The 57671-nt window shown below is 55.0% G+C and carries 49 protein-coding genes, 4 tRNA genes and 1 pseudogene (2 of these 54 cut by a window edge); 40 read left to right on the top strand and 14 right to left on the bottom strand.

All coding sequences use genetic code 11. The features are described from left to right. Window positions 1-1513 carry the 3' portion of an AsmA family protein gene (locus CRO19_RS08045; protein WP_097095369.1) on the top strand. It extends 548 nt beyond the left edge of the window, so 1513 of the gene's 2061 nt are visible here — the last part of the coding sequence; the start codon falls outside the window, past its left edge; the stop codon is at window positions 1511-1513. Here CRO19_RS08045 and ppiC read toward each other — a convergent pair whose 3' ends face one another. Then, window positions 1514-1795: a peptidylprolyl isomerase PpiC gene (ppiC, locus tag CRO19_RS08040; RefSeq protein WP_097095368.1), complete on the bottom strand. Its 282-nt coding sequence runs from the start codon at window positions 1793-1795 to the stop codon at window positions 1514-1516. Between the two features lie 72 nt (window positions 1796-1867). Between ppiC and rep the strand changes: the two genes are divergently transcribed. Next, window positions 1868-3889 (top strand): DNA helicase Rep, encoded by a 2022-nt coding sequence (rep, locus tag CRO19_RS08035; RefSeq protein ID WP_097095367.1) that lies wholly within the window; start codon window positions 1868-1870, stop codon window positions 3887-3889. Window positions 3890-3954: 65 nt separating this feature from the next. Here rep and gppA read toward each other — a convergent pair whose 3' ends face one another. Next, window positions 3955-5439, bottom strand: a complete 1485-nt coding sequence (gppA, locus tag CRO19_RS08030; protein WP_097095366.1) for a guanosine-5'-triphosphate,3'-diphosphate diphosphatase — start codon at window positions 5437-5439, stop codon at window positions 3955-3957. Window positions 5440-5446: 7 nt separating this feature from the next. Further along, on the bottom strand, window positions 5447-6742 hold the full coding sequence (rhlB, locus tag CRO19_RS08025) for an ATP-dependent RNA helicase RhlB (protein ID WP_097095365.1): 1296 nt from the start codon (window positions 6740-6742) through the stop codon (window positions 5447-5449). Between the two features lie 117 nt (window positions 6743-6859). Here rhlB and trxA point away from each other — a divergent pair, with 117 nt between their 5' ends. The 18 genes from trxA (at window position 6860) to CRO19_RS07935 (ending at window position 22458) form a co-directional block, all read left to right on the top strand. After that, window positions 6860-7192: a thioredoxin TrxA gene (gene trxA, locus CRO19_RS08020; RefSeq protein ID WP_008105741.1), complete on the top strand. Its 333-nt coding sequence runs from the start codon at window positions 6860-6862 to the stop codon at window positions 7190-7192. Between the two features lie 345 nt (window positions 7193-7537). Further along, window positions 7538-8797 carry a transcription termination factor Rho gene (gene rho / locus CRO19_RS08015; protein WP_008105744.1) on the top strand — a complete coding sequence of 420 codons (1260 nt, stop codon included), beginning with the start codon at window positions 7538-7540 and terminating at the stop codon, window positions 8795-8797. Between the two features lie 278 nt (window positions 8798-9075). Beyond that, entirely contained in the window at window positions 9076-10152 is a 1077-nt protein-coding gene (gene wecA / locus CRO19_RS08010) for a UDP-N-acetylglucosamine--undecaprenyl-phosphate N-acetylglucosaminephosphotransferase (protein ID WP_097095364.1), read from the top strand. A gap of 35 nt (window positions 10153-10187) precedes the next feature. Then, window positions 10188-11237 (top strand): ECA polysaccharide chain length modulation protein, encoded by a 1050-nt coding sequence (wzzE, locus tag CRO19_RS08005; protein ID WP_097095363.1) that lies wholly within the window; start codon window positions 10188-10190, stop codon window positions 11235-11237. Window positions 11238-11247: 10 nt separating this feature from the next. Beyond that, window positions 11248-12372, top strand: a complete 1125-nt coding sequence (wecB, locus tag CRO19_RS08000) for a non-hydrolyzing UDP-N-acetylglucosamine 2-epimerase (protein ID WP_097095362.1) — start codon at window positions 11248-11250, stop codon at window positions 12370-12372. A 2-nt stretch (window positions 12373-12374) separates the two neighbouring features. Then, the gene (gene wecC / locus CRO19_RS07995) at window positions 12375-13634 is read left to right on the top strand and encodes a UDP-N-acetyl-D-mannosamine dehydrogenase (protein WP_097095361.1); all 1260 of its coding nucleotides are present in this window, start codon (window positions 12375-12377) and stop codon (window positions 13632-13634) included. Next, window positions 13631-14707, top strand: coding sequence for a dTDP-glucose 4,6-dehydratase (gene rffG, locus CRO19_RS07990; protein WP_097095360.1), 1077 nt, complete (start codon window positions 13631-13633; stop codon window positions 14705-14707). Before wecC ends, rffG begins: the two co-directional genes overlap by 4 nt. 23 nt (window positions 14708-14730) lie before the next feature. After that, window positions 14731-15612: a glucose-1-phosphate thymidylyltransferase RfbA gene (rfbA, locus tag CRO19_RS07985; RefSeq protein WP_097095359.1), complete on the top strand. Its 882-nt coding sequence runs from the start codon at window positions 14731-14733 to the stop codon at window positions 15610-15612. Continuing rightward, complete coding sequence (gene rffC / locus CRO19_RS07980) at window positions 15590-16288, top strand: dTDP-4-amino-4,6-dideoxy-D-galactose acyltransferase (RefSeq protein WP_097095358.1); 699 nt, start codon at window positions 15590-15592, stop codon at window positions 16286-16288. The genes rfbA and rffC overlap by 23 nt, the downstream gene beginning before the upstream one ends. After that, on the top strand, window positions 16285-17415 hold the full coding sequence (rffA, locus tag CRO19_RS07975; protein WP_097095357.1) for a dTDP-4-amino-4,6-dideoxygalactose transaminase: 1131 nt from the start codon (window positions 16285-16287) through the stop codon (window positions 17413-17415). Before rffC ends, rffA begins: the two co-directional genes overlap by 4 nt. After that, on the top strand, window positions 17415-18668 hold the full coding sequence (wzxE, locus tag CRO19_RS07970; protein WP_097095356.1) for a lipid III flippase WzxE: 1254 nt from the start codon (window positions 17415-17417) through the stop codon (window positions 18666-18668). Before rffA ends, wzxE begins: the two co-directional genes overlap by 1 nt. Continuing rightward, window positions 18665-19735, top strand: a complete 1071-nt coding sequence (gene wecF / locus CRO19_RS07965; RefSeq protein ID WP_097095355.1) for a TDP-N-acetylfucosamine:lipid II N-acetylfucosaminyltransferase — start codon at window positions 18665-18667, stop codon at window positions 19733-19735. The genes wzxE and wecF overlap by 4 nt, the downstream gene beginning before the upstream one ends. Further along, window positions 19732-21075: an ECA oligosaccharide polymerase gene (gene wzyE, locus CRO19_RS07960; RefSeq protein WP_097095354.1), complete on the top strand. Its 1344-nt coding sequence runs from the start codon at window positions 19732-19734 to the stop codon at window positions 21073-21075. Before wecF ends, wzyE begins: the two co-directional genes overlap by 4 nt. Before the next feature lie 29 nt (window positions 21076-21104). Beyond that, window positions 21105-21839 carry a lipopolysaccharide N-acetylmannosaminouronosyltransferase gene (gene wecG, locus CRO19_RS07955; RefSeq protein WP_097095353.1) on the top strand — a complete coding sequence of 245 codons (735 nt, stop codon included), beginning with the start codon at window positions 21105-21107 and terminating at the stop codon, window positions 21837-21839. A gap of 159 nt (window positions 21840-21998) precedes the next feature. Further along, a tRNA-Arg gene (locus CRO19_RS07950) sits at window positions 21999-22075 on the top strand. Window positions 22076-22166: 91 nt separating this feature from the next. After that, a tRNA-His gene (locus tag CRO19_RS07945) sits at window positions 22167-22242 on the top strand. A 16-nt stretch (window positions 22243-22258) separates the two neighbouring features. Continuing rightward, window positions 22259-22345 (top strand) — tRNA-Leu (locus tag CRO19_RS07940). Window positions 22346-22381: 36 nt separating this feature from the next. Beyond that, window positions 22382-22458: transfer RNA gene (locus CRO19_RS07935), tRNA-Pro, on the top strand. A gap of 586 nt (window positions 22459-23044) precedes the next feature. Here the strand turns inward: CRO19_RS07935 and hemY are convergent. From hemY to hemC, 4 genes are read right to left on the bottom strand one after another with little or no spacing between them, the layout of a single operon-like run. After that, window positions 23045-24241, bottom strand: coding sequence for a protoheme IX biogenesis protein HemY (gene hemY / locus CRO19_RS07930; protein ID WP_097095352.1), 1197 nt, complete (start codon window positions 24239-24241; stop codon window positions 23045-23047). 2 nt (window positions 24242-24243) lie between these two features. Further along, the gene (gene hemX / locus CRO19_RS07925; protein ID WP_097095351.1) at window positions 24244-25374 is read right to left on the bottom strand and encodes a uroporphyrinogen-III C-methyltransferase; all 1131 of its coding nucleotides are present in this window, start codon (window positions 25372-25374) and stop codon (window positions 24244-24246) included. 23 nt (window positions 25375-25397) lie between these two features. Beyond that, a complete protein-coding gene (gene hemD / locus CRO19_RS07920; protein ID WP_097095350.1) occupies window positions 25398-26138 on the bottom strand; it encodes a uroporphyrinogen-III synthase in 741 nt (246 codons plus the stop codon). Next, window positions 26135-27076 (bottom strand): hydroxymethylbilane synthase, encoded by a 942-nt coding sequence (hemC, locus tag CRO19_RS07915; protein WP_097097611.1) that lies wholly within the window; start codon window positions 27074-27076, stop codon window positions 26135-26137. The genes hemD and hemC overlap by 4 nt, the downstream gene beginning before the upstream one ends. Window positions 27077-27392: 316 nt before the next feature. Between hemC and CRO19_RS07910 the strand changes: the two genes are divergently transcribed. The 9 genes and pseudogenes from CRO19_RS07910 to CRO19_RS07870 form a co-directional block, all read left to right on the top strand. Beyond that, window positions 27393-29954 (top strand): class I adenylate cyclase, encoded by a 2562-nt coding sequence (locus CRO19_RS07910; RefSeq protein WP_097095349.1) that lies wholly within the window; start codon window positions 27393-27395, stop codon window positions 29952-29954. A gap of 134 nt (window positions 29955-30088) precedes the next feature. After that, window positions 30089-30292 carry an LPS translocon maturation chaperone LptM gene (gene lptM, locus CRO19_RS07905; protein ID WP_097095348.1) on the top strand — a complete coding sequence of 68 codons (204 nt, stop codon included), beginning with the start codon at window positions 30089-30091 and terminating at the stop codon, window positions 30290-30292. Window positions 30293-30321: 29 nt separating this feature from the next. After that, window positions 30322-31146, top strand: a complete 825-nt coding sequence (gene dapF / locus CRO19_RS07900; protein WP_097097610.1) for a diaminopimelate epimerase — start codon at window positions 30322-30324, stop codon at window positions 31144-31146. Further along, the gene (locus CRO19_RS07895) at window positions 31143-31847 is read left to right on the top strand and encodes a DUF484 domain-containing protein (RefSeq protein ID WP_097095347.1); all 705 of its coding nucleotides are present in this window, start codon (window positions 31143-31145) and stop codon (window positions 31845-31847) included. The genes dapF and CRO19_RS07895 overlap by 4 nt, the downstream gene beginning before the upstream one ends. Continuing rightward, window positions 31844-32752 (top strand): tyrosine recombinase XerC, encoded by a 909-nt coding sequence (gene xerC, locus CRO19_RS07890; RefSeq protein ID WP_097095346.1) that lies wholly within the window; start codon window positions 31844-31846, stop codon window positions 32750-32752. Before CRO19_RS07895 ends, xerC begins: the two co-directional genes overlap by 4 nt. Continuing rightward, window positions 32752-33468, top strand: coding sequence for a 5-amino-6-(5-phospho-D-ribitylamino)uracil phosphatase YigB (gene yigB, locus CRO19_RS07885; RefSeq protein ID WP_097095345.1), 717 nt, complete (start codon window positions 32752-32754; stop codon window positions 33466-33468). Before xerC ends, yigB begins: the two co-directional genes overlap by 1 nt. A gap of 102 nt (window positions 33469-33570) precedes the next feature. Next, the gene (gene uvrD / locus CRO19_RS07880; protein WP_097095344.1) at window positions 33571-35733 is read left to right on the top strand and encodes a DNA helicase II; all 2163 of its coding nucleotides are present in this window, start codon (window positions 33571-33573) and stop codon (window positions 35731-35733) included. 311 nt (window positions 35734-36044) lie between these two features. Continuing rightward, window positions 36045-36998, top strand: a complete 954-nt coding sequence (corA, locus tag CRO19_RS07875; protein WP_097095343.1) for a magnesium/cobalt transporter CorA — start codon at window positions 36045-36047, stop codon at window positions 36996-36998. A 177-nt stretch (window positions 36999-37175) separates the two neighbouring features. Continuing rightward, window positions 37176-38222, top strand: a pseudogene (locus CRO19_RS07870) (AbrB family transcriptional regulator); the annotation flags it as partial. Here CRO19_RS07870 and rarD read toward each other — a convergent pair. Both rarD and CRO19_RS07860 read right to left on the bottom strand, forming a co-directional pair. After that, a complete protein-coding gene (gene rarD, locus CRO19_RS07865; RefSeq protein WP_097097609.1) occupies window positions 38204-39112 on the bottom strand; it encodes an EamA family transporter RarD in 909 nt (302 codons plus the stop codon). The pseudogene CRO19_RS07870 and the gene rarD sit on opposite strands and share 19 nt — an antisense overlap. Window positions 39113-39134: 22 nt before the next feature. Then, complete coding sequence (locus CRO19_RS07860) at window positions 39135-39605, bottom strand: thioesterase family protein (protein ID WP_097095342.1); 471 nt, start codon at window positions 39603-39605, stop codon at window positions 39135-39137. Between the two features lie 165 nt (window positions 39606-39770). Between CRO19_RS07860 and pldA the strand changes: the two genes are divergently transcribed. The 3 genes from pldA to rhtC are packed head-to-tail and all read left to right on the top strand — an operon-like array spanning window position 39771 to window position 43134. Continuing rightward, complete coding sequence (gene pldA, locus CRO19_RS07855) at window positions 39771-40649, top strand: phospholipase A (protein WP_097095341.1); 879 nt, start codon at window positions 39771-39773, stop codon at window positions 40647-40649. Window positions 40650-40671: 22 nt separating this feature from the next. Continuing rightward, window positions 40672-42498: an ATP-dependent DNA helicase RecQ gene (recQ, locus tag CRO19_RS07850; RefSeq protein WP_097095340.1), complete on the top strand. Its 1827-nt coding sequence runs from the start codon at window positions 40672-40674 to the stop codon at window positions 42496-42498. A gap of 12 nt (window positions 42499-42510) precedes the next feature. Next, a complete protein-coding gene (gene rhtC, locus CRO19_RS07845; protein WP_097095339.1) occupies window positions 42511-43134 on the top strand; it encodes a threonine export protein RhtC in 624 nt (207 codons plus the stop codon). Window positions 43135-43218: 84 nt separating this feature from the next. Here rhtC and rhtB read toward each other — a convergent pair whose 3' ends face one another. Beyond that, complete coding sequence (rhtB, locus tag CRO19_RS07840) at window positions 43219-43842, bottom strand: homoserine/homoserine lactone efflux protein (protein WP_097095338.1); 624 nt, start codon at window positions 43840-43842, stop codon at window positions 43219-43221. Between the two features lie 105 nt (window positions 43843-43947). Between rhtB and pldB the strand changes: the two genes are divergently transcribed. Next, on the top strand, window positions 43948-44940 hold the full coding sequence (pldB, locus tag CRO19_RS07835; RefSeq protein WP_097095337.1) for a lysophospholipase L2: 993 nt from the start codon (window positions 43948-43950) through the stop codon (window positions 44938-44940). 37 nt (window positions 44941-44977) lie between these two features. After that, window positions 44978-45778 (top strand): sugar/pyridoxal phosphate phosphatase YigL, encoded by an 801-nt coding sequence (yigL, locus tag CRO19_RS07830; RefSeq protein ID WP_097095336.1) that lies wholly within the window; start codon window positions 44978-44980, stop codon window positions 45776-45778. Window positions 45779-45811: 33 nt separating this feature from the next. Here yigL and glpT read toward each other — a convergent pair whose 3' ends face one another. After that, window positions 45812-47152 (bottom strand): glycerol-3-phosphate transporter, encoded by a 1341-nt coding sequence (gene glpT, locus CRO19_RS07825; RefSeq protein ID WP_097095335.1) that lies wholly within the window; start codon window positions 47150-47152, stop codon window positions 45812-45814. 339 nt (window positions 47153-47491) lie between these two features. Here glpT and CRO19_RS07820 point away from each other — a divergent pair, with 339 nt between their 5' ends. After that, window positions 47492-48361, top strand: coding sequence for a carboxylate/amino acid/amine transporter (locus CRO19_RS07820; protein WP_097095334.1), 870 nt, complete (start codon window positions 47492-47494; stop codon window positions 48359-48361). A gap of 50 nt (window positions 48362-48411) precedes the next feature. Here CRO19_RS07820 and CRO19_RS07815 read toward each other — a convergent pair whose 3' ends face one another. Continuing rightward, a complete protein-coding gene (locus CRO19_RS07815; protein WP_097095333.1) occupies window positions 48412-48891 on the bottom strand; it encodes a YehS family protein in 480 nt (159 codons plus the stop codon). Window positions 48892-48984: 93 nt separating this feature from the next. Next, on the bottom strand, window positions 48985-49917 hold the full coding sequence (gene metR / locus CRO19_RS07810; RefSeq protein WP_097095332.1) for an HTH-type transcriptional regulator MetR: 933 nt from the start codon (window positions 49915-49917) through the stop codon (window positions 48985-48987). 213 nt (window positions 49918-50130) lie between these two features. Between metR and metE the strand changes: the two genes are divergently transcribed. Further along, a complete protein-coding gene (gene metE / locus CRO19_RS07805; protein ID WP_097095331.1) occupies window positions 50131-52401 on the top strand; it encodes a 5-methyltetrahydropteroyltriglutamate--homocysteine S-methyltransferase in 2271 nt (756 codons plus the stop codon). A 55-nt stretch (window positions 52402-52456) separates the two neighbouring features. On the opposite strand, the gene CRO19_RS07800 is transcribed toward metE, so the two are convergent. Then, window positions 52457-53293: a dienelactone hydrolase family protein gene (locus CRO19_RS07800; protein WP_097095330.1), complete on the bottom strand. Its 837-nt coding sequence runs from the start codon at window positions 53291-53293 to the stop codon at window positions 52457-52459. Window positions 53294-53596: 303 nt separating this feature from the next. Between CRO19_RS07800 and udp the strand changes: the two genes are divergently transcribed. The 4 genes from udp to ubiE form a co-directional block, all read left to right on the top strand. After that, on the top strand, window positions 53597-54358 hold the full coding sequence (gene udp, locus CRO19_RS07795) for a uridine phosphorylase (protein ID WP_097095329.1): 762 nt from the start codon (window positions 53597-53599) through the stop codon (window positions 54356-54358). A gap of 99 nt (window positions 54359-54457) precedes the next feature. Beyond that, window positions 54458-55729 carry a tetratricopeptide repeat protein gene (locus CRO19_RS07790; RefSeq protein WP_097095328.1) on the top strand — a complete coding sequence of 424 codons (1272 nt, stop codon included), beginning with the start codon at window positions 54458-54460 and terminating at the stop codon, window positions 55727-55729. A gap of 68 nt (window positions 55730-55797) precedes the next feature. Next, window positions 55798-57309: a DNA recombination protein RmuC gene (gene rmuC / locus CRO19_RS07785; protein ID WP_097095327.1), complete on the top strand. Its 1512-nt coding sequence runs from the start codon at window positions 55798-55800 to the stop codon at window positions 57307-57309. 75 nt (window positions 57310-57384) lie between these two features. Further along, window positions 57385-57671, top strand: the start of a protein-coding gene (gene ubiE / locus CRO19_RS07780) for a bifunctional demethylmenaquinone methyltransferase/2-methoxy-6-polyprenyl-1,4-benzoquinol methylase UbiE (RefSeq protein WP_008105805.1). It continues 472 nt past the right edge of the window; 287 of the gene's 759 nt are visible here — the first part of the coding sequence; it begins with the start codon at window positions 57385-57387; the stop codon falls past the right edge of the window.

Here is a 57671-nt window from a genome sequence, read left to right as displayed (position 1 = left end):
TGTTACGGTGACGATCAATCCGCTGGGGAAACCGGTCCCCTACGCGCAGGTTGCGGGCGGTAACGACCAGCAAAAAGGGGCGGGTGATTTTGTCTTCGGCTGGAAGGCGAGCGGCACCTACAACAACCAAAAACTGGATGGCGACGGTAAAATTGGCGGCATGTTATCGCTGCGCAGCAAAACCACGCCGTTCCCGCTGCAGGTGGATGTCCGCAACGGCAGCACGCGGGTGCGCCTTGATGGCACCTTGCAGGATCCGCTCAATCTCGGCGGGCTGGATGTGCGCCTGCGCTTCTCCGGCGACACGCTGGCGAATCTGTATGGCCTCACGGGCGTGCTGTTGCCGGATACGCCGCCGTATGAAACCGATGGTCATTTGATTGCGCGCTTCAACGAGGATAAAGGGCCGCTGTTCCGCTATGAGAAGTTCAATGGTCATATTGGTGACAGTGATATTCACGGCTCGCTCATTTATCGTCAGGGCAAACCGCGTCCAACGCTTACCGGTGAACTCACCTCGAACCAGCTGCGCATGGCCGATTTGGGGCCATTGATTGGCGTCGATTCGGGTAAAGGCAGCGACAAAACGCAGCAGGCGAAGGCGCAGCGCGGAGAGGCCTCGACGCAGCCCGCCGATCGCGTATTGCCGCATGATAAGTTCGATACCAAAAGCTGGGACGTGATGGACGCTGACGTGAAGTTCAGTGGTAAACGCATTGAACACAGCAGCAAGCTGCCACTCAGCGATCTTTATACTCATGTGCAGCTGAAGAACGGCGATCTGCTGCTCGATCCGCTGCGCTTCGGTATGGCGGGCGGCAGTATCAACTCCACCATTCATCTGGAAGGCGATCGCAGCCCAATGCGCGGACGCGCCGATCTGCATGCGCGCAAGCTGCGCCTGCGTCAGCTGTTCCCGAATGTCACTGCTATGCAAAACAGTTTGGGCCAACTTAACGGTGACGCGACCCTGAGCGGTACCGGTAATTCGGTGGCCGATTTGTTGGGCACCAGCGATGGTGAACTAAAGCTGCTGATGAATGATGGTCTGATTAGCCGAAGCCTAATGGAGATTGCTGGGCTGAACGTCGGTAACTATGTGGTGGGTAAACTGTTCGGTGATGATGAGGTGAAAATCAACTGTGCGGCTACCGATCTGAATATTCGTCAGGGCCTGGCGACGCCGAAGCTATTCTTGCTGGATACCGAGAATGCGGTCATCAACGTCACCGGCAACGTCAACTTCGCTAACGAACGCATGGATTTGTCGATCAATCCGGAGAGTAAAGGGATTCGCATCATCACGCTGCGTTCACCGCTCTATGTGCGCGGTACCTTTAAAAATCCGGATGCCGGTGTGAAAGCCGGGCCGCTCATCGCTCGCGGTGCTGCAGCGGTCGCTCTTGGTGCGGTGGTTGCGCCAGCCGCAGCGCTTTTGGCGCTGGTTTCACCCAGCGATAATGAAGAGAACCAGTGTAGCAACGTGCTACAGCAGATGAAGAATCAGAAGTAATCAGTTACGCCACAGTACTTTGATGATGTGGTAACCAAAGGCGGTTTTCACCGGTCCGTAGGGCTGCAACAGCGGACAGGAGAAGACCGCCTTATCAAAGGCCGGTACCATCTGCCCTTTACGAAACTCACCCAAATCGCCGCCGTTACGACCTGATGGACAGGTAGAGTGCTTTTTAGCCAGCTGCTGGAAGTTTGCGCCTTTTTCAAGCTGCGCCAGCAGAGATGTAGCCTGCGCTTCCTCTTTCACGAGGATATGTAAAGCCGCCGCGGTTTTCGCCATGATGTCATCCTAATGTGTATAATCCGGCCATTATACCCTCCTTTCTTTTGATCCAACTGAGCGAATTCCGTTATGCGTTTAAATCCCGGCCAACAACGAGCTGTCGAATTTGTCACCGGTCCTTGCCTGGTGCTGGCCGGTGCGGGCTCAGGTAAAACGCGCGTTATTACCAATAAAATTGCTCATCTGATCCGCGAATGCGGCTATCAGGCGCGCCATATTGCCGCGGTGACCTTTACCAATAAAGCCTCACGCGAGATGAAAGAGCGTGTGGCGCAAACGCTGGGGCGCAAAGAGGCGCGCGGCCTGATGATTTCAACCTTCCACACGCTGGGGCTTGAGATCATCAAGCGTGAATACAAAGCGCTGGGGATGAAAGCGAGCTTTTTGCTGTTCGACGATCAGGATCAGCTGGCGCTGTTGAAAGACCTGACCAAACAGTGGCTGGAAGAAGATAAAACGCTGTTACAGCAGCTGATTTCCACTATTTCCAACTGGAAGAACGATCTGGTTGATCCGCAGGGCGCAGCGGGTTTGGCCAAATCGCAGCGCGACCAGATTTTCGCCCACTGTTATCAGCTGTATGACCAACATCTGAAATCCTGCAACGTGCTGGATTTCGACGATTTAATTGCGCTGCCAACGCTGCTGTTGCAGCGCAATCAGGAAGTGCGTGAACGCTGGCAGCAGCGCATTCGCTATCTGCTGGTGGATGAATATCAGGACACCAACACCAGCCAATACGAGCTGGTGAAGCTGCTGGTGGGCGCACGAGCGCGCTTTACCGTGGTGGGCGATGACGATCAGTCAATTTACTCATGGCGCGGTGCGCGGCCGCAAAACCTGGTGCTGCTGCAACAGGATTTCCCGGCGCTGGAAGTGGTGAAGCTAGAGCAAAATTACCGCTCAACGCAGCGCATCCTGAAATCCGCCAACATCCTTATCGCTAACAATCCGCACGTGTTTGAGAAGCGCCTGTTCTCCGAATTGGGGCAGGGCAGCGAGCTGAAGGTGCTGAGCGCCAATAACGAAGACCACGAAGCGGAACGCGTGGCGGGCGAACTGATCGCGCATCACTTTATCAATAAAACCGCTTACAAGGATTACGCCATTCTCTACCGCGGCAACCATCAGTCGCGCGTGTTTGAAAAGCAGCTGATGCAGAACCGTATTCCCTATCGCATCTCTGGCGGCACGTCGTTCTTCTCGCGTCCAGAAATCAAAGATTTACTGGCTTACCTGCGCGTGCTGACCAATCAGGAAGATGACAGCGCGTTTCTGCGCATTGTGAATACGCCGCGCCGGGAGATTGGCCCGGCAACGCTGCAGAAGCTGGGCGAATGGGCCAACCTGCGCAATAAGAGCCTGTATCACGCCAGCTTCGATATGGGGCTGGAGCAAACTTTGAGCGGACGTGGGCTGGAGCATTTGCAGCGCTTCACACACTGGCTGAACGACATCATTCAACTGACCGAACGTGAACCGGTCAACGCAGTGCGTGACCTGATACGCGGCATTGATTACGAAAGCTGGCTGTTTGAGACCTCGCCCAGCCCGAAAGCGGCCGAGATGCGCATGAAAAACGTCAATCTGCTGTTCCAGTGGATGACCGAAATGCTGGAAGGCGATGAGCTGAACGAGCCGATGACGCTGGCGCAGGTGGTTACGCGCTTTACGCTGCGCGACATGATGGAGCGCGGTGAGAGCGACGAGGAGCTCGATCAGGTACAGCTGATGACGCTGCACGCGTCGAAAGGGCTGGAGTTCCCTTATGTCTATCTGGTTGGCATGGAAGAGGGTTTATTACCGCACCAGAGCAGCATTGATGAGAACAATATCGAAGAAGAGCGGCGTCTGGCCTATGTGGGCATTACGCGCGCGCAGAAAGAGCTGACCTTTACGCTATGTCGCGAGCGCCGGCAGTATGGCGAGCTGATGCGCCCGGAACCCAGCCGTTTCCTGCTGGAGCTGCCGCAGGATGATGTGGTATGGGAGCGCGAGAAAAAAGTGGTGAGCGCAGAAGAGCGGGCGAAAACCGGACAGACGCGCGTTGCTGGGTTAAGAGCGATGCTGGAGAACGCGAAGAAGGGTTGAAGAAGGGGCGCCATGAATGGCGACCCTACGTCGATTGTAGGGGCGGCATTGATGCCGCCTGACCATCAGGAAATCGTCAGCAGCCAGTGCACGTAAGATTGATAGTGGCTTTCCTGCTCCAGCAGCTCAGAACGCAGCGGGTGCGCTTCACGCCAACCGGCTGGCAGCGTCAGATGCAACGCATCATCATCCGCCTGCAAACGCACGGCGGGCAGGGTGTCATCGCGTCGACGGCTCGAGAAGATTATCGCTAAACGCAGCAAACGGCTTAAACGCTCCGCCATGCGCGGCGGGACGGCGTTCTGCTGCGTCAGCAAGGCCAAATCAATGCTGCCGCTTTGATTCTGTAGCAGACAGGCCAGCATTTTTTTCTGTGCGGGAGTGAAGCCGGGAAGATCAAGATGACGAATCAGGTAAGCGGCGTGCTGCGGTGCCTGACGGAAATCGACGCTCAGGCCAATTTCGTGAATCGAACAGGCGCTGAGAAGCAGATCGCGACATCGGTTATCCAGCTTCCAGCTGCTGCTCACCTGACGAAAGAAACTCTCTGCTAGCTGACGCACCCGACCAGCCTGCTCAATATCAATGGCAAAACGGCGCTGCACATTTTGCAGCGTGCGGCTGCGGATATCGCGATCCACTGGCAGATGCAGCATGCCGTACACCAAACCTTCCCGCAGTGCGCCGCCAGCCAACGTCATGCCTTCAATACCCAGCTCCTGGAAGATAGCGATGAGGATCGATAGGCCGCTGGGGAACACCAGCGCGCGTTCCAGCGTTAATCCTTCAATTTCCAGCTCTTCCAGCTTGCCGCATTGAATGGCGCGTTGCTTCAGCTGTTGCAGCTTGCTCAGGGTGATGCGTTCATCCATGCCCTGTGCCACCATGATTTCCTGCAACGCCTGCACGGTGCCGGATGCACCCACGCAGATTTGCCAGCCTTTCTCACGCAGCGCCGCTGCCACTGGACGAATCATCTCGCGTGCAGCCAGTTCGGCCTGCTCGAAATTCTCTTTCGCCAGATGACGATCGCTGAAGTAGCGTTCAAGCCAGGTGACGCAGCCCATCGACAAGCTAAATAGCGTGGTGGCATGCGAGCCTTCGCCGGTCACCAGTTCGGTGCTGCCGCCGCCGATATCCACCACTAAACGCTGATCGGAACCGCCGGTGGTGTGCGCCACGCCTTGATAGATCAGGCGCGCTTCTTCTTCGCCGCTGATGACATTCACCGGACAGCCAAGAATTTGTTCGGCGGTAATGAGGAAATCCTGCGCATTTTCTGCAATGCGCAGCGTGGCGGTTGCTACCACGCGGATTTGCTCTGGGGGAATATCCTGAAGCTGTTCAGAGAACAACTTCAGACACTGCCAGCCACGTTGCATCGCCTCTGCAGAGAGATGATTGGCTTTGTCGAGGCCCGCGGCCAGACGCACTTTGCGTTTTATCCGCGCGACGGTCTGAATACTGCCAGACACTTCGCGCACCACCAACATATGAAAGCTGTTAGAACCTAAATCAATCGCTGCATAGAGTGACGATGCGCTTAGCATGGTGTGCTTAACCCGAACGTTTACGGTTGCTATTGCGCGGTGCGCCACTACGACGGTTGCTGTTGTTCCCGCCACGGCGTGGACCGTTTCCTGAGCGACTGCGCTGCAGGCGCTTCGGCGGTGGTAGCTCGTTCAGCAACGCGTCGCTGTTGTACTTGCTCACCGGAATACCGTGACCAATGTACTCTTCAATCGCTGGCAGGTTCAGCGCGTACTCTTCACACGCGAGGCTAATGGAATGACCGCTGGCACCGGCGCGGCCCGTACGGCCAATGCGGTGTACGTAGTCTTCGCGATCGTCAGGCAGATCGTAGTTGAACACATGCGTGACCGCAGGAATATGCAAACCACGTGCGGCCACATCGGTGGCAACCAGGATATCCACATCACCTTTGGTGAAATCGTCGAGGATACGCAGACGTTTTTTCTGTGCCACGTCGCCAGTCAGCAGACCAACGCGGTGACCGTCGGCAGCCAGATGGCCCCAAATGTCTTCACAACGATGCTTGGTGTTAGCGAAAATAATCGCGCGATCGGGCCACTCTTCCTCAACCAGCGTCTGCAGCAAGCGCATTTTCTCTTCATTAGAAGGATAGAAAAGCTCTTCTTTGATGCGATGGCCGGTTTTCTGCTCCGGTTCCACTTCCACGTATTCGGCGTTGTTCATGTGCTCAAACGCCAGTTCACGTACGCGGTAAGATAAGGTGGCAGAGAACAACATACTCAGGCGTTGGGTGGCCGGCGGCATGCGGCGGAACAGCCAACGGATATCTTTAATAAAGCCGAGATCGAACATGCGATCGGCTTCATCCAGCACAACAACCTGAATGGCGCCCAGGTTGACATGGTTCTGCTTGGCATAGTCGATCAAACGTCCGGTGGTGCCCACCAGAATGTCGACGCCATCTGCCAATACTTTCAACTGTTTATCGTAGCCGTCGCCACCATAAGCCAGGCCCAGCTTTAAGCCAGTGACCTTCGCTAACGGCTCTGCATCAGCATGAATTTGTACGGCGAGCTCACGCGTTGGGGCCATGATCAGCGCACGTGGCTGATTAATCTGGCGACCTTCTGCGGCAGGATGAGAAAGAAGATAATGAAACGTTGACGTCAGGAACGCCATCGTTTTGCCGGTACCGGTTTGCGCCTGACCCGCAACATCACGCCCTGTAAGCGTAAGAGGCAACGCGAGCGCCTGTATAGGCGTGCAGTGGCTAAAGCCTTTAGTATCAAGGGCTTCTATCACCTGAGGGTGCAGGGCGAAGTCGGAAAACTTCTGTTCAGTTAAGTGTGTTTTGCTCATAGTGTGGTAGAATATCAGCTTACTAGCGCTTTACGAAAGCGTATCCGATGAAATAAAGTCAACCTACGTTGGTATAATTTCCGCCGATTCGCCAGGCACAATCTTTTGGAGTTAAACATGAGCAGCGATAAGATCGTTCACTTGACCGATGACAGTTTCGACACAGACGTACTGAAAGCAGACGGTGTCACTCTGGTAGATTTCTGGGCTGAATGGTGTGGTCCTTGCAAAATGATCGCCCCAATCCTCGACGAAGTCGCCGAAGAGTACGAAGGTAAGCTTACCATCGCGAAATTGAACATTGATGACAACCCGGGTACAGCGCCTAAATATGGCATCCGCGGTATTCCAACTCTGCTGCTGTTCAAGAACGGCGAAGTGGCGGCAACCAAGGTTGGTGCACTGTCTAAAGGGCAGTTGAAAGAGTTTCTGAACGCTAACCTGGCCTAAGCCCGGCGCGGTGTTTGTTCCGCAGTGGTGAATTTTTTCGCCACTGCTGGACGTCTCACTTTAAGCGTGTTAAGTTGAGTTCACTGCATTACGCTCTTACCTTGTAGTTTGCATCTAAGTTTTCCCTTGTCAGACCCTACTCGCAATGAACGTTATCGTGGTTTGGCAATCTGATGACTAGCACATTCGGCATCATCTTTCGACCGTCTCCTCGTTTCCTATCGCCACATCTGACGATAATCGTCGAGCTGAGTTGAAAAAGAGCCATTAACAGGCATGGAATTTTTGCCATACCACTCACGACAATCATTTCGAGAATTACCCCGAGTTTAAGAACCCATCACTATGAATCTTACCGAATTAAAGAATACGCCGGTTTCTGAGCTGATTACCCTCGGCGAAAATATGGGGCTGGAAAACCAGGCGCGTATGCGCAAGCAGGATATTATTTTCTCTATCCTGAAACAGCACGCAAAAAGCGGCGAAGACATCTTTGGTGATGGTGTGCTGGAGATACTGCAGGACGGATTTGGTTTCCTCCGTTCTGGAGACAGCTCCTACCTCGCCGGTCCCGATGATATCTACGTTTCTCCCAGCCAAATCCGCCGCTTCAACCTCCGCACTGGTGACACCATTTCTGGCAAGATTCGCCCGCCAAAAGAAGGTGAACGCTATTTTGCGCTGTTGAAAGTTAACGAAGTTAACTACGACAAGCCGGAAAACGCGCGCAACAAGATTCTGTTCGAAAACCTCACGCCATTGCATGCCAGCAAGCGTATGCGTATGGAGCGCGGTAACGGCTCGACTGAAGACCTGACAGCACGCGTGCTGGACCTGGCTTCCCCAATTGGTCGTGGCCAGCGTGGTCTGATCGTGGCACCGCCGAAAGCCGGTAAAACCATGCTGCTGCAGAACATCGCGCAGAGCATTGCCTACAACTATCCAGATTGCCTGTTGATGGTGCTGCTGATTGACGAACGTCCGGAAGAAGTGACCGAGATGCAGCGTCTGGTTAAAGGTGAAGTCATCGCTTCTACCTTTGATGAGCCAGCTTCACGCCACGTACAGGTTGCTGAGATGGTGATCGAGAAGGCTAAGCGCCTGGTTGAGCACAAAAAAGATGTGATCATCCTGCTCGATTCCATCACCCGTCTGGCGCGTGCCTACAACACCGTGGTTCCCGCATCAGGTAAAGTCCTGACCGGTGGTGTGGATGCGAACGCCCTGCATCGTCCGAAGCGTTTCTTCGGTGCGGCACGTAACGTGGAAGAGGGCGGCAGCCTGACCATCATCGCTACCGCGCTGGTTGATACCGGTTCGAAGATGGACGAAGTGATTTACGAAGAGTTTAAAGGTACAGGTAACATGGAACTGCACCTCTCGCGTAAAATCGCCGAGAAACGCGTATTCCCAGCGATCGATTACAATCGTTCTGGTACGCGTAAAGAAGAGCTGCTCACCACGCAGGAAGAGCTGCAGAAGATGTGGATCCTGCGCAAAATCATCCATCCAATGGGTGAAATCGATGCGATGGAATTCCTCATCAATAAACTGGCAATGACCAAAACCAACGACGAATTCTTCGATATGATGAAGCGTTCCTAAGTCGCAGGTGGCGACCCGCTAAGCCAAGCGGTGATTCGCACAATTTGCCAGGAATTATTGCTAACGCCACGTCTTAACGTGGCGTTTTTTATTTATGGGCATTAGGATGAGCCCAGTCAGGAAGCATTTATTTTGACTGTGGCAGATATTTGCTTGTTTTTTCAGCAATCAGACTTTTCTGCAGCAGAATTCGGAATAGGGATATACGGCAATAGCGGGTGTTTTGCCTATTGTTGACCACGATTTTAGCTGAGAGCATGAACGTGAATTTACTCACTATGAGTACTGAGCTTGGTTTAGTTTTTCTTTTTACTTTAGTGTTCCTGTTTTTTGCTCGCAAAGCAGCTAAAAAAATTGGGCTAGTGGACACTCCAAACTCCAGAAAAAGACACCATGGTGCCATTCCGTTAGTGGGTGGTATTTCTGTGTACGCGGGTATCTGCTTCGCTTTTGCCATCTCAAATTATTATTTACCGCACGCGATGCTCTATCTGAGCTGTGCGGGCGTGTTGGTATTGGTGGGAGCTCTTGACGATCGTTTTGATATCAGCGTCAAAATTCGTGCGCTGGTGCAGGCGGTGGTCGCCATTGTGATGATGGTGGGTGCCAAACTCTATTTGCTCAGCCTCGGATTTATTATCGGCCCGGTAGAGTTAATCGTTGGCCCCTTTGGCTATGTATTAACGCTGTTCGCCGTGTGGGCCGCGATCAATGCGTTTAATATGGTGGATGGAATTGATGGCCTGCTCGGCGGCCTCTCCAGCGTTACCTTCGCCGCGATAGGTATTATTCTCTACTTCGATGGCCAAACCAGCCTCGCCATGTGGTGTTTTGCGATGATCGCCGCCACCATTCCTTATATTCTGCTCAATCTCGGTTTGATTGGCCGCCGCTATAAAGTGTTTATGGGCGATGCCGGTAGCACCATGATCGGTTTCACTATCATCTGGATCTTGCTGGAAACCACCCAGGGTTTAAGCCATCCGATCACGCCGGTTACTGCGCTGTGGCTGATTGCCATTCCGCTGATGGATATGGTGGCGATTATGTATCGGCGTTTGCGGAAAGGCATGAGCCCGTTTTCTGCCGATCGCCAACACATTCATCATTTGATCATGCGCGCCGGCTTCACTTCACGTCAGGCATTTTTGCTGATTACCGTGGCCGCAGCGATCCTGGCCGGTATTGGCGTGCTCGGTGAATATCTGGCCTTTATCCCGGAATGGGTGATGCTGGTGCTGTTCCTGATGGCGTTTCTCCTTTACGGCTATTGCCTGAAGCACGCATGGCGTGTAGCGCGCAAAATCCGTCGCATAAAACGTCGCTGGCAAAGCAGCAGCGAAGATAAAAAATAAATTACCCAGAAAGTACCCTGATAAGGATTTTTGTTATGACCTCTGTGGTTGTAGAAAACGAACTGGATGTGCGAGGCCTCGGCTGTACGCTGTGGCGTGGCAAGCGCTGGATTGTTGGCCTGGCGCTGCTGTTTGCGCTGTTTGCGTGGCTGGCCTCGATGTTGATGAAGCAGGCGTGGAGCACCACGGCAGTCACCGATCGTCCTACGGTGAATATGTTGGGTGATTTCTTTGTGCAGCAGCAATTTCTCAATAATCTGGATGTCCGCACCAATACGCTCAATCTCAGTTCGCCAGCCCCAACCGTTATGGATGAGGTTTATCAAGAGTTCACAATGCAGCTGGCATCATGGGATACGCGTCGTGATTTCTGGCAGCAGACCGATTACTACAAAAGTCGTAAAAGCGGCAACGCGCACAATGATGCGGCGCTGCTCGATGACTTAATCACCAACATCCAGTTCACGGCGGCCGATCCGGCGCGCAATGTGTTAGATAACATCAAGCTGGTCGCCGAAACTGCCGGTGATGCCAATAATTTGCTACGCCAATATATTGCCTATGCCAGCGAACGTGCGGCACGCCATTTGAATGCGGAGCTAAAAGGCGCCTGGCAGGCGCGCAACATACAGTTGCAGGCGCAGGTCACGCGTCAGGAAGAAGTGGCGCAGGCGGTGTTTGAACGTCAACGTCAGCGTATTGTGCAGGCGCTGAAGGTGGCCGATGAACAGGGCATTAAAGAGAATCGGGCGCCGGCTACGGGTGAGGCGCTGCCAGACAGCGATCGCTTCTTGCTTGGCCAGCAAATGTTGCAGGCGCAGCTCGACACGTTACAGGCCAGCGGACCTGCTTATGATTTAAGCTATGATCAAAACAAGGCGATGCTGAGTACGCTGCAGGCGGGGCCGCGTCTGGACAAACAGTTCCAGACCTATCGTTATTTGCGCACGCCGGAAGAGCCGGTTTCGCGTGATAGTCCGCGTCGTCTGTTTATGATGATCATGTGGGGCGCCATTGGCGCGCTGGTCGGTGCGGGAGTGGCGCTGGTGCGACGTCCGCGTTCAACGTTACCATCGAGCCATTAAGAGAAGCCACGTGAAAGTTCTGACCGTATTTGGCACGCGTCCTGAAGCGATCAAAATGGCTCCGCTGGTGCAGGCGCTGGCGCAGGATGCTGTGTTCGAGTCACGCTTATGCGTTACTGCACAGCATCGAGAAATGCTCGATCAGGTACTGCGTCTGTTTCAGCTGCAACCTGATTATGACCTGAACATCATGCGTCCGGAGCAAGGGCTGACGGAGATTACCAGCCGCATTTTGCAGGGCATGAAAACCGTGCTGGCCGACTTTCAGCCGGATGTGGTGTTGGTGCATGGCGATACCACCACCACTTTTGCCGCCAGCCTGGCGGCGTTTTACCACCAGATTCCCGTGGGTCACGTGGAAGCCGGGCTGCGTACCGGCAACCTGATGTCGCCGTGGCCAGAAGAGGCCAACCGCACATTGACTGGCCACCTGGCGAGCTACCACTTCACCCCGACGGAAAACTCGCGGCAAAATCTGCTGCGTGAGAACCTGCCGGATGCGCGCATTTTCGTTACTGGCAATACGGTGATTGATGCGCTGCTGTGGGTACGCGATCGCGTATTGGATGATGCGGATCTCAATGCCCGCCTGGCCGCGCGCTATCCGTTCCTCGACGCCGATAAAAAGCTGATTCTGGTTACGGGCCATCGTCGCGAAAGTTTTGGCGACGGCTTCGAACGCATCTGCAGCGCGCTAGCGCAAATTGCACGCCAGCATCCGCAGGTGCAAATCGTCTATCCGGTGCACCTCAATCCCAATGTCAGCGAGCCGGTAAACCGCATTCTCAGCGGTATCGAAAATATCATTCTGATTGAGCCGCAGGAGTATTTGCCGTTTGTCTGGCTGATGAACCGTTCATGGCTGATTCTGACCGATTCCGGCGGCATTCAGGAAGAAGCGCCGTCGCTCGGCAAGCCGGTGCTGGTGATGCGCGATACCACCGAGCGGCCGGAAGCCGTGGACGCAGGCACGGTGAAACTGGTGGGCACCGATATCAGTAAGATTGTCGCGGAAGTCAGCCTGCTGTTGCAGGACGATGAAGCCTGGCAGGCAATGAGCCGTGCGCACAACCCTTATGGCGATGGCCATGCCTGCGCGCGCATCTTGCAGGCCCTAAAACAACACAGAGTATAACCATGCGTTTTGAAACCATTTCCGTTATCGGACTGGGCTATATTGGGCTGCCAACGGCGGCCGTTTTTGCCTCACGGGGAAAAAAAGTCGTTGGCGTGGATATTAATAGCCGCGCTGTCGAAACCATTAATCGCGGCGATATCCACATCGTTGAACCCGAACTGGGTGAGGTGGTGCGCGACGCGGTGCGAGACGGATACCTGCGCGCCACCACGCAGGCCGAAGCCGCCGATGCTTTTCTGATTGCCGTACCCACGCCGTTTATCGGCGATCATCAGCCCGATCTCAGCTACGTGCAGGCCGCCGCGTTGTCCATTGCGCCCGTATTAAAGGCGGGCGATCTGGTGATTCTCGAATCGACGTCGCCAGTCGGCGCAACCGAGCAGATGGCGCAATGGCTCGCGGATGCGCGTCCCGATCTGCGTTTCCCGCAGCACGGCGATGCGTGCGATGTGTTTATCGCGTACTGCCCGGAACGGGTATTGCCCGGCAAAGTGATGGTCGAACTGCTGGAAAACGATCGCGTGATTGGCGGCATGACGCCAGCCTGTTCTGCGCGCGCCAGCGAGCTGTATCGCATTTTCCTGCGTGGTGCATGCGTGGAAACCCATGCGCGTACCGCCGAGATGTGCAAACTGACGGAAAATAGCTTCCGCGATGTGAATATCGCTTTTGCTAATGAGCTGTCGCTGATCTGTGCAGAGCAAGGCATCAACGTGTGGGAACTGATTGCGCTGGCGAATCGCCATCCGCGCGTCAATATTCTGCAGCCTGGGCCGGGCGTTGGCGGGCACTGCATTGCCGTCGATCCCTGGTTTATCGTGGCGCAAAATCCAGAACAGGCGCGGCTGATTCGTACCGCGCGTGAAGTGAATGATGCGAAACCGGGCTGGGTGCTGGACCAGGTAAAACAGGCTTTGGCCGAATGCCTCACCGCCAGCGGTAAACGTGCCAGCGATATCACCATTGCCTGCTTTGGTCTGGCCTTCAAACCGAATATTGATGATTTACGCGAAAGCCCGGCGATGAGCGTTGCCCATCTGATTGCCGAATGGCACAGCGGACAAACCTGGGTGGTTGAGCCGCACGTAACGGCCATTCCGCAGCGTCTGGCGCACGAAGCCACGCTGGTCACCACCGAAGATGCGCTGCAACAGGCGGATATTCTGGTGATGCTGGTTGACCATGCGCAGTTCCGCGCGGTTGAGGCTGCACAGATTACCCAGCCGTGGATTGTTGATACCAAAGGCGTCTGGCGATGAAACAGTTTTTGGTGACCGGCGGCGCAGGATTTATCGGCTCGGCGTTGGTGCGTTTTCTGCTTGAAAACACTGAGCATCGCGTGGTGGTGGTCGATAAGCTGAGTTACGCTGGCAATCTGGCCTCGCTGGCGCCGGTGCAGCAGAACACGCGTTTCGCCTTCGAGCAGGTGGATATTTGCGATCGCGCCGAGCTGGATCGCGTGATGACGCAGTACCAGCCAGATTGCATCATGCATCTGGCGGCGGAAAGTCACGTCGATCGTTCGATTGATGGTCCGATTGCCTTCATCGAAACCAATATCGTCGGCACCTATCAACTGCTGGAAGCGGCGCGGCATTACTGGAATAACATGGTGGATGAGCGCAAAAAGGGCTTCATTCTCCATCACATCTCTACCGATGAAGTGTTTGGCGACCTGCACGGCAGCGACGATTTCTTTACCGAAACCACGCCGTATGCGCCCAGCAGCCCGTATTCGGCGACCAAGGCCAGCAGCGATCATCTGGTGCGCGCCTGGCTGCGTACCTATGGTTTGCCGGTGATCGTTACCAACTGTTCCAACAATTACGGCCCATATCATTTTCCTGAGAAGCTGATCCCGCTCACCATCATTAATGCGCTGGCAGGTAAACCACTGCCGGTATACGGCAACGGCAGCCAGATTCGTGACTGGCTCTATGTGGAAGACCACGCGCGGGCGCTTTATTGCGTAGTCAGCAGCGGCAAAGTGGGTGAAACCTATAATATCGGCGGTCATAACGAGCGACGGAATCTTGAGGTGGTGGAAACCCTGTGTGATTTGCTGGATGAACTGGCCCCACAGCAGCGTGCACCACAGCTGTCGTGCTATCGGGACTTGATTACCTTTGTGAGCGATCGTCCCGGCCACGACCAGCGTTACGCCATTGACGCCAGCAAAATTGCGCGCGAGCTGGGCTGGACGCCGCAGGAAACCTTTGAGAGCGGTATCCGCAAAACCGTGCAGTGGTACCTGGCGAACCCACAATGGTGGCAGGCGATTCTTAATGGCAGCTATCGCGGCGAGCGTCTGGGCCTGGCCACGCCGCGCTAAAACCCAATTCAGAAGGAGCAGCGATGAAAGGCATCATTTTAGCCGGAGGTTCGGGCACGCGTTTGCATCCGATTACCCGTGCCATCTCAAAGCAGCTGTTGCCGGTGTATGACAAGCCGATGATTTACTATCCACTTTCGGTGCTGATGTTGGCCGGGATCCGTGAAATCCTGATCATTACCACGCCGGAAGATCGCGCCCACTTTGAACGATTGCTGGGCGATGGCAGTGAGTTTGGCATACAGCTAGCCTATGCCGAACAACCTACCCCCGATGGCCTGGCGCAGGCGTTTATCATTGGTGAATCCTTTATCGGTGATGATCACTGTTGTCTGGTGCTGGGCGACAATCTTTATTTCGGTCAGGGCTTCAGTCCAAAACTGAAGAAAGTGGCGGCGCGCAGCAGCGGCGCCACCGTTTTCGCCTATCAGGTAATGGATCCCGAGCGTTTTGGCGTGGTGGAGTTTGATGACGACTTCAACGCGCTTTCAATTGAGGAAAAACCGCAGCAGCCGAAATCGCGCTGGGCGGTAACCGGCCTCTATTTTTACGACAATCGCGTGGTGGAGTTTGCTAAACAGGTTAAGCCTTCCGCCCGGGGTGAGTTAGAAATTACCGCGATTAACCAAATGTATCTCGATCAGGGCGAACTCTCCGTAGAGCTGCTGGGTCGTGGTTTTGCCTGGCTGGATACCGGCACGCACGATAGCCTGATTGAGGCGAGTATGTTTGTGCAGACGGTGGAAAAGCGTCAGGGTTTTAAAATCGCCTGCCTGGAAGAGATCGCATGGCGCAATGGCTGGCTAAGCGATGCCCAGTTGCTGGCTGCAGCCCAGGCGCTGACTAAAACCGGCTACGGCCAGTATTTGCTGGATGTTCACCATGCCCGTCCGCGTCAATATTAATCCCCTTCACTGGGAAAACGATTTCTTCGGCCAGAACAGCGCCCGCCTGGAGCTGGAGGGCGATCTGCCGCTGTCTGAAGCGTTAACCCAGCCCTATACGCTTTGGCAAGTTAAAGTGCCCGCAGATCGTGTTGAGGCGATCGATGCCTTGAGCGAGCAGGGCTTTCAGCTGGTTGAAGGCGAAGCCGATCTGACGATTGCTCTCAAAAATACTGAGCGGCAACCCGGCGTGCGGATCGCGCGTGAAGCACAAATCCCGGCACTGCGTGATGCGGCTGCGCAGGCATTTAGCCAGAGTCGCTTCCGTGCGCCGTGGTTTGAGCCTGCAGACAGCGGGCGTTTCTATGCGCAGTGGATTGAAAATGCCGTGCGCGGTACCTTCGACCATCAATGCCTGGTCGCTTGCGATGAACAGGGCGCATTGCAAGGTTTCGTCTCCATGCGGGAAGTGGACGGTGATATGCGTATCGGTCTGCTGGCGGTACTGCCTGGTGCGCAAGGATGTGGCGTGGGCCAGCGTTTACTGCTCGCTGCCGCTGACTGGGGCCGCGTGCGCCAGCTGGCGCATTTGCGTGTTGCTACCCAACTCAGCAATCTTACGGCGATGCGCCTTTATTTACGCAGCGGTGCGCGGCTGGAAAGCACCGCTTACTGGTTCTACAGGAAGGTCCCATGATCCCCTTTAATGCGCCGCCGATTGTCGGCAGTGAAGTTGAATATATGCAGTCGGCAATGGCCAGCGGCAAACTGTGCGGCGACGGCGGTTTTACCCGACGCTGTCAGCAGTGGATGGAGCAGCATTTTGGCAGCAAAAAAGTGCTGCTGACGCCATCCTGCACCGCGTCGCTGGAGATGGCGGCGCTGCTGATTGATATCCAGCCCGGCGACGAAGTGATCATGCCGAGCTACACCTTTGTCTCCACCGCTAACGCTTTTGTGCTGCGCGGCGCGGTCATTGTGTTTGTTGATGTACGTCCCGATACGCTCAATATCGATGAAACGTTAATTGAAGCAGCGATCACGCCGAAAACCCGCGCTATCGTGCCGGTGCATTACGCCGGTGTCGCCTGCGAGATGGATACCATCATGGCGCTGGCGGCGAAGCATAAACTGTACGTAATTGAAGATGCCGCGCAGGGCGTGATGTCGCAATACAAAGGGCGCGCGCTCGGCACTATTGGTCATATTGGTTGCTTCAGCTTCCACGAAACCAAAAATTACACCGCAGGCGGCGAAGGCGGCGCAACGCTGATCAATGAGGCGAGGCTGGTAGAGCGTGCCGAGATCATTCGTGAAAAAGGCACTAACCGCAGCCAGTTTTTCCGCGGGCAGGTGGATAAGTATACCTGGCGCGATATTGGCTCCAGCTATCTGATGGCAGATCTGCAAGCCGCTTATCTGTGGGCGCAGCTGGAAGCGGCGGAGCAGATCAATCAGCAGCGTCTGCACCTGTGGCAGTGCTACTACGATGCGTTGCAACCGCTGGCAGCAGCGGGCCGCATCGAACTACCGGTGGTGCCAAAAGATTGCCGCCACAACGCGCACATGTTCTATATCAAGCTGCGCGACAGCGACGATCGTCAGGCGCTAATCAACTGGATGAAAGAGGCGGAAATCCTCACGGTATTCCATTACATCCCGCTGCATTCAGCACCGGCGGGCGAGCGCTTTGGCCGTTTCCACGGTGCGGATGTGTTTACCACGCGTGAAAGTGAGCGCCTGTTGCGCCTGCCGCTGTTCTACAACCTGTCGGATAACAACCAGCGCACGGTGATCAGTTCGCTGCTGAGTTTCTTTGCCTGATGTCGTTAGCCAAAGCCTCAGTCTGGACCGCTTCATCCACGCTGGTAAAAATCGTGGCTGGCTTGCTGGTGGTGAAATTGCTGGCGGTGAGCTTTGGGCCGGAAGGTATTGGGCAGGCCGGTAACTTCCGCCAGCTCATTACCGTACTTGGCGTGCTGGCAGGTGCAGGTATCTTCAACGGCATTACCACGCTGGTGGCGCAGCATCAGCAACAGCCGCAGATGTTGCGTGCCGTAACGGGTACGGCATCTTCGATTGTACTCGGCTTTTCAACACTGCTGGCACTGGTGTTTTTACTGGCGGCGCAGCCGATCAGCACAGCACTGTTTGGCCATGCTGAATACGAGAACGTGGTGCGGATTGTCGCTTTTCTGCAGCTGGGTATTGCCTGGGCTAATTTGACGTTAGCGCTGTTGAAAGGTTTTCGTGATGCACGCGGTAATGCGCTGGCGCTGATCGCGGGAAGCCTGATAGGCGTGATCGGCTATGTCATGTGCTGGTGGCTGGGCGGTTATGCCGGTGCGCTGGTGGGGTTGGCGCTGGTGCCGGCGCTGGTTGTGTTTCCTGCCCTGATCATGCTGCGTCGCCATCGCGACGTATTGCCGTTGAGCTGGCTTAAGCCAACGTGGCAGCCGGATTTGGCACGCAATCTGGCAAAGTTTACGCTAATGGCGTTGATGACCTCGCTCACCTTGCCGGTGGCGTGGGTGATGATGCGAAATCTATTGGCAGAACAGCAAGGTTGGGCGCAGGTCGGTTTATGGCAGGGTGTCACCAGCATTTCCGATGCTTATCTGCAATTTATCACTGCCACCTTTAGCGTTTGGCTGCTGCCGACGCTGGCGCGGCTGGAGCACAAACCGCAAATCGCCCGGGAAATTGGCCGCGCGCTGCGCTTTGTCATGCCTGCCGTGGCCGTAGCAAGCTTCTGCGTATGGCTGCTGCGCGATGTCGCTATCTGGCTACTGTTCTCAGCGCAGTTCACCGCCATGCGTGACCTTTTTGTCTGGCAGTTGTGCGGTGACGTCTTTAAAGTGGGCGCCTATGTTTTCGGATACCTGGTGATCGCCAAAGCGTCGCTGCGCTTTTATATTCTGACCGAACTGAGTCAGTTCGCGCTGTTAACCGGTTTCTCCCGCTGGCTAATTCCACTGCACGGTAGTGCCGGAGCCGCACAGGCCTATATGGCCACCTACATACTCTATTTCGCCCTTTGCTGTGGTGCCTTCATAATTTATTGCCGGAAAAAATGACGCTATTTCACGTATTGGGATCGGATATCCCGCACCACAATCACACGGTGCTGCGCTTCTTTAATGATGTGATAAGCACGGAGATGCCTGCAGATGCGCCGCGTCAATTTATGGTGGTAACCCGCGCGCCAGAAACGCTGCAAGCCTATTCAGCACTGCACATCGAAACTTTTGCCAACAAGCGTGCGCTGGCGCAGGCCGTTATCGCGCGCGCCGCTAATCGCGCGCAGCGCTTCTTCTTCCACGGCCAGTTCAATCCCAGCATTTGGCTAGCATTACTGAGCGGCAGGCTACGTCGCCGGCAGGCATTCTGGCACGTATGGGGCGCAGATCTTTACGAAGAGGGGCGAGGCCTTAAGTATCAGCTTTTTTATCTGCTACGCCGATGGGCGCAGAGCCGCGTGTCGCAGGTATTTGCCACGCGCGGTGATTTACACCATTTCCAGCAGCGCCATCCGCGCGTACCGACCTCACTGCTCTATTTTCCAACGCGCATGCCGGACGCTGCGGTACCCGCAGCGATGGAATCCGCTGCGTTCACCATTCTGCTCGGTAATTCAGGCGATCGCAGCAATCGTCATATCGCAGGCTTAGAGGCGATTCGCGCGCAGTTTGGTGAGCAGGTCAAGGTGGTGGTACCGCTCGGTTATCCCGAGAACAATCACCGTTATATTGATGAGATTGCTGCCGCCGCACAGCGCCTGTTCCCTGCGGGGCAGGTCACCTTGCTGCGTGACAACATCGACTTTGACGTCTATCTGGGATTGCTTAGCCGCTGTCAGCTCGGCTATTTTATGTTCGAACGTCAGCAGGGGATCGGCACGCTTTGCCTGCTGATTAAGGCCAATATTCCCTTCGTGCTGAACCGTAAAAATCCGTTCTGGCGCGATTTGAGTGAGCAAGGTTTGCCGGTGCTGTTTAGCGAAGATGCGCTGGATGCTGCCAGCGTAGCCGAAGCGCAACGACAACTGGCGCAATGTGATAAATCATCGATTGCCTTTTTTGCTCCGGGCTATCTGGCAGGCTGGCGCCATGCGCTGAGCTTGAGTGAAGGGGAGAGTACATGAGCCTGATGCAGTTTTGCGGTCTGCTGGTGGTTTATCTGTTTTCGCTGGGGTTCATCCTCACCCTGACCTGGCGAGAGTTTAAACGGGTGCGTTTCAACTTCCACCTGTTCTTCACCATTCTGTTTTTGCTGACATTTTATTTTGGTTTCCCGCTAACCAGCGTGCTGGTGTTCCGCTTTAACGTCGCGGTGGTGCCGCCAGAATATCTGTTGCAGGCGCTGCTGGCTGCGACCAGTTTTTATGCCATCTATTACGTCAGCTATAAAGTGCGGCTGCGGCCAGCCAATGCACCGGTGCGGAAACCCTGGCTACAGATGAATCGGGTTGAAACCAATCTGACGTGTCTGCTGCTGGCGCTGGTAGCGATAGGTACCGTGACGGTTTTCTTTTTGCACAACGGTCTGCTGCTGTTCCGGCTCTCCGCGTACAACCAGATTTTCTCCAGTGAAGTCTCTGGCGTGGCGCTCAAACGCTTCTTCTACTTCTTCATTCCGGCGATGTTGATTCGCTACTTCCTAAAACCTACCCAGCGCCAGTGGCTGTGGTTTTTGCTGGTGTCGGTGGCATTTGGTCTGCTGACTTACGCGCTGGTGGGTGGCACGCGCGCCAATATCATTATCGCCTTCGCGTTATTCCTGTTCATCGGCATTACGCGTGGCTGGATCACCTTGTGGATGCTGGTGGGTGCGGGCGTGATGGCGATTGGCGGCATGTTCTGGCTGGCATTGCGTCGCTACAACCTTGACGTGGTCGGCGATGAGGCGTTTTACACCTTCCTCTATCTGACGCGCGATACTTTCTCTCCGTGGGAAAACCTGGCGCTATTACTGCAAAACTACGACAAAATCGATTTTCAGGGATTGGCACCCATTTGGCGTGATTTCTATGTGTTCATCCCAAGCTGGATGTGGCCTGGACGCCCGTCAATGATTCTGAACAGCGCCAACTACTTTACCTGGGAAGTGCTGAATAACCATTCAGGTTTAGCGATTTCACCCACGCTGCTTGGATCGCTGCTGGTGATGGGTGGCGTGTGGTTTATCCCGTTTGGCGCCGTTGCGGTTGGTTTGCTAATGAAAGGGTTTGATAACCTGTATCGCTATGGGCGCGATGCCAGCAACCGTTACAGTGGCGCGATTTTGCAGAGTTTTTGCTTTGGCGCGGTATTTAATATGATCGTGTTGGCGCGCGAAGGGCTGGATGCCTTCGGCTCACGCGTGGTGTTCTTTTGTCTGATTTTTGCTGCCTGTATGTGGGTGGCTAAATTGCTTTACTGGCTGTTGGCGCGCGCGGGGCTGATTCGTCCGCGCAGCGAGCCGGTTTTACACAGTCCCTCTTAACGTCTGGGCACAACGGGAAAATTCATACCATGGAAACCGATAAACCGCGCTATCGCTTGCGCGGCGTCGATCTTCACGCCTTCAATGATATGGCGAGCTTTCTGCAATTTTTGCTGCCAGATGGCAAACCGCGCAGCGGCACGCTGATTGCGATGAATGCCGAAAAGATGCTCACTCTGGAAGAGGATGCGCAATTGCGCACGCTGATTGCGGAGGCTGAATTCAAATATCCTGATGGCATCAGCGTTGTCCGCTCGCTGCGTAAGAAATATCCTCAACTACAGGTCAATCGCATCGCAGGTGCGGATCTCTGGGAAGCATTGATGGAGCAAGCGGGCCGCAACGACATTCCGGTGTTTCTGATTGGTGGCCGTCAGACGGTGCTAGAGGAAACCTGCGAGAAGCTGCGTCGGCAGTGGAATGTGAACATCGTCGGCAGCCAGAATGGTTATTTTGCGCCAGAAGATCGTGAGTCGCTGTTTGCGCGTATTGCCGCTAGCGGCGCGCAGATTGTCACGGTGGCGCAGGGTTCGCCGCGTCAGGAGCTGCTCATGCGCGATTGCCGTGCACATTGGCCACACGCGCTCTATATGGGCGTGGGCGGCACGTATGATGTGTTCACCGGGCACGTCAAACGCGCTCCCGTTTGGTGGCAAAAATCAGGCCTGGAATGGCTTTATCGTTTAATCCGTCAGCCTTCACGTTTGCGCCGCCAGTTAAAGTTGCTGAAATATCTACGCTACCATTGGCGTGGCGATCTCTGATATTGCTGGTTTTTCCAGCAAAAAGGAGAGGGTAAGCAACTAAAAGTGCAGTAATTATCGATGGAATGCACAAAGCGTAATCAAACGCGTTTTTTTTATAAAAAAGGGCTGGACAGTGTGAGGTCAAGCCCGTAGTATGCCCATCCGCAACGGCGCTACGCGCCCGTAGCTCAGCTGGATAGAGCGCTGCCCTCCGGAGGCAGAGGTCTCAGGTTCGAATCCTGTCGGGCGCGCCATTTAATTTGTGCGCAAGAGCTTCGGTGGTTGGTTAACCGCGTTATGCAGTGAATTTACGTAAGCGTAACACGCTTACGCACCAGAATTATGGTGGCTATAGCTCAGTTGGTAGAGCCCTGGATTGTGATTCCAGTTGTCGTGGGTTCGAGTCCCATTAGCCACCCCAGATTTTGCTCGGACACGCGATGGTGGCGGAATTGGTAGACGCGCTAGCTTCAGGTGTTAGTGTTCTTACGGACGTGAGGGTTCAAGTCCCTCCCTTCGCACCAGGCAAAATTACGCAGTAGCGTTAAGAAGTAAAAAATCGGCGAGTAGCGCAGCTTGGTAGCGCAACTGGTTTGGGACCAGTGGGTCGGAGGTTCGAATCCTCTCTCGCCGACCATATTCGAAAAGCCTGCTTGAAAAAGCAGGCTTTTTTCGTTTTACACATTTGCCCTTTCACTCTTCTTCCTCAACCTTGTCCGTGCGCCTATTTCTGCACATTGTCGCTATTAGGCTACATTTAACCCTCTGTTTTTATTGGATATGACATTTGCTTGCATAGCTTGTCGCTTTGCAGAGACATCTTTCGGGTTGGATGCAGTAAATTCCCGACAGTGATATCAGACAGCGTCAAACCCTTATTTTTATCTTATTGAAATAAAATAACTTATTCTGGTACCTGCAACTTTGGCACGCCATGTGCAATAATATTGCTGTAGATGCTCATTCCACCTCTTATGTTTGCTAATGCTACATAAACCTGGGAATGATGCAGAGCCCCTTACGGCATCCGTTGTCCAGCCTGGCAGTCATTGCGCACGCTTTACTGCAGTAAGAAGGACATTACGTTGAGTCGGATGCCATCAGTTGTCTGAACGACCTGATCTTACACCTGCTTATGGCAGGTGTTTTTTTATCTACAATTTGCAGCAGGCAAAAAAAAGCCGGGACAAGCCCGGCGTGCACAAAAGTAACAAACGTAAAAATCAGGCGCTGGGATTAGTCTTCAGCGTAAGTAACAGACCTTCGCGGCGCATTTTTGCCGCGTCTTCCGGGCGGTGCAGACGATCGTAAACATCGGCCAGCCAGGCATAATCAAAGGCATCTGGACGCTGTGCCAGCGCCTGCTGGAAGGCTTCTGCCGCCTGCTGCCATTCACCATGACGCATCAGCATCTGGCCAAGCGTGCTGTGCAGCAGCGGTGTAGCGCCGTGCTGTTTAATCTGCTGACGCAGCGCTTTTTCCAGAGCTTGCGGATCGCCGCTTTTAATACGCGGCATTAGCAGCACCAGACGATCGTCATATTGACGCTTCAGACCTTCCAGCACGATGCTTTGCGCAGTATCGGGGTCGTCACATTCAATCAGATGTTCTGCCATTGCCACCTGCAAAGCGGTTTCCTGACGCGTTTTGCGGCTCTGGTTTTGCCACCATTTCTTCAAGCCGTCGCTGCCCTGATCGGCCATCGCCTGATTCATCAGGCCCAGCCAGGCTTGCTGCTGAAGGGCCTCGCGCTGTGCTTCATCGTTGATCTGCACTTTTTGCATCGAAGGCAGAATATCGAGCAGCGCGCTCCACGCGCCGGTACGAATATAAGCTTGCTCTGCCAGGCGTAATACTTCCGGATGGCGCGGTGCCACTTCCAGCAGACGATCTACACCATGACGCGCAGCGTGATCTTCGTTGCGCGCCAGTTGCAGACGTACGCGGGTAATTTCGACGGGAATCGTATCGTTCTCCGATAACTCTGCGGCACGTTCCAGATGCTGATTGGCGCGTACCTCATCACCACGTTGCTGTGCGGCTTCGGCAGCGAGTAAATAGTTAGCCACCGGCTGAACGGCGTGATCGGCGTTCTTCGATAACAACTTTTCGGCCTGCTTATAATCGCCTTCAGCCAGTTTCATCAGTGCACTTTGCGTGTGGCGCTGCGCGCTGCGACGTTTACGACCGGTGAACCAACCGCGTGTGCGTGCGCCGGTGCGTAGCAGGCGACGCAAAATCCATTCGACCAGCAAAATCACCAGCAGGCTGAGGATTAAAATAATCGCCAGCCCGGTTACGCTGGTTTCGATATTCCAGTTGTCGGTTTGAATCAGCACGTAGCCCTGATGGCCTGCCACCATCGGTCCAACCACGATGCCCGCCATTAGCAGCAGGAAAAGCACCAATACTTTCAGCATGCTTAGCCTCCCTGTTGATCAGCGGCAGCCGATGGTTGGGCCAGCAAATTACGCACGCGAGTTTGCATCAGTTTTTCCAACAGCGGCTGACTTTCCAGCGTATCCGGTACATCCATCGAAATGCTCTGCTGGCTCAGTTCATCCAGTTGCGTAAGGAAAGCTTTGGTCGCGGCATCATTGGTGTCATACCAGGCTCGAACCCAGGTCGATACCGCATCGATAGACTGCTTGTAAATTTCATCCTGATGACGCGGCACGGCTTGCGCCGCAATGAGCAGGCGCGAACGGATGTTTTCACGCAGATAAACGTCCTGATTCGGCGCCAGCAGCGGCTGTGCAGTGTTATCACGGCGACGGATGGTGATGAAATCATCCATAAAATTATGCCAGCTTTTCACCAGGTTCTGGCGCCACTCGTGCAGTGAACTGGAGAGCTCACCGCCGTCGGCATCCATGGGTGAATCATCGCTGTCGTTGTCGGCCAATCGCAGATTATCCACGCCGTTCGACAGCTGATTAAGCTTGAGGATGGTGCCGTCATAGTCAATCTGACTCACGGCAGAAAGTGAGCTGATATCCTGCGTCAGCGCGCGGCGCACGTTCATGACGCTGGGATCGTTCATGTCTGCCAGGCTGGTATCTGCACTTTTCAGCAATGCCGCCGCGGTGGTGACATCCTGATCGCTCCACAACTTACGACCGGCCAGCTTGACAAGGTAATCTGCCTGAGCCAGTAGCCAGGTGCGCGTGTCATTGCCGGAAATAGTGGCGACTTTATCACGCAGGGTTTCCAGCTCTTTGGCGCTGTTGTCCTGCAGGGTGCGTGTTTCCTGCAGGGCACTGCTGGCGTTATCCAGCTGTTGCGTCAGCTGCTGTTTATCGCTGCCCAGTTGCTGCTGCAAGGCGCTCAGCTGCTCACTCAGATTCTGGTTAGTTTGAGCCTGTAAATCGGCCTGGTGTTTCCCATTGAGGTAAAGTCCCGCCCCAATCGCCAGCGCAATGACAATCGCCACCGCACTCAGCACTTTGCCATCGCTTTTTTTATCGCGAGGTGGCTGAGTAGCTGGAGAGGGAGAATTGTCCGCTGGGGTGGTTTCTTCAACCATGGCGGAGGAGGCTTTTTGTTCCGTCATTATGGCTCATCCCATTGTTAAGTTCAGCGTAACGCGCGCAGCAGCGCATCGTTATCGGCACCATCGGCTACATCTATGTCCTGCCAGCCTAATTCAGCGGCTTGCGTAGCCAAACGTTCACTGACGACAACAAGCCGACAGTGCAGTAACCATTCCCGCCGGTCAATCGGCGAAAACAGCGAAAACAGTTGTTGTAACATTTCGCCGCTGGTTACCACCAGCGTTGTAATGCCTCGATCGCGCCAGCGTCGGCCTTCAGTCGCGCCGTTATAGTGCTTTTCACAGCGCTGATAACACTCGCAATATTGTACTTCCGCGCCGCGTTCAATCAGCGTTTCGGCCAGTAATTCGCGGCCCGGGCTGCCGCGCAGTATCAGCGCGCGTTTGCCTGTTACCTGCTGCAGACGATTCAGGCGCACCAGCTCCTCACTGGTCTCCCGCGCATGAGGATAGTCTACTTTCAGATTACTGACGGTATGCAAAGCCAAAGCCGTGCTGCGTCCGATAGCATAATAGCTGAGCGCAGAAGGCCATGCTGTCGCGCTATGTTGTAAAGCTGGCTGGGCGAAGGTCACCACCTGCTGCGACAGCAGAAACACCAGATCGCCCGCTTGCAGTGCGGCAAGTTGTTGCGGTAAATGAACAAGATCGCGACCCGGCGTGAATTCAATCAGCGGTAGGCTCCACGCCAGTTTCCCCAGGTTTCGCAAACGCGAGACCAGTTCACTGGCAGCCGGTTCCGGGCGGGTCACAAGGATGGTCATGCGGGAGGATGTCCCTGATAGACTTCGCGCAGAATGTCGCGGGCGCCGCCATCCAATAACTCCTCGGCCAGGGAAATGCCCATTTTTTCCGCTTGATCACGCGGTCCACGACGCTCGCCCACCACCATTTGCTTGCCATCGGGCGATCCAACTAAACCGCGCAGCCAGAGCGCGTCGTCTTCCAGCACCGCGAAGCTGCCGATAGGCACCTGACAACCACCCTCCAGCCGCGTGTTCATGGCACGTTCAGCACGCACGCACACTGAGGTCTCGTCATGATTCAACGCCTGCAGTAGCGTAATCAATTGCTCATCATCAATACGGCATTCGATGCCGACCGCGCCCTGGCCAACGGCTGGCAGAGAAATCTCTGCCGGCATGGCCTGGCGAATGCGATCTTCCAGACCCAAACGTTTTAAGCCTGCGGCTGCCAGGATGATGGCATCATATTCACCGGCATCAAGTTTTCCGAGACGCGTACCCACATTGCCACGCAGCGAGCGAATGACTAAATCGGGACGACGCGCGCTGAGTTGGCACTGGCGACGCAGGCTGGATGTGCCCACCACCGCGCCCTGAGGCAGTTCATCAACGCTGTTGTAACGATTGGAGACGAAAGCATCACGCGGATCTTCGCGCTCGCAAATGGTCACCAGACCCAAGCCTTGCGGAAAATCGACCGGCACATCCTTCATTGAATGCACGGCGAGATCGGCACGGCCGTCCAGCATTGCCAGCTCCAGCTCTTTGACAAACAGGCCTTTGCCGCCCACTTTTGCCAGGGGCGTATCAAGAATGACATCACCTTTCGTGACCATCGGCAGCAGCTCAACTTGCAACCCCGGATGGGCGGCCATCAGGCGCTGTTGGACATATTGTGCCTGCCATAAAGCAAGAGGACTTTGTCTGGTAGCAATTCTGAAAATTTTGTTTAACATGCTGTTAACCATTTTGATCGTTCATCGAATATCCTATCATTGATAGGGGAATGCTGTCAGTTTCAACGGTCTTGTTAAGGACGCGATGTCAATTGTGGCCGTATTTACGCGGTTTGAAATTGAGGTTGGAGTCTGAAAAAAGCCGGGCTAGAGTCGGAACATGCTAAACTGTTAAGTAGCGCAACTTTCTTTACGGTCAATCCTCCAGGTGTTAGATTGATCACGTTTCCAGCAATAATTTGCCCAATATCTTTATTATTAAGCGGCAGGCGTTGGAAACAGGGTGCTTAACACTGGGACAATCAGGCGAAACGTCTTGTACCTCTACATTGAGACACTGAAACAGAGACTGGATGCTATTAACCAGCTGCGCGTTGATCGTGCACTGGCTGCCATGGGACCTGCTTTCCAGCAAGTCTACAGTCTGCTGCCAACATTATTGCACTACCATCATCCGCTGATGCCGGGCTACCTCGAAGGTAGCGTTCCGCATGGCGTTTGCTTCTACACGCCCGAGGAAAATCAGCAGCAGCTGCTGCAAAATTTAGCGAGCGGCCAGCCGCTTGACCTCAGCAGCAGCGTGAAAGGCGAACGTCCAATCACCGGCATTTACTCCATGGGCAGTACCTCGTCCGTGGGGCAAAACAGCATCTCCGATCTCGACATCTGGGTATGCCATCAATCCTGGCTGGATAATGAAGAGCGCCTCAATCTGCAGCGCAAGTGTACGCTGTTGCAGAAATGGTGTGTGTCAATGGGTGTGGAAGTGAGCTTCTTCCTGATTGACGAGAACCGTTTCCGCCATAACGAAAGCGGCAGCCTCGGCGGTGAAGACTGCGGTTCCACCCAACATATTTTGCTGCTGGATGAGTTCTATCGCACCGCGGTGCGGATGGCCGGTAAACGCATCCTGTGGAACATGGTGCCGGGCGAAGAAGAACACCATTACGACGATTACGTCATGTCACTCTATTCTCAGGGCGTGCTCACGCCGAATGAGTGGCTGGATCTCGGCGGCCTTGGCACGCTGTCGGCGGAAGAGTACTTCGGTGCCAGTTTGTGGCAGCTGTATAAAAGTATCGATTCGCCGTATAAAGCGGTGCTGAAAACCCTACTGCTGGAAGCCTACAGTTGGGAATATCCCAACACGCAATTGCTTTCAATGGATATCAAACAGCGCCTGCACGATGGCGAAATTGTATGCTTCGGTCTTGATCCCTATTGCATGATGCTGGAGCGCGTAACGCGCTACCTCACCAGCGTTGATGACATGGCGCGCCTCGATTTAGTGCGTCGATGTTTCTACTTAAAAGTGTGTGAAAAGCTCTCCAGCGAAGATCATCATCATCAGCGCACGGGCTGGCGTCGCGAGATCCTTTCGCAGCTGGTGAAAGAGTGGGGCTGGGATGAAGAGAAGCTAGCGGTACTGGATAACCGCGCAGAGTGGAAAATCGAACGGGTACGCGAAGCGCACAATGAGTTGCTGGATGCGATGATGCAAAGTTATCGCAACCTGATCCGCTTTGCGCGCCGTAACAATTTAAGCGTCAGTGCCAGCCCGCAGGATATCGGCGTGCTGACGCGTAAACTGTATGCCGCATTTGAGGCGTTGCCGGGTAAGGTGACGCTGGTGAACCCCCAGATCTCGCCGGATCTCTCGGAAGAAAATCTCACCTTTATTCATGTCCCGGCGGGCCGCGCGAACCGTGCTGGATGGTATCTGTATAACCAGGCCCCCGACATGAGTTCCATCATCAGCCATCAGCCGCTGGAATATAACCGCTACCTGAACAAGCTGGTGGCGTGGGCGTGGTTCAACGGTTTACTCACCAGCAAAACGCGCCTGCATATGAAAGGCAACGATCTGTGCGATTTGCCACGTCTGCAGGAGCTGGTCAATGACGTGTCGAGCCACTTCCCGCTGCGCGTGCCGGCACCCACGCCGAAAGCACTCTATAGCCCGTGTGAAATCCGTCACCTGGCGATTATCGTCAATCTGGAACACGATCCCACCTCGGCATTCCGCAATCAGGTGGTGCATTTTGATTTCCGTAAGCTGGACGTATTCAGCTTTGGTCAGCAGCAGCAATGCCTGATTGGCAGTATCGATCTGCTGTATCGCAACTCGTGGAATGAAGTGCGCACGCTGCACTTTAGCGGCGAGCAGGCGATGATTGAAGCGCTGAAAACCATCCTCGGTAAAATGCATCAGGATGCGGCGCCGCCGGATACGGTAGAAGTGTTCTGCTACAGCCAGCATCTGCGCGGCTTAATCCGCACTCGCGTGCAGCAGCTGGTTTCAGAATGTATTGAGCTGCGTTTATCCAGCACGCGTCAGGAACCTGGCCGCTTCAAAGCGTTACGCATGGCGGGCCAAACCTGGGGCTTATTCTTTGAACGGATGAGCGTCTCCGTGCAGAAGCTGGAAAACGCCGTTGAATTCTATGGTGCGATTTCCAATAACAAGCTGCACGGTTTGTCGATCAAAGTGGAATCGAATCAGACGCCGCTGCCGCCGGTGGTAAACGGCTATGCCAGCGAGGGCATCATTCAGTTCTTCTTTGAAGACACCACAGACGATCGCGGCTTCAATATCTATATCCTCGACGAAACCAATCGCGTTGAGGTTTATCATCACTGCGAAGGCAGTAAAGAAGAGCTGGTGCGTGACGTGAGCCGTTTCTACTCCTCATCTCACGATCGCTTTACCTACGGCTCAAGCTTTATCAACTTTAACTTGCCGCAGTTCTACCAAATTGTGAACACGGGTGAGCGATTCCAGGTGATTCCGTTCCGCAGCCAAACGTTAACGCAGCTGTGCGCTACGCAGCCTGATAACGATAACGGCGATTTCCAGCCGCGTTACCAAATGCATTGATCCCGCCCGCGTTCGCGCGGTGGGATACGCTCTAACTCTGACCTGCTGCTGGAATTGCGGCTATTTCCTGTTGCTTTTACAACGTCAACTGCGATGATAAGCAACCATGGCTTAAGGACAGAAGAGCAGACAGAATGATACGAGCGATAAGTCAGCTGGGTATGGCGCTGGCACTGGTTAGCCTGGTAGGCTGTGGCCTGAAAGGACCGTTGTATTTCCCGCCAAAAGATCAACCCAACAAGCCTCATCAGCAGGTCACCGAGCAGCAGCAGAAAGCTTCTCAGGATGCTGATGTGGGTGGCCTGGTCACCAGCAAGCCTGGTTCGCAGGCAAACTAAACTCTATGAGTAATCCGGCGGAGCAGAAAATGCAGTTCTCAAAAATGCACGGTCTCGGCAACGACTTTATGGTTGTGGATGCCGTGACGCAAAACGTCTTTTTTTCGCCGGAACTGATTCGCCGCCTGGCGGACAGACATCTGGGGATCGGTTTCGATCAGCTGCTGATCGTCGAGCCACCTTACGATCCGGATCTCGATTTCCACTACCGCATTTTTAACGCCGATGGCAGCGAAGTCGCGCAGTGTGGCAACGGCGCGCGCTGTTTTGCCCGCTTTGTGCGCCTGAAAGGATTGACCAACAAAAGCGACATCCGCGTCAGTACGCAAACCGGTCGCATGGTGCTTAGCGTTACCAACGATGAGCTGGTGCGTGTGAATATGGGGCAACCTAATTTCGAACCGCAAAGCGTGCCGTTACGTGCAAATAAAGCTGAGAACCTTTATTTACAACGCGTTGCCGAACAAACCGTGATGTTTGGTGCGGTGTCGATGGGCAATCCACACTGTGTGATTCAGGTGGAAAGCGTGAAAACTGCGCAGGTAGAAACGCTGGGCCCGGAGCTGGAAAGCCATGAGCGTTTTCCCGAACGCGTTAATGTCGGCTTTATGGAAGTGATTCATCGCGAGCACATCCGTCTGCGCGTGTATGAACGCGGCGCGGGTGAAACGCAGGCGTGCGGTAGCGGCGCCTGTGCGGCGGTTGCCTGCGGCATTCAGCAAGGTATTTTGGCCGAGAATGTGCGCGTCGATCTGCCTGGCGGAACGCTGCATATCGCCTGGAAAGGGGAAGGGCAGCCGCTGTTTATGACCGGTCCCGCCACACACGTCTACGATGGGTTTATTCATCTATGAAAAATGTCGAAGAGCAGACCGAAAGCGAGGTTTTGCTGGACGATCAATCGGTAAGCGCATTTCTGCGTCACAACCCCGATTTCTTTATTCGCAATGCACGCCAGGTCGAACAGATGATGGTGCCGCATCCGGTACGCGGCAGCGTTTCGCTGGTGGAATGGCATATGGCGCGACAGCGCAACCACATCCAGCAGTTGGAAGAGGAGATCACGCTGCTGATGGAGCAGGCCACGGCCAACCATCAGCTGTTTGATCGTCTGCTGACGCTACAAGGCCATCTTGCCACGGCAGACAGCCTGCAAGAGATGCTGACGCGTTTGCATCGCTGGGCACGCGAGCTGGGCCTGGCGGGCGCACATGTACGCGTGTTCAACGACAAGTGGCACATTGGCGCACCTTCAGATTTCACCCAACTCGGGTTGTCCCGTCAGGCGTTTGAGCCGCTGCGTATTCAGCGCTTTGGCGACGATCAGCACTATCTCGGCAGTCTGAATGGTCCGGAGCTATTACTGCTGTTGCCGCAGGCCAAAGCGATTGGTTCGGTGGCGATGTCGCTGATGGGTGAGCACGGTGAGCTAGGCGTGCTGATGTTTACCAGCCGCGATAACCAGCATTATCAGGCGGGCATGGGCACGCTGCTGCTGCAGCATCTGGCGCAAATGCTGCCGGATCTGCTATCGCGCTGGATTGAACGCGCATGAGTAGCGTCAGTCCGCTGCTGCCAGCCGTGGATGACTTTCTGCGTTATCTGAAAGTTGAACGCCAGCTCAGTCCGCTGACGCAAAAGAATTACCAGCGGCAGTTGCAGGCCATTATCGACATGGCCGATGACATGAAGTTGACCAGTTGGGCGCAGCTCGAACCCGCGCAGGTGCGCACCCTGGCGGCACGCAGCCGTCGCGGCGGTTTGGGGCCTAGCAGTCTGGCATTGCGCATGTCGGCGCTGCGCAGCTTTCTCGACTGGCAAGTTCATCAGGGCATGTTGACCGCCAATCCCGCCAAAGGGATTTCCACGCCGCGTAACGCGCGCCATCTTCCGAAGAACATGGACGTTGATGAAGTAAACCAGCTGCTGGAGATCGACCTTAACGATCCGCTGGCGGTGCGCGACCGCGCGATGCTGGAAACCATGTACGGCGGCGGGTTGCGTTTGTCAGAGCTGGTGAATATTGACTGTCGCCATATGGATTTGGAAGCCGGCGAAGTGCGGGTGCTGGGTAAAGGCAGTAAAGAGCGCCGGGTGCCGATTGGTGGCACGGCGGTGACGTGGATTCAGCACTGGCTGCCGCTGCGCGCGAGCTTTGCGCCGCAGGATGATGCGCTGTTTGTCTCCAGTCGCGGCAGCCGGATCTCGACGCGCAACGTGCAGAAGCGCTTTGCCGAATGGGGCATTAAGCAGGGCGTTGCCAGCCATATTCATCCGCATAAACTGCGCCACTCTTTTGCCACGCACCTGCTGGAATCGAGCGGCGATTTGCGCGCGGTGCAGGAGCTGCTTGGCCACGCCAATCTGGCGACCACGCAAATCTACACCCATCTGGATTTCCAGCATCTGGCGACGGTTTACGATGCGGCCCATCCGCGTGCCAAACGAGGAAAGTCTTAATGAAGTTTTATCGTCCGCTCGGCCCGATCAAAGCGATCACCTTTGATCTCGACGACACGCTGTACGACAACCATCCAGTGATCCGCAAAACCACGGCCGAATCGCACGCCGCCTTGCAGGCCTACCATCCGGCGCTGCGCGAGTTTACCCAAGCGGATTATCAGGCGCTGCGTAATGAGTTGCTGGCGCGCGAGCCGGAGATTTATCACGACGTGTCTGAATGGCGTCGCCGCTCGGTGGAGCTGGCGCTGCTCAATGTGGGTTTATCTGCAACGGAAGCAACCACCGGTGCCAGCGAAGTGATGAGCGTATTCCATCACTGGCGCAGCGAAGTCGCTATGCCTGACGAGACGCATCAAACGTTGACGTGGCTGGGCGAGCGCGTACCGCTGGTGGCGATCACTAACGGCAATGCCTGTCCGGAAAAGCTCGGCATCGATCACTACTTCCAGTTCGCGCTGCGAGCCGGTCCGCACGGCCGCGCTAAGCCGTGGCAGGATATGTATCACCTCGCGGCGCAGCGTTTGAACATCGCGCCTGAGCACATTCTGCATGTGGGAGACGATCTCACCACCGATGTCGCCGGTTCGCTGCGTGCCGGCATGCAAGCCTGCTGGATTAACCTGCGCGCAGGCAATCTGATGAAAATTGATGATGCGCGTTTGCTGCCGCACGTTGAAATTGATCGGTTGGCATCTCTGACCTCGCTGCTATAATAGCTGTAAATTTATCCAGTCATATCCATCATCATTCGACTTGCCACCTTGCGGCAAGCCGAATGATTTTGGATATGTATCTCAATTCTTAAAACGGTGCTTATGGACGTTTCTGAACTGCTTGACGGCTTGAATGACAAACAGCGCGAGGCGGTCGCCGCACCGCGTAGCAACCTGCTGGTGCTGGCCGGAGCAGGCAGTGGCAAAACCCGTGTGCTGGTGCATCGCATCGCCTGGCTGCTGTCGGTAGAGAATTGCTCACCGTATTCGATTATGGCGGTGACCTTCACCAACAAAGCGGCAGCGGAGATGCGCCACCGTATCGATCAGCTGATCGGCACCAGCCAGGGCGGCATGTGGATTGGTACCTTCCACGGCCTGGCGCACCGTTTACTGCGCGCGCATCATCTTGATGCCGGTTTACCTCAGGATTTCCAGATTCTCGACAGCGACGATCAGCTGCGCCTGCTCAAACGCTTGATCAAAGCCATGAACCTTGATGAGAAACAGTGGCCTGCGCGTCAGGGCATGTGGTACATCAACGGCAAAAAAGATGAAGGTCTGCGGCCAAAACATATCGAAAGCTACGGCAATCCGGTGGAGCAAACCTGGCTGCGTATCTATCAGGCGTATCAGGAAGCCTGCGATCGCGCCGGGTTAGTGGATTTCGCCGAGCTGCTGCTGCGCGCCCACGAATTGTGGCTTAACAAGCCGCATATCCTGAACCATTACCGCGAGCGTTTCAGTAACGTGCTGGTGGATGAATTCCAGGATACCAACAATATTCAGTACGCGTGGATTCGCATGCTGGCGGGCGACACTGGCCGCGTGATCATCGTCGGCGATGACGATCAGTCGATTTACGGCTGGCGCGGTGCGCAGGTAGAGAACATCCAGCGCTTCCTGCAGGACTTCCCTGGCGCAGAAACCATCCGTCTGGAGCAGAACTATCGCTCGACCAACAACATTCTGAAAGCCGCGAACACGCTGATTGCCAATAACAATGGCCGCCTCGGCAAAGAGCTGTGGACTGACGGCAGCGACGGCGAAAAGATCTCACTCTACTGCGCATTCAACGAGTTAGACGAAGCGCGTTTCGTGGTGAATCGCATCAAGAGCTGGCATGAGAACGGCAACGCGCTGCAGGATTGCGCCATTCTCTACCGTAGCAACGCCCAATCGCGCGTGCTGGAAGAGGCGCTGCTGCAAGGCAGCATGCCGTACCGTATTTATGGCGGCATGCGCTTCTTCGAACGTCAGGAGATCAAAGACGCGCTGGCCTATCTGCGTTTGATGGCCAATCGCAATGACGATGCGGCGTTTGAACGTGTGGTGAATACGCCGGTGCGCGGCGTGGGCGATCGCACGCTGGACGTGGTGCGCCAGACCGCGCGCGAACAGCAACTGACAATGTGGCAGGCAACGCGCGAGCTGTTACAGAACAAAGCGTTAGCCGGCCGCGCCGCATCGGCGCTGCAACGCTTCTGCGAACTGGTGGATTCACTGGCCACCGAAACCGCCGAAATGCCGCTGCATGTGCAAACCGATCGGGTGATCAAAGACTCCGGTTTGTGGGTAATGTACGAGCAGGAGAAGGGCGAGAAAGGCCAGGCGCGTATCGAAAACCTTGAGGAACTGGTAACGGCCACGCGCCAGTTCAGCTATCAGGATGAAGACGAAGATTTGATGCCGCTGCAGGCGTTCTTGTCTCATGCGGCGCTGGAAGCGGGCGAAGGTCAGGCCGACAAGTGGCAGGACGCGGTGCAGCTGATGACCATGCACTCGGCGAAAGGTCTGGAGTTCAGCCAGGTGTTTATCGTCGGCATGGAAGAGGGCATGTTCCCGAGCCAGATGTCGCTGGATGAAGGCGGGCGTTTGGAAGAGGAGCGTCGTCTGGCTTACGTTGGCGTGACGCGCGCGATGGTGAAGCTCACGCTAACCTACGCGGAAAGCCGTCGCCTTTATGGTAAGGAAGTGTATCACCGCCCTTCACGTTTTATCGGCGAGCTGCCGGAGGAGTGCGTGGAAGAGGTACGTTTGCGCGCCAGCGTCAGTCGTCCAGTTAGCCATCAGCGCATGGGCACGCCGATTGCGCAAAACGATAGCGGCTTCACGCTCGGCCAGCGCGTGCGTCACGCCAAGTTTGGCGAAGGCACCATTATCAACCTCGAAGGCAGCGGTGAACACAGCCGCCTGCAGGTGGCGTTTCAGGGCCAGGGCATTAAGTGGCTGGTGGCGGCTTACGCCCGTCTGGAAACGGTGTAGCGCGGTTGCGCTACCTTGACGACTTTTTCGTCTCAGCGTAACATGCGCGCACTATTATCATGAGAGGACAATGCCTTGGACGCGCCCAGTCGATGCTGGCTCAATCACCTGTTTAACAGGAACTCCTAAGGTTACCTCTTTTAGCTGGTAGCCTTAGCGGTTATCAGCGACCTCCCTTTTTTACTCTCGTCGCATGAGTTAGCACTGATTTACCCTTGAAGCGAAAGTTTCCGTGTTCAGGCTTCGCCGTGCCCGCTATAAACAGTGGTTCACCGCCTTGTCCCATTCCAAAAAAATGGGGAGTTATTGCTATGCTGAGCGCATTTAAACTCGATCGTAATCGCCTGACGCGCATCGAGCTGGAAGAAGATAACGACAAACTCAACACGTCGGTGTGGGTCGATTTGATCGAGCCCGACGACAGCGAACGTGATCGCGTGCAGTGTGAACTCGGCCAGAGCCTGGCGACGCGTCCGGAGCTGGAAGACATCGAAGCCTCGGCGCGTTTCTTCGAAGACGAAGACGGCCTGCACATTCACTCCTTCTTCTTCTTTGAAGATGCGGAAGACCACGCGGGCAACTCCACTGTGGCATTTACCATCCGTGAAGATCGCCTCTACACGCTGCGCGAGCGCGAATTGCCAGCCTTCCGCCTTTACCGCATGCGTGCGCGTAACCAGACGCTGACCGATGGCAACGCCTATGAACTGCTGCTGGATCTGTTCGAAACCAAAATCGAGCAGCTGGCGGATGAGATCGAGAACATTTATAGCGCGCTGGAGAAACTCAGCCGCGTGATCATGGAAGGCCAGCAGGGCGAAGAGTACGATCAGGCGCTGTCACGTTTGGCAGAGCTGGAAGATATCGGCTGGAAAGTGCGTTTGTGCCTGATGGATACCCAGCGCGCACTCAACTTCCTGGTGCGCAAGGCGCGCCTGCCGAGCAACCAGCTGGAGCAGGCGCGTGAAATCCTGCGCGATATCGAATCACTGCTGCCGCATAACGAATCGCTGTTCCAGAAGGTGAACTTCCTGATGCAGGCGGCGATGGGCTTCATCAACATCGAGCAGAACCGCATCATCAAGATCTTCTCGGTGGTTTCGGTGGTGTTCCTGCCGCCAACGCTGGTGGCATCAAGCTACGGTATGAACTTTGAGTTTATGCCGGAACTGAAATGGAGCTTTGGTTATCCGGGGGCGATTACTTTAATGATCCTCGCCGGGCTGGCGCCGTATCTCTATTTCAAGCGTAAGAACTGGTTGTAACCTGCCGAATATCGCGGTCGTCATGAATGACGACCCTACAAAATCGCTCCTGAAAACGTAGGGTCGCCATTTATGGCGACCGGAAAGCGCTTAAGCGATTAACATTAGCCCATAAACTAGCGCTGTTCCCCATTTCTGCGTAACCTGTTGGTTCTGTTTTCTTTCTGATTCCACCTTATGGCGCGCTTCTCCCTGCGACTTCAGTGGACCCTTCTGCTGATTGCATCGTTAGTACTGGGGATTATTCTCCAGCTGTTCCACCTTCCTGCGGCCTTGCTGCTTGGTCCGATGATCGTCGGCACCATCATGGGATTATCCGGCGCAACGGTGCGCATCGATAAACGTTTCTTCGTGCTGGCACAGGCGGTGCTGGGCTGCATGATCGGCCAAAGCTTATCGCCGGGAATTCTCACTCCGCTCATTCAGGATTGGCCGGTGGTACTGGCGGTGCTGGTATTGACCCTGGCAGCTAGCGGGCTATCGGGTTTTCTGCTGGTGCGCTTTAGTCATTTGCCCGGACCCACCGGCGCATGGGGATCGTCGCCCGGCGGCGCCTCGGCGATGGTAGCGATGGCCGGTGATTTCGGTGCTGATGTGCGGTTAGTCGCCTTTATGCAGTATTTGCGCGTGCTGTTTGTCGCCACGGCAGCCGCGGTGGTGGCGCGTATTGGATTAGGTTCCAGTGGCGGCACCGTGGATCTGGTGTGGTTTCCCGCGCTGCAAAGCAGTTTCCTGCTAACGCTGGTGGTCATGGTGGCCGGTGCATGGCTCGGTCAGAAGCTGCGTATTCCTTCTGGGGCATTGCTGCTGCCGGCGCTGATTGGCGCGATACTGCACGGCAGCGATGTGGCCACCTTGCAGGTGCCGGAGTGGTTGCTGGCGCTGGCCTATTCGCTAATTGGCTGGAGCGTGGGATTACGCTTTACTCGCCCCATCTTCCTATTGGCGCTGCGCACGCTGCCGCAGATGCTGGTGTCGATTTTTGGTTTGATGCTGTTATGTGGCGGATTAGCCTGGATGTTGACGCGCGTGCTGCACGTCGATCTGATGACCGCATACCTGGCAACCAGCCCTGGCGGGCTGGATACCGTGGCGATTATTGCGGCGGGCACGCGGGTCGATATCGCTTTTGTGATGGCACTACAGACACTTCGTCTGTTCACCATCCTGCTTACCGGTCCGGCGCTGGCGCGTTTTATTTCACGCTACGCGCACGCGCGTACGCGCACGCGCGTACGCGCTGAAAATACCACCGCATCAACAATGAAAACGGCAAGAGCCAGCCAGATAAAGCCGAAGGTCACCATTTTGTCCGGCGTCAGGCTCTCACCGTAGAAGATCACCGCCAGCAGGAACATCAGCGTCGGGCCAAGATACTGGAAGAACCCCACGGTGGATAAACGCAGACGCGCGCAGGCTGCGGCAAACAGCATCAGCGGAATAGTGGTGATAATGCCTGCCGCGACAAGCTTGAGATTCAGGCTCATGGCGTTCGCACTGAGATGGCTGGTGGCGCTGTCAGCGAAGCCAAACAGATAAATTGCCGCCAGTGGAAACAGCCACAGCGTCTCGATCAGCATGCCGCTCTGCGCATCCACCTGAATCTTTTTGCGCACTAAACCATATAAGGCAAAACTGAACGCCAGTCCCAGACCGATAATCGGCAGCGAACCGAATTGCCACAGCTGTACCAGCACGCCGGTTGTCGCCAGCAACACCGCCAGCCACTGCAAGCGACGGAAGCGCTCACGCAGGAATAGCATGCCAAACACCACATTAATCAGCGGGTTGATAAAGTAACCAAGGCTGGCTTCCAGCATGTGCTGATTGTTTACCGCCCAGATAAACAGCAGCCAGTTGCCGCCAATGGTCACGGCGGTGAGAGCGAGCAGCAGCACTTTTTTCGGTTGCGCAAGCACGCTGCGCACCTGGGGCCAATTGCGGGTTAAAGTGATCAGTACCAGCATAAACAGCGCGGACCAAATCACGCGATGCGTCATAATTTCGGTGGCGGGGACCTCTTTTACCAGCTTGAAATAGGCCGGCGCGATGCCCCAAATAAAGTAAGCGCCAAGCGCGTAGCCAATACCCTGGCGAGTTTGTTGCGTATCCATCATCACATCCAAAAAGTGGCGATCAGCCAATCATATATGTTGCGGTAGCGGTAGCGATGTAATCGCCCTGCTGATTGTGTAATTCGACGCGCGCCACAGCGACTTTATTACCGCCGCGCAGCAGGCTGCTGGTGGCGATAAAGCGTTCGCCGCGGCCGGGACGCAGATAATCGACACGCATATCAATGGTGCCCATGCGTGACAAGCGCTGGCGCAGTTCGTCCTCGGTAATGCTGTCCTGACGCGTAAGCGCATAGCTGACACACACCAGTCCGGCGGCAACATCCAGCACTGAGGCAATGACGCCACCGTGCAGAATCTGCTGCGCCGCATTGCCCACCAGCATGGTTTTATTGGCAAAACCGAGCTCAGCGTAATCCGCTTCCAGCCGATCCAGCTCTAATCCCAGCGCCTGATTGAAAGGCATGTGATAAACAAATATTTCGCCAATCAGACGGCGCGCTTCCTGTTGTGTTAGCAACGGGGATGACATAGTTCCTGCCTTAAAATGTTAAAGAGTTGTGTATATTATGCCGCGTTCGCGCTGCTTTCCAGTTTCGGAAATCGGCACTGATCATCCGCTGGATTTGCGTGTAGAATGGCCTGCTTTTTGAACCGTCCATTGACGATCACGACACGCAGTTCCCTGGAGAATTCTATGCGTAAGCATTACGCCTTGCTGGCAGCGGCATTGATCCTTCCTGCCCTGGCGCAGGCTGAAGAAGCCACGATAAAAGAGGTTCATGATGCACCGGCAGTGAAGGGCAGCATTATCGCTAACCTGCTGGAAAAACACGATAACCCGTTCGTGCTTTATCCTTACGAAAACAATTACCTGCTTTACACCTACACCAGCGATATGAATAAAGAGGCCATCTCTTCCTATAACTGGGCCAATAAAGCGAAAAATGATGAAGTAAAATTCCAGCTCAGTCTGGCGTTTCCGCTGTGGCGCGGCATTTTAGGCGATAATTCGGTACTCGCCGCGTCCTATACTCAGCGTTCGTGGTGGCAGCTCTCTAACCGTGGCGCCTCATCACCGTTCCGTGAAACCAACTATGAGCCGCAAATTTTCCTCGGCTGGGCGACAGATTACACCTTCGCGGGCTGGACGCTACGCGATGTGGAAACGGGCCTGAACCATGAGTCGAATGGCCGCAGCGATCCGACGTCACGCAGCTGGAACCGCGTTTACGCCCGTTTAATGGCAGAGAACGGCAACTTACTTGCTGAGATCAAACCCTGGTATCGTCTGCCAGAAAGTGAAAGCAATGACGATAATCCGGATATCACTAAATACATGGGTTACTACCGCGCCAAGCTCGGTTACATGATGGGCGACAGCATCTTCAGCGTGGAAGGCAACTACAACTGGAACAGCGGCTTCGGTGGCGCAACCTTCGCCTGGAGCTACCCAATCTCTGAACACGTGCGCTTTTACACGCAGGTCTTCAGCGGTTATGGTGAATCTTTGATCGACTATAACCATCGCCAGACCCGTCTTGGCGTGGGCGTGACGCTCAACGATCTGTTCTAACCAGCAAAAATACAGGATTACCGTGGCAACATCGGCAGTGCTTAATCAGGAAATGCTGGCGCAGCAGGTATTACAAGATACCTTCGGCTACCAGCAGTTCCGTCCCGGTCAGCAAAACATCATCGAAACCGCGCTTGCAGGGCGTGATTGTCTGGTGGTGATGCCAACCGGCGGCGGCAAATCGCTGTGCTATCAGATCCCGGCGCTGGTGCGTGAAGGATTGACGCTGGTGGTTTCACCGCTGATTTCACTGATGAAAGATCAGGTTGATCAGCTGCTGGCTAACGGTGTCGCGGCGGCGTGCCTCAACTCAACGCAAACGCGTGAACAGCAGCAGCAGGTTTTTGCGGATTGCCGTACCGGCAAGCTCAAGCTGCTGTACATTGCGCCTGAGCGACTGATGATGGATAACTTCCTCGATAGCCTGCATCAGTGGAATCCGGTGATGCTGGCCGTGGATGAGGCGCACTGTATTTCACAGTGGGGCCACGATTTCCGTCCGGAATATGGTTCGATTGGCCAGCTGCGTCAGCACTTCCCAGCGTTGCCGGTGATGGCATTAACCGCCACCGCTGATGAAACCACGCGTAACGACATCGTTCATCTGCTGCAGATGGACGATCCGCTGATTCAAATCAGCAGTTTTGACCGGCCAAATATTCGCTACACGCTGGTGGAGAAATTCAAACCCACCGAGCAGCTTCTGCGTTATGTGCAGGATCAGCGCGGCAAAAGCGGCATTATTTACTGTAACAGCCGCGCCAAAGTGGAAGACACCGCCGCGCGTCTGCAAAGCCGCGGCCTGAGCGTTGGCGCGTATCACGCCGGTATTGATAGTGCGCAGCGTGCCAGCGTGCAGGAAGCGTTTCAGCGTGACGATCTGCAAATTGTGGTCGCCACCGTGGCGTTTGGTATGGGCATCAATAAACCTAACGTGCGGTTTGTGGTGCACTTCGATATCCCGCGCAATATCGAATCCTATTATCAGGAAACCGGCCGCGCCGGACGTGATGGCCTGCCTGCCGAAGCGATGATGCTCTACGATCCGGCGGATATGGCGTGGCTGCGTAAATGTCTGGAAGAGAAAGTGCCTGGGCCGCTGCAGGATATTGAACGCCACAAGCTCAACGCGATGGGTGCGTTTGCGGAAGCGCAAACCTGCCGTCGTCTGGTGCTGCTGAATTATTTTGGTGAAGGTCGCCAGCAGCAGTGCGACAACTGCGATATCTGTCTCGATCCGCCACGTCGCTACGACGGCCTGCTGGAAGCGCAAAAAGCGCTGTCGAGCATCTATCGTACCGGTCAGCGCTTTGGTATGGGCTATATTGTTGAAGTTTTGCGTGGGGCCAGCAATCAGCGTATCCGTGATAACGGCCACGATAAATTGCCGGTGTACGGTTTAGGCCGCGAGCACAGCCATGAACACTGGATCAGCGTGCTGCGCCAGTTAATCCACCTCGGGATGGTGACGCAAAACATCGCTATGCATTCGGCGCTGCAATTGACCGAGGCAGCGCGTCCGGTGCTGCGTGCGGAAGTACCGTTGATGCTGGCTGTTCCACGCATCGTCACGGTGAAAACGCGCGGCAGCAGTTCGCCGAAAGTGCACAGCGGCAATTATGATCGTCAACTGTTTGCCAAGCTACGTAAGCTGCGCAAAGCGATTGCCGATGAAGAGAACATTCCGCCTTACGTGGTATTTAACGATGCCACGCTGATTGAAATGGCAGAACAAATGCCGATTAGCGCGTCAGAAATGCTCAGCGTGAACGGCGTCGGTCATCGCAAACTGGAACGTTTTGGTAAGCCGTTCCTGGTGATGATCAAAGAACATGTTGATGAAGGTTAAAGGAAAAAAATCATGCTGATGTTATTCGCCACCGTAGCGCTGGTGCATCTGGTTGCGCTGATGAGTCCCGGCCCGGACTTCTTCTTTGTCTCGCAAACGGCGGCGAGCCGATCGCGCAAAGAAGCGATGATGGGCGTATTGGGCATCACGCTGGGGATTGTCGTGTGGGCCGGCGTGGCGCTGATGGGCCTGCATTTGATCCTGGAAAAAATGGCCTGGCTGCATGAAATCATCATGGTCGGCGGCGGGTTGTATCTGCTGTGGATGGGCTGGCAGCTGATGCGTTCAGCGCGTCAACGTCACAAGCAGCCGCAGACGGAAGCACCGGTGGTCGAATTGCCGAAAAGAGGCATGAGTTTCCTGAAAGGTTTCCTCACCAATTTGTCGAACCCGAAAGCGATTATCTACTTCGGTAGCGTGTTCTCACTGTTTGTCGGCAACGATGTGGGTGCTATGGAGCGCTGGGGCTTGTTCCTGCTGATTATCGGTGAGACGTTCGCGTGGTTTACGCTGGTGGCGGCGATTTTCGCTATGCCGTGGATGCGTGATAAGTATCAGCGGATGGCGAAGTGGGTGGATGGCATGGCGGGTGTGTTGTTTGCCGGGTTTGGTATTCACCTCATCATTTCTCGATAAAATCTCGATCCGTAGCGGCGCAATTTATTGCGCGTCTTTCAACTGCGCGCGATAAATCGCGCCGCTACGATTAAGTACAAAATTTTAAGCCATTCTGCGGGCGCTGGCTAACAGCGCGCCTACCGCCATAAATAAGCCACCAAAGGTGCGGTTCAGTAGCTTCATCTGCTGCGGTCCTTTAATCCAGCCTGCAATGCGCGTTGCCAGCGTGGCATAACCAATCATCACGATGATATCGACCACGATGGTGGTGACGCCGAGCACCAGATATTGCATCAACTGCGGCTGGTGCGGCTGAATAAACTGCGGGAACAGTGCGGCAAGAAACACGATGCTCTTCGGGTTGGTGAGATTCACCAGCACCGCACGTTTAAACAGGCGACGCCGCGGCATCGCTTTGGCTACGGCATCAAGATCGATACCGCCAGCGGAACGCCACTGCTGAATGCCCAACCACACCAGATAGGCTGCACCGGCCCACTTCAGCACTTCAAAGGCCAGCAGTGATTGCGAGAACAGCGCCCCTAATCCGGCACCGACCAGCACGATATGAATGGCCAGGCCAAGCTGCAAGCCGGTAATCGATGCCACCGCGCCGCGATAGCCATGGCTGATGCCGGTGCTCATGGTGTTAATCGCGCCGGAACCGGGTGAAAGGCTAAGGATGGTTGTGGTCAGCAGGTAGGTTAACCACCATTCAATGGTCATGTGCGACATTCCCTGAAGTTAGCGAAGTGTGACACAATACGACAGAAAATCGCGGCACGCTATGCAGCTCAGGTGCGCCATTCACGTTTTTTTCAGGGGGGACGGATGCAGCATCATAAACAGAGTTGGCTCGGGCGTGAGCGAGGCTTTGCAGCCTTTGCCACCGGTCCGCTGCTCGACTTCTGGCGTCGCCGTGAGGAGTGTGAGTTTACCGGCGTGGGTAACCTGAAAATCCGCTATGTTCGTTTCACCTCACCGCAACATCGTCGTGTCATTCTGGTCGTGCCTGGCCGCATTGAAAGCTATATCAAATACCCTGAACTGGCCTATGACCTGTTCCACTGCGGCTACGATGTGGTGATTCTCGACCATCGCGGTCAGGGACGTTCCGAACGTCTGCTGGAAGATTCACATCGTGGACATGTGGTGGAATTTAGCCACTACGTTGACGATTTGGAAACGCTCTATCTGAAAGAAATTGTCAGCAACCACTATCAACAGCGCTATGTGCTGGCGCACTCCATGGGCGGTGCGATTTTAGCGCTGTTTCTGGCGCGCCAGCCGCAGGCGTTCCATGCTGCCGTATTTTCCGCGCCGATGTTTGGCATTGTGCTGCCGCTGCCTGACTGGATGGCGCACCGTATTCTCGACTGGACGGAAAAACTCCCCGCGCTGCGCGAAGGTTATGCGCTGGGAACCGGACGCTGGCGCGCCAGTCCGTTTGGCATCAACCGCCTGACGCACAGCCGTGAGCGCTACCGGCGCAACCTGCGATTTTACGCCGACGATCCGGCGATTCGCGTCGGCGGCCCCACCTATCATTGGGTGCGTGAAGGCGTACAGGCTGGACGTAACATTTTTAGTCAGATCGAGAAAATCACCACGCCAACCCTGCTGCTGCAGGCCAGCGAAGATGATGTGGTGGATAACCGCTCACAGGATCTCTTTTGTGCGGAGATGGCCAAAGCAGGGCATCCCTGTGCCGGCAACGCGCCCTATGTCATCAAAGGCGCACGCCATGAGATCTTGTTCGAAAAAGATGCGATGCGTGCTGAAGCGCTAAATGCGGTGGTGGATTTCTTCGAACATCACGCTTAACAAATATTAATTACCGATATCAATACCCGAGGTTTACATGTATCACATCGTCGCATCCGACCTGGATGGCACGCTGCTCTCTCCGGAACACCGTTTAACTCCGTTCGCGCGCACCACGCTGCAGGAACTGGTGGCGCGTGACATCCACTTTGTTTTTGCTACCGGCCGTCACTATATCGATGTGGGACAAATGCGCGATAAGCTCGGCATTCCGGCTTACATGATCACCTCTAACGGCGCGCGCGTGCACAACGCTGATGGCGAACTGGTGTTTAGCCACAATCTCGACGCCGATATTGCCAGCGATTTGTACGGCCTGCAGTATCACGATGAGCATATTCTGACGCACGTCTATCGTGACGACGAATGGTTCATGAGTCGCCATCGTCCGGACGAACAGGACTATTTCCGCGAATCGGTATTCAACTATCAGGTTTATCAGCCGGGTATGCTGCCAACCGACGGGATCAGCAAAGTATTCTTTACCTGCGATGATCCTGAGCGTTTGGTTCCGATGGAACAGGCGATAGAAGCACGCTGGGGCGATCGCGTGAACGTCAGCTTCTCGCTGCCGACCTGTCTGGAAGTGATGGCGGGTGGCGTTTCCAAAGGCCACGCGCTGGAAGCCGTCTCCAAACAGTTGGGTTACTCGCTGAAAGAGTGCATCGCCTTTGGCGACGGCATGAATGATGTGGAGATGCTCAGCATGTCAGGTAAAGGCTGCATCATGCGTAATGCACAGCAGCGCCTGAAAGACACCTTGCCAACGCTGGAAGTGATTGGCAGCAACGCGGAAGATGCGGTGCCGCACACCTTGCGTAAGCTGTTCCTCGCCTAAAAAAACGGGCCGGTGATTGCCGGCCCGCTCTGGTTATACCAACTGTTTCTTGTGCTTATGTTCGCTCATCATGGTGAGCAGCAGCAGAATCACCGCCAGCACCGATCCGCCAATCATCACGATGAAGCCGCCATCCCAGCCGAAGTAATCTACGGTGTAGCCGACAATGGCACTCGCCGCGACCGATCCGCCAAGATAGCCAAACAGCCCGGTAAAGCCCGCCGCGGTTCCCGCCGCTTTTTTCGGAGCCAGCTCCAGCGCGTGCAAGCCAATCAACATCACCGGACCGTAAATCAGGAAGCCGATCACAATCATGCACAGCATATCGATGCCTGGATTGCCGGGCGGGTTCAGCCAGTACACCACGGTGGCAATGGTCACCAGCGTCATAAAGAACACGCCGGTGGCGCCACGGTTGCCTTTAAAGACTTTATCTGACATCCAGCCGCACAATAGCGTGCCAGGAATACCAGCATATTCATAGAAGAAGTAAGCCCAGGAGGACTTATCCAGTGTGAAGTGTTTTACTTCTTTCAGGTAGGTTGGCGACCAGTCGAGAATGCCGTAGCGCAGCAGGTAAACAAACACGTTTGCCAGCGCGATATACCACAGCAGCTTATTGGGCAAAACGTACTGCATAAAAATCTGCTTTGCCGTCAGCTCCTGCTCGTGGTTCTCGTTGTAATCAGGCGGGTAATCGTTCTTCCAGGCTTCAATCGGCGGTAGACCGCAGGACTGCGGCGTGTCGCGCATGAGCGCAAAGGCGATGAAAGCGATGATAATCGCGCAAAACGCGGGCATATACAGCGCCGCTTTCCAGTCGTTGAACCACGCCATACCCAAAAGGAACAGCAGCGGTGGAATGCCGCCGCCAACGTTATGCGCACAGTTCCATATCGACACAATGCCGCCGCGCTCCTTCTGCGACCACCAGTGCACCATGGTGCGTCCACACGGTGGCCAGCCCATGCCCTGGAACCAGCCGCACAGGAATAGCAGCACAAACATCACCATGATGCTTGATGTCGCCCACGGTACGAAGCCCATAAACAGCATTACCGCTGCAGCGAGGATCAATCCAGCGGGTAAAAACACGCGCGGATTCGAGCGGTCCGACACTGATCCCATAATGAATTTCGAGAAGCCGTAAGCGATAGAAATTCCCGACAGCGCAAATCCGAGATCGCCTCGCGAGAAACCTTGTTCAACCAGATAAGGTATCGCCAGCGCAAAGTTCTTACGCACGAGATAGTAGGCGGCATAGCCAAAAAATATTCCCAGGAAAATTTGCCAGCGCAGACGACGATAGAGCGGATCGACACGATCATCCGCCACCTGTGGCCGATGCGATGCAGGTTTGAAGATACTCAACATGAGTGTGGCCCTCCAGGGCGCGATATCGTTATGAATTCCCAGCAGGTTGGGGCAAATGCAGCAAAGGTTATAAACGGAAAGGCGATGTTTCCATTTCGCGCAAAGGATAGTGATGGTCACGTACGGTTACTGTGATATGTGACACATTTGTTACAGTTTGATGACGATGAAGAGCGATAAAAACCAGGAAATGTTGTATTTCGCGCATTTTACTGGGGTTATAAAGCGAAGCGATAACGATTAATTGGTGGTATTTTACGCTATTGTAAACCAGATAATTCAGCCCGATCGCGACAGTTTGTTTACACTAGCGCCACTGTTTATTTTGGGATCGTTACCGTGCTGTTACTGATCGTTACCACCATTCTGTGGGCTTTTTCCTTCAGTTTAATCGGGGAATATTTGGCGGGTCAGGTGGATTCCTGGTTCTCTGTGCTGATGCGTTTAGCGCTTGCCGCTATCGTCTTTTTGCCTTTCCTGCGCTGGCGCGGCTATCGTGCCTCTACCATCCTGCTGTATATGCTGGTGGGCATGCTGCAGCTCGGCATCATGTACTTGCTGAGCTTTGAAGCTTACTTGTATCTGAGCGTGACCGAGTTCCTGCTGTTTACCGTGATGACGCCGCTGTATGTCACGCTGATCTACGATTTACTCAGTCGGCGTCCGCTGCGTATCGGCTACGCCTTCAGCGCTATGCTGGCTGTGATTGGGGCGGCGATTATTCGTTATGACAAAGTGAGCGACCATTTCTGGTTTGGCTTGCTGCTGGTGCAGGCGGCGAATATCTGCTTCGCCATTGGCATGGTCGGCTACAAGCGCCTGCAGGAAACCCGCCCAATGCCGCAGCACACCGCGTTTTCATGGTTCTATCTCGGTGCGGTGATCATCGCCGTCATTGCCTGGAGCCTGTGGGGCAATCCCAACAAACTGCCTACAACGTCGCTGCAGTGGGGCATTCTGGTATGGTTGGGCGTTGTGGCTTCAGGTTTGGGCTACTTCATGTGGAACTACGGCGCCACGCAGGTGGATGCGGGCACCTTGGGCATTATGAACAATATGCATGTGCCAGCGGGCTTACTGGTGAATCTGGCGATCTGGCAGGAAAAACCGCACTGGCCGAGCTTTCTCGCCGGTGCCGCAGTGATCTTCGCATCACTTTATGTGCATAAACGCTGGGTGTTGGGCAGGAGTTCCAAAAGCAGCGCATAGAGTCAAAATCTCAGCGCTGTGTCGTAGGGTCGCCATTTTTGGCGACCCATTTACGCCTTCTTAACTGGCCCCGGCCGATGAATCATCGTCAAACCCTTCAGGAAATTACGCAGAATCTGGTCGCCGCACTCGCGGAAATTCTTATGATCCGGGTTACGGAAAATGGCCCCCACCTCAGCCTGCGAAATCTTGAAGTTCGCTTTCAGCAGCACATCCGGAATATCGGTGGTTTTCAGCGCAAAGGCGATACGCAGCTTCTTCATGAAAATATTATTGTTCATGCGACGCTCAATCGACGGTGCGGGCGCATCTTCACTCTTACCGCGACGGTAAAAAATCAGACCGTTGAGGAAGTAACCCATCAACACATCGGGCAGCTTGCGAAACGCGGCATCGTCATCCTTCTTCATCCACGCCTGCACATCTTCCAGCGGCACTTCACTTCCCGCTAAGGCAAAAATCTCCACCACTTTGCTATCGCTCAAATCCAGCATATAGCGCACGCTGCGCAGAACATCGTTACTCATCATGGTGAAACTCTCTTGGTCGCGGGTTGAGGCGGCGCATTATAGAGCAGGCGAGGCAGGGATAACAGCACAGGCGACATTCGCCGCCCCGCGTCATCAGGATGAGGTGGTTTGTAATGCGCCAGGACGCGCAGCATCGCGCACGAAAGGTAAGTGTTCACAGGCGTGCTGACGGGCAAAACGTACAAAGGCTTCCAGCACCGGCTGACGCTGCTCGCCTTCACGTACCGCAGCATACAGGCGACTCCACAGGCCCTCGCCCAGCGTTCTGGTCACCACCAATCCCTGATGCTCGAAATTCTCCACCACCCAATGTGGCAGCGCGGCAATGCCCATGCGCGCTGACACCATCTGAATCAGCAGCAATGTATTATCCACGCTCTTCAGCGCAGGACTCACGCCCGCCGGCTGCAGGAAATGCCGCCAGACATCCAAACGTTGACGCTGCACCGGATAAATCATCAGCACCTCTTCAGCCATATCTTCCGGAGAGATGTGATCAAGCTGCGCCAAAGGATGATCCGGCGCCATTACCAAACGCACTTCAAAATCAAACATCGGCGTGTAGAACAATCCGCTGCGCGGCAGAATATCTGAGGTTAATACCACATCCAGCTCACCCTGCTGCAGTGCGGGTTGCGGATCAAAGGTCACGCCGGATTTGAAATCCATCACCACCTGCGGCCAGCTTTGGCGGAAATTATTTAACGCGGGCGTCAGCCACTGAATACAGCTGTGGCACTCAATGGCGATACGCAACGTGGCCTGATGCGGCTCATGGCATGCCTGCAGGGCCTGCTGAATCTGCGGCAAAACCTGCTCGGCCAGCTGCAACAATATCTCTCCCTGCGGCGTAAAGCGTAGCGGCTGGCTTTTACGTACAAACAGACGAAAGCCCAGGCGCTGTTCCAGATCGCTGAACTGGTGAGATAACGCTGATTGCGTTTGATGAAGTTGGGAGGCGGCGGCGGCTAAAGAGCCGGTATTCCGTAACGCCTGCAGCGTCCGCAGGTGTTTGAGTTCGATCATGAGATTCCTTCACATCGAGATTGAACAAATTGCGCTTGAGGAACATACAGTACCCGCAGATTATAGCGGTGTAAACATCTGGACGGCTAAACATCTCAAGTAAGCGCTGCGGCCACTTTACGTTTGTCCAGCCACACCGCTCGGCGAAGGGAATTTGCCTTCGCTGGATGAACGTAAATCGGTTGTACCTAAAGAATATCTGGAGAACATCAAATGACCATTCTGAACCATACACTCGGTTTTCCTCGCGTCGGTCTGCGTCGTGAACTGAAAAAAGCACAAGAGAGCTATTGGGCAGGAAAAAGCTCACAGGAAGAGCTGCTGGCGGTAGGTCGTGAACTGCGTGCCCGTCATTGGCAACAGCAGAAAGACGCGGGCGTGAATCTGCTGCCGGTCGGTGATTTTGCCTGGTACGATCACGTACTGACCACCAGCCTGCTGCTGGGTAACGTGCCAGCGCGCCACCAGAACAAAGATGGTTCTGTTGATTTGGATACATTGTTCCGCCTGGGGCGTGGCCGCGCACCTAGCGGCGAACCGGCGGCGGCGGCCGAAATGACCAAATGGTTCAACACCAATTATCACTACATGGTGCCAGAATTCAGCCAGGGCCAGCAGTTCAAACTGACCTGGACACAGCTGCTCGATGAAGTTGATGAAGCGCTAGCGTTAGGCCACAACGTTAAACCGGTGGTGCTCGGCCCGGTTACCTATCTGTGGCTGGGTAAAGTGAAAGGCGAGCCGTTCGATCGTCTGTCACTGCTCAAAGAGATCCTGCCCGTCTACAAACAGGTATTGGCTGAACTGAAAAAACGCGGTATCGAATGGGTGCAGATCGATGAGCCTGCGCTGGCGCTGGAACTGCCGCAAGCATGGCGCGATGCGTTCAAAGCGGCTTACGACGTGCTGCAGGGCGAATGCAAACTGCTGCTAACCACTTACTTTGACAGCATCGGTCAGAACCTCGACGTAATTAAAGCGCTGCCGGTGCAAGGTCTGCACGTTGATCTGGTACACGGTAAAGATGACATCCAGCAGTTGAACCAGCAGATCCCCGCAACTTGGCTGCTGTCCGTCGGCGTGATCAACGGCCGTAACGTTTGGCGTGCGGATCTCAGCAGCTGGTTTGAACGCCTGCAGCCGCTGGTTGGCCAGCGTAAACAGCTGTGGATCGGTTCATCTTGCTCGCTGCTGCACAGCCCCATCGATTTGAGCGTGGAAACGCGTCTCGACGACGAGGTGAAAAGCTGGTTCGCCTTTGCATTGCAGAAGTGTACGGAGCTGGCGTTGCTGAGTAAGGCGCTAAATAACAACGATGCCGCCTCTCTGGTGGCGTGGAGTGCGCCGATTCGTGCTCGAGCCAACTCAACGCGCGTGCACAATGCCGCGGTTGGTGAGCGTCTGGCAAAAATTCAGGCGAAAGATGTAGAACGCACCAGCAGCTATACCGAGCGTGCCAAAGCACAGCGCAAGCGCTTCAACTTGCCTGCATGGCCGACCACCACCATCGGTTCATTCCCACAAACCACTGAAATCCGCGGTCTGCGCCTCGATTTTAAGAAAGGTAACATTGACGGCGCTAACTATCGCACCGGTATCGCCGAACACATTAAACAGGCGATTGTTGAGCAGGAACGTTTGGGCCTTGACGTGCTGGTACACGGTGAAGCAGAACGTAACGACATGGTCGAGTACTTCGGCGAAAACCTCGACGGCTTCGTATTTACACAAAATGGTTGGGTACAGAGCTATGGTTCACGCTGCGTTAAGCCGCCGATCATCATTGGCGACGTCAGCCGCCCTAAAGCGATTACCGTTGAGTGGGCAAAATACGCGCAGTCGCTGACCGACAAACCGGTTAAAGGCATGCTGACCGGCCCGGTGACCATTCTCTGCTGGTCTTTCCCGCGTGAAGATGTGACCCGTGAAACCATCGCCAAACAGATTGCACTGGCGCTGCGTGACGAAGTGGAAGATTTGGAAAAAGCCGGTATCGGTATTATTCAGATTGATGAACCCGCGCTGCGTGAAGGCCTGCCGCTGCATCAATCCGATTGGGCAGCGTACCTGGCCTGGGCGGTCGACGCCTTCCGCCTGAATGCCGCAATAGCGCAAGACAACACGCAGATTCACACCCACATGTGTTACTGCGAGTTCAACGACATCATGGATTCAATCGCAGCGTTGGACGCGGATGTCATCACTATCGAAACGTCACGTTCAGATATGGATCTGCTGGATACCTTTAAAGAGTTCGCCTATCCCAACGAAATCGGTCCCGGCGTCTACGACATTCACTCGCCTAACGTACCGAGCGTGGAGTGGATGGAAGAGCTGCTGCGTAAAGCGGCGCAGAGTATTCCGCAAGCGCGTCTGTGGGTGAACCCAGATTGTGGTTTGAAAACCCGAGGCTGGACGGAAACGCGCCAGGCTCTGGCTAACATGGTGAAAGCGGCGCAAAACCTGCGCGGTGAAAAAGCGTAATTGCGGTAAAAGTGGTTGTGTTAATACGTTGGGGCGCATGAGCGCCCCTTTTTTATTACGCGTTCGGCGCCACGCCATGCTGCGTGAACCACGCCAGCATGCGTTGCCAGCCATCTTTAGCAGAATCCGCGTGATAGCTCGCACGGTAATCGGCGTTGAAGGCGTGACCGGCATCCGGATACACCACGATCTCCGCTTTGGCATTGGCAGCATGCAGCGCCTGACGCATCTTATCAATGCTCTCCAGCGGAATGCTCTCGTCCTGACCACCGTACAATCCTAATACCGGCGCATTCAAATCCACCGCGATATCAATAGGATGCTTTTGCTGCTTCAGCGTTTTTTCACCGTCTAAGCGGCCGTACCACGCCACTGCGGCACGCACCTGCGGATTGTGTGCAGCAAACAGCCAGCTAATGCGTCCGCCCCAGCAGAAACCGGTAATGGCCAGGCGACGGATATCGCCATCATGGCGTGCTGCCCAGTTGGCCACATGATCGAGATCGGACAGTACCTGCGTATCCGGCACCTTGCTCACCAACTCTTTGAACAAGGTGGGAATGTCGTTGTAATCGTTAGGATCGCCTTCGCGGAAATAGAGCTCAGGGGCAATCGCCAGATAGCCTTCCAGCGCCAAACGGCGGCAGATATCGCGGATATGCTCATGCACCCCGAAAATCTCCTGCACCACTAAAACGACCGGCAGCGTACCCTGATACGCTTTTGGCCGAGCATAATAGGCGGGCAGATTTTCGCCCTGGCTTGGGACTGAGGTTTCACCCGCATGAATCGCGTCGCTGGCGGTAATAATGGTGCTGCTTGCGGTGGGCTGAACTGCCGGCGCAAAGCCGCCGGGCGCCGTTTTTTGTGTCATATTGTCTTCGGTTTTCATTATTCTCTCCGTGCTAGCCATTGCGCAATCACGTAACTATAGCCTGGCTGAGGTAAGCCAGACTGACGTAGGGTGCCGAGGAATTTTTCATGCATACTTCTTCTCTATTAACATTGCGCTAAGAACTTACACAGCACCGCTTGTAGCAATTCAGAATTGCACAGCGTTAATGTGTGACGATAATCACATAATATTTTTCTGATAATGTAAGTTTCATTGTTGATGGTGAAATGAATCACATAATTATGCTGCCTGCTCACGTAGAGTGGCGCGCACATCCCCCCTATTTAGCAGGAGTCTGTTATGGCCCAGTCTGACGTTTTCCACCTTGGTATTACCAAAGCTTCCCTCAAAGGCGCCACCCTTGCCATCGTTCCCGGCGATCCAGAGCGCGTGAAGAAAATTGCCGCGCTGATGGACAATCCGCAGCATCTGGCTTCACATCGGGAGTTCACCACCTATCTGGCGGAAGTGGATGGAAAACCTGTGGTGGTGTGTTCAACCGGTATCGGCGGGCCATCCACGTCGATTGCGGTAGAAGAGCTGGCGCAGCTTGGCGTGCGTACTTTCCTGCGCGTTGGCACCACCGGCGCGATTCAGCCGCATATTAATGTTGGCGATGTATTGGTCACCACCGCCTCTGTTCGCCTTGATGGTGCCAGCCTGCACTTTGCGCCGATGGAGTTCCCGGCCGTGGCCGATTTTGCCTGCACCACCGCGCTGGTCGCTGCGGCGGAAGAGTGTGGCGCGAAAACACACATTGGCATCACCGCCTCTTCAGACACCTTCTACCCTGGCCAGGAACGCTACGACACCTTCTCGGGCCGCGTCGTGAATCGCTTCCAGGGCTCGATGAATGAGTGGCAGCAAATGGGCGTTCTTAACTATGAGATGGAATCCGCTACACTGTTAACCATGTGCGCCAGTCAGGGGCTGCGTGCCGGCATGGTGGCTGGCGTCATCGTGAACCGTACGCAGAAAGAGATTCCGGATGCGGCGACCATGAAGCAGACCGAAAGTGATGCGGTGAAAATTGTTGTTGAAGCCGCGCGTCGTTTAATTTAGTGCGCCATTCAAGGGATGAATTCGAGACCAGGACCATAGGGAGCTCAATAATTGCCTGATTAGAATGCGCGCTATTTCAGTCTTACTGAGAAATTACTTATGCGCAAAATGGTTTCTGTCTCACGCCCTCATTCCCTTAATAATCCCGCTGCTGCGCAATCACGCGTTGAAGGTGCAGCAGCACGATTTCGCGCCGCCATGACGGCTGCGAACTATCCCCTTGCGCGTCAGTGTTGTGAAGAAGTGCTGCGCGTTTTGCCTCAGCATATGCAGGTGCTTAGCGACTACGCGCTAACACTGATGCGTGTGGGCGAATATAAAAAAGCGTATAAGATTTACCAGAAGGTCTATCAGGCCCCGCCGGCGCAGCGTGCACAAGCCTCGGAAACCTGGCTGGATGGCTTGACGGAAGTTTGCGGCTGGCTGGAAAAGCACGATGAAGTGGCGCGTTACGGCCTGGAGTCGCTGGAGAAATCCGATGCGACCTTCAGCAAGGGCCAGAAAGTCGCGTTACCTTCCGCCGCGCCGCCGCCGTTTCATCGCAGTAACCCCGCGGAGAATATCATCGCCTTCAGCCTGTTCGGCGATCAGCCACGCTACTGTGAAACGCTGATTAAAAACATCGAAGTGGCGCGCGAGCTTTATCCTGACTGGATCTGCCGCATTTATCTCGACGACAGCGTACCGCAGCATGTCTGGCAACGTCTGCAGCAGCCAAATAGCCAGCTGGTGGATATGTCGCAGGAAAAAATGCTCTTCCCTACGCTGTGGCGTTTTCTGGTGATGGACGATCCCAGCGTTAAACGCTTTATCGTGCGTGATGCCGATTCGCTGCTGTCAGAGCGCGAAGTCGCGGCGGTGGAAGCCTGGCTGAATTCACCGTATTGGTTCCACCATATGCGTGACTACTTTACTCACACCGAACTGCTGCTCGCGGGCATGTGGGGCGGCTGTCACGGCGTGTTCCGAAATGTTGAACAGCAGATGCGCGATTTTATCGCCCAGTATCAAGGCAGCGAACGCTTTACCGATCAGTACTTCCTTAAAGTGGCGCTGTGGCCAACGGTGCGAGACAGTTTGCTCAGTCACGATGATATTTTTCATTTCCATCAGGCACAGCCTTGGCCGACGCATCAACCGATTCGCTGGCAAACCAACAGTTTCCATGTCGGCAGTAACGCGGGCTTCTCCAGCATGGCGGGTGTCGTGGATAATGCGGAAAACGGTTGGCAGCGGGTTGAGATCACTTATGACGGAGAAAGCTGGACCTATCCGGCTAAAATACAGAACGAAACCGAATGGGTGCTGCCCATGCCGTTCTTCCTGATTGATGCGTGGAAAGCGGGCAAGCTGACCGTCAAAACGCGGTAAATATTGTCTGGACATTCATACAGTACACCTCTACCTTTTCCCTCAGCGAGACGATCCGCGGGGGAATTATGGATCAACAACTTATCATTAGCGGCGCGCTGGCACTGGCCGGCCTGGGCATTGGCTGGATCATTGCCCAGCTGCGCGCCGGTCATCAACACGCCAGCTTCACCACCGAGCGTCGCCTGTTGGAAGAGGCGCAGCAGCGTCAACAGCAGCAGCTCGAACACCTGCAGCAGCAGATCCAGCAGCGCGAACAAGAGCTGCGTCAACTGCATGGCGCGCTTAGCGGTGCGCAAGAGCGCTTACAGCAGCTTGATTACTGGCGCGGCGAAAGTGAGCAGCTCAGTCGTGAATTGCGTAATCAGCTTGAAGTGAATAGTGCCCAGGAAGCTGAACTGCGCGAAGTCACCATTCGGCTTGAAGAGACGCGTTACGGCGCCGAGGAGAAACAGCGGCTGCTGACCAATAGCGAGCAGCGCCTTAGCGCGCAGTTTGAAAACCTGGCGAATCGCATTTTCGAAAACAGTGGACGACGTGTCGATGAACAAAACCGTCAGAGTCTGAATAGCCTGATTGCTCCGCTGCGTGAACAGCTGGACGGTTTCCGCAGACAGGTGAATGACAGCTTTGGCCTGGAAGCGCGCGAACGTCATACGCTGACGCATGAAATCCGTCAGTTGCAGCAACTGAACGCACAGATGGCGCAGGAAGCGGTTAACCTCACCAAAGCGCTGAAAGGCGATAATAAAATCCAGGGCAACTGGGGCGAAGTGGTGCTCAGCCGCGTACTCGAAGCCTCAGGTCTGCGTGAAGGCCATGAATACCAAACGCAGGTGAGCGTGCAGCTGGAACAGCAGGGCAGGATGCAGCCGGATGTTATCGTCCGACTGCCGCAGGGCAAAGATGTGGTGATTGACGCCAAAATGACGTTGGTGGCCTACGAGCGCTATTTCAATGCTGACGATGAAGCCACGCGTGAGCAGGCGATTCAGGAGCACGTCAATGCCATGCGCGGCCATATTCGGCTGCTCGGCCGAAAAGATTACCAACAATTGCCCGGTTTACGCTCTCTGGATTATGTGTTGATGTTTATCCCGGTGGAGCCCGCGTTTCTGCTGGCCATCGATCGCCAGCCAGAGCTGATCAGCGAAGCGTTACAGCAGAATATTATGCTGGTGAGTCCAACGACGCTGCTGGTGGCGCTGCGTACCATTAACAATCTCTGGCGTTACGAGCATCAAAGCCGCAACGCGCAGCGTATCGCCGATCGGGCGACGCGGCTGTATGACAAGATGCGGCTGTTCGTCGATGACATGAGCGGCATTGGGCATAATCTGGATAAAGCGCAGCAAAGTTATCATCAGGCGATGAAAAAGTTGTCAGAAGGGCGCGGCAACCTGATTGCGCAAAGTGAAGCCTTCCGCTCGCTGGGTGTCGAGATCAAGCGGCCTATCAATCCACAGCTGGTGGAACAGGCGCAGCCGGAAGAGGCGGATGAAGATTGGGCTGACGATCCCGCGGTTGATGAAAACGCCACGGATCCAACAACGGATTCGCTGCGCCGCATCAACGAATAGCACGGTGGTCGCGTGCTCGTGTAGCGCGACTCTGATACACTTCGGCAAGAATTGTTTGTGGAACAGGTAAAACCGATGGCAGATGAATCACAGCAGGAAACTACCCATTTTGGCTTCCAGACCGTCGCTAAAAGCGAAAAGGCCGATAAAGTCGCGGACGTGTTTCACTCCGTCGCGGCAAAATATGACCTGATGAACGATTTGATGTCGTTTGGCATCCATCGTGTCTGGAAGCGTTTTACCATTGATAGCAGCGGCGTGCGCCGCGGTCAGCGTGTGTTAGACCTGGCGGGTGGTACCGGCGATCTGACGGCAAAATTCTCGCGTCTGGTCGGCGAAACGGGCCAGGTTGTCCTGGCTGA

It is taken from the genome of Candidatus Pantoea floridensis (assembly GCF_900215435.1).
Taxonomy (GTDB): Bacteria; Pseudomonadota; Gammaproteobacteria; order Enterobacterales; family Enterobacteriaceae; genus Pantoea; species Pantoea floridensis.
This window is presented reverse-complemented; position numbering and strand designations above follow the sequence as displayed.

What these genes read in the sequence shown, in the direction of transcription:
- wecC (WP_097095361.1), top strand. Translation starts at nt 12,375, where the DNA reads ATGCGTTTTGAAACCATTTCCGTTATCGGACTGGGCTATATTGGGCTG.
- wzxE (WP_097095356.1), top strand. Translation starts at nt 17,415, where the DNA reads ATGTCGTTAGCCAAAGCCTCAGTCTGGACCGCTTCATCCACGCTGGTA.
- uvrD (WP_097095344.1), top strand. Translation starts at nt 33,571, where the DNA reads ATGGACGTTTCTGAACTGCTTGACGGCTTGAATGACAAACAGCGCGAG.
- hemY (WP_097095352.1), bottom strand. Translation starts at nt 24,241, where the DNA reads ATGCTGAAAGTATTGGTGCTTTTCCTGCTGCTAATGGCGGGCATCGTG.
- rfbA (WP_097095359.1), top strand. Translation starts at nt 14,731, where the DNA reads ATGAAAGGCATCATTTTAGCCGGAGGTTCGGGCACGCGTTTGCATCCG.
- trxA (WP_008105741.1), top strand. Translation starts at nt 6,860, where the DNA reads ATGAGCAGCGATAAGATCGTTCACTTGACCGATGACAGTTTCGACACA.
- wzzE (WP_097095363.1), top strand. Translation starts at nt 10,188, where the DNA reads ATGACCTCTGTGGTTGTAGAAAACGAACTGGATGTGCGAGGCCTCGGC.
- rhtC (WP_097095339.1), top strand. Translation starts at nt 42,511, where the DNA reads ATGCTGATGTTATTCGCCACCGTAGCGCTGGTGCATCTGGTTGCGCTG.
- yigB (WP_097095345.1), top strand. Translation starts at nt 32,752, where the DNA reads ATGAAGTTTTATCGTCCGCTCGGCCCGATCAAAGCGATCACCTTTGAT.
- wecF (WP_097095355.1), top strand. Translation starts at nt 18,665, where the DNA reads ATGACGCTATTTCACGTATTGGGATCGGATATCCCGCACCACAATCAC.
- glpT (WP_097095335.1), bottom strand. Translation starts at nt 47,152, where the DNA reads ATGTTGAGTATCTTCAAACCTGCATCGCATCGGCCACAGGTGGCGGAT.
- wecA (WP_097095364.1), top strand. Translation starts at nt 9,076, where the DNA reads ATGAGTACTGAGCTTGGTTTAGTTTTTCTTTTTACTTTAGTGTTCCTG.
- CRO19_RS07800 (WP_097095330.1), bottom strand. Translation starts at nt 53,293, where the DNA reads ATGAAAACCGAAGACAATATGACACAAAAAACGGCGCCCGGCGGCTTT.
- hemD (WP_097095350.1), bottom strand. Translation starts at nt 26,138, where the DNA reads ATGACCATCCTTGTGACCCGCCCGGAACCGGCTGCCAGTGAACTGGTC.
- wecG (WP_097095353.1), top strand. Translation starts at nt 21,105, where the DNA reads ATGGAAACCGATAAACCGCGCTATCGCTTGCGCGGCGTCGATCTTCAC.
- CRO19_RS07860 (WP_097095342.1), bottom strand. Translation starts at nt 39,605, where the DNA reads ATGTCATCCCCGTTGCTAACACAACAGGAAGCGCGCCGTCTGATTGGC.
- rarD (WP_097097609.1), bottom strand. Translation starts at nt 39,112, where the DNA reads ATGGATACGCAACAAACTCGCCAGGGTATTGGCTACGCGCTTGGCGCT.
- pldB (WP_097095337.1), top strand. Translation starts at nt 43,948, where the DNA reads ATGCAGCATCATAAACAGAGTTGGCTCGGGCGTGAGCGAGGCTTTGCA.
- udp (WP_097095329.1), top strand. Translation starts at nt 53,597, where the DNA reads ATGGCCCAGTCTGACGTTTTCCACCTTGGTATTACCAAAGCTTCCCTC.
- metR (WP_097095332.1), bottom strand. Translation starts at nt 49,917, where the DNA reads ATGATCGAACTCAAACACCTGCGGACGCTGCAGGCGTTACGGAATACC.
- rffA (WP_097095357.1), top strand. Translation starts at nt 16,285, where the DNA reads ATGATCCCCTTTAATGCGCCGCCGATTGTCGGCAGTGAAGTTGAATAT.
- metE (WP_097095331.1), top strand. Translation starts at nt 50,131, where the DNA reads ATGACCATTCTGAACCATACACTCGGTTTTCCTCGCGTCGGTCTGCGT.
- rffC (WP_097095358.1), top strand. Translation starts at nt 15,590, where the DNA reads ATGCCCGTCCGCGTCAATATTAATCCCCTTCACTGGGAAAACGATTTC.
- yigL (WP_097095336.1), top strand. Translation starts at nt 44,978, where the DNA reads ATGTATCACATCGTCGCATCCGACCTGGATGGCACGCTGCTCTCTCCG.
- rffG (WP_097095360.1), top strand. Translation starts at nt 13,631, where the DNA reads ATGAAACAGTTTTTGGTGACCGGCGGCGCAGGATTTATCGGCTCGGCG.
- CRO19_RS07790 (WP_097095328.1), top strand. Translation starts at nt 54,458, where the DNA reads ATGCGCAAAATGGTTTCTGTCTCACGCCCTCATTCCCTTAATAATCCC.
- lptM (WP_097095348.1), top strand. Translation starts at nt 30,089, where the DNA reads ATGATACGAGCGATAAGTCAGCTGGGTATGGCGCTGGCACTGGTTAGC.
- ppiC (WP_097095368.1), bottom strand. Translation starts at nt 1,795, where the DNA reads ATGGCGAAAACCGCGGCGGCTTTACATATCCTCGTGAAAGAGGAAGCG.
- CRO19_RS07895 (WP_097095347.1), top strand. Translation starts at nt 31,143, where the DNA reads ATGAAAAATGTCGAAGAGCAGACCGAAAGCGAGGTTTTGCTGGACGAT.
- CRO19_RS07815 (WP_097095333.1), bottom strand. Translation starts at nt 48,891, where the DNA reads ATGATGAGTAACGATGTTCTGCGCAGCGTGCGCTATATGCTGGATTTG.
- rep (WP_097095367.1), top strand. Translation starts at nt 1,868, where the DNA reads ATGCGTTTAAATCCCGGCCAACAACGAGCTGTCGAATTTGTCACCGGT.
- xerC (WP_097095346.1), top strand. Translation starts at nt 31,844, where the DNA reads ATGAGTAGCGTCAGTCCGCTGCTGCCAGCCGTGGATGACTTTCTGCGT.
- rho (WP_008105744.1), top strand. Translation starts at nt 7,538, where the DNA reads ATGAATCTTACCGAATTAAAGAATACGCCGGTTTCTGAGCTGATTACC.
- gppA (WP_097095366.1), bottom strand. Translation starts at nt 5,439, where the DNA reads ATGCTAAGCGCATCGTCACTCTATGCAGCGATTGATTTAGGTTCTAAC.
- rhtB (WP_097095338.1), bottom strand. Translation starts at nt 43,842, where the DNA reads ATGACCATTGAATGGTGGTTAACCTACCTGCTGACCACAACCATCCTT.
- rhlB (WP_097095365.1), bottom strand. Translation starts at nt 6,742, where the DNA reads ATGAGCAAAACACACTTAACTGAACAGAAGTTTTCCGACTTCGCCCTG.
- wzyE (WP_097095354.1), top strand. Translation starts at nt 19,732, where the DNA reads ATGAGCCTGATGCAGTTTTGCGGTCTGCTGGTGGTTTATCTGTTTTCG.
- rmuC (WP_097095327.1), top strand. Translation starts at nt 55,798, where the DNA reads ATGGATCAACAACTTATCATTAGCGGCGCGCTGGCACTGGCCGGCCTG.
- pldA (WP_097095341.1), top strand. Translation starts at nt 39,771, where the DNA reads ATGCGTAAGCATTACGCCTTGCTGGCAGCGGCATTGATCCTTCCTGCC.
- hemC (WP_097097611.1), bottom strand. Translation starts at nt 27,076, where the DNA reads ATGTTAAACAAAATTTTCAGAATTGCTACCAGACAAAGTCCTCTTGCT.
- corA (WP_097095343.1), top strand. Translation starts at nt 36,045, where the DNA reads ATGCTGAGCGCATTTAAACTCGATCGTAATCGCCTGACGCGCATCGAG.
- dapF (WP_097097610.1), top strand. Translation starts at nt 30,322, where the DNA reads ATGCAGTTCTCAAAAATGCACGGTCTCGGCAACGACTTTATGGTTGTG.
- hemX (WP_097095351.1), bottom strand. Translation starts at nt 25,374, where the DNA reads ATGACGGAACAAAAAGCCTCCTCCGCCATGGTTGAAGAAACCACCCCA.